The organism is Rhizobium sp. BK399 (genome assembly GCF_014194695.1).
Classification (GTDB): domain Bacteria; phylum Pseudomonadota; class Alphaproteobacteria; order Rhizobiales; family Rhizobiaceae; genus Rhizobium.
Map to the genome: position 1 here is coordinate 1 of NZ_JACIAH010000021.1, position 56,858 is coordinate 56,858.

Annotated in this window: 54 protein-coding genes and 3 pseudogenes; 36 read left to right on the forward strand and 21 right to left on the reverse strand. The window is 58.9% G+C overall.

Translation table 11 applies throughout. From position 1 onward, the window contains the following. A pseudogene (locus FHT97_RS27130) lies at window positions 1-443 on the reverse strand (hypothetical protein); the annotation flags it as partial. A gap of 265 nt (window positions 444-708) precedes the next feature. After that, window positions 709-1,149, reverse strand: a complete 441-nt coding sequence (locus FHT97_RS27135; protein WP_183864775.1) for a hypothetical protein — start codon at window positions 1,147-1,149, stop codon at window positions 709-711. A 398-nt stretch (window positions 1,150-1,547) separates the two neighbouring features. Between FHT97_RS27135 and FHT97_RS27140 the strand changes: the two genes are divergently transcribed. The 4 genes and pseudogenes from FHT97_RS27140 to FHT97_RS27155 all read left to right on the forward strand — a co-directional run bounded on the left by FHT97_RS27140 (window position 1,548) and on the right by FHT97_RS27155 (window position 5,106). Further along, the gene (locus FHT97_RS27140; RefSeq protein ID WP_183864776.1) at window positions 1,548-2,591 is read left to right on the forward strand and encodes an isopenicillin N synthase family oxygenase; all 1,044 of its coding nucleotides are present in this window, start codon (window positions 1,548-1,550) and stop codon (window positions 2,589-2,591) included. A 258-nt stretch (window positions 2,592-2,849) separates the two neighbouring features. Next, window positions 2,850-3,167, forward strand: a complete 318-nt coding sequence (locus tag FHT97_RS27145; protein WP_183864777.1) for a hypothetical protein — start codon at window positions 2,850-2,852, stop codon at window positions 3,165-3,167. A 910-nt stretch (window positions 3,168-4,077) separates the two neighbouring features. Then, a pseudogene (locus tag FHT97_RS30690) lies at window positions 4,078-4,329 on the forward strand (DUF2934 domain-containing protein); the annotation flags it as partial. A gap of 84 nt (window positions 4,330-4,413) precedes the next feature. Continuing rightward, a complete protein-coding gene (locus FHT97_RS27155) occupies window positions 4,414-5,106 on the forward strand; it encodes a DUF599 family protein (protein ID WP_183758863.1) in 693 nt (230 codons plus the stop codon). Between the two features lie 300 nt (window positions 5,107-5,406). Here FHT97_RS27155 and FHT97_RS27160 read toward each other — a convergent pair whose 3' ends face one another. The 8 genes from FHT97_RS27160 to FHT97_RS27195 form a co-directional block, all read right to left on the reverse strand. Then, entirely contained in the window at window positions 5,407-6,942 is a 1,536-nt protein-coding gene (locus FHT97_RS27160) for an aldehyde dehydrogenase (NADP(+)) (RefSeq protein ID WP_183864778.1), read from the reverse strand. Window positions 6,943-7,227: 285 nt separating this feature from the next. Further along, window positions 7,228-7,461 carry a hypothetical protein gene (locus tag FHT97_RS27165; RefSeq protein ID WP_183864779.1) on the reverse strand — a complete coding sequence of 78 codons (234 nt, stop codon included), beginning with the start codon at window positions 7,459-7,461 and terminating at the stop codon, window positions 7,228-7,230. After that, window positions 7,454-7,852 carry a nuclear transport factor 2 family protein gene (locus tag FHT97_RS27170; RefSeq protein WP_183864780.1) on the reverse strand — a complete coding sequence of 133 codons (399 nt, stop codon included), beginning with the start codon at window positions 7,850-7,852 and terminating at the stop codon, window positions 7,454-7,456. The genes FHT97_RS27165 and FHT97_RS27170 overlap by 8 nt, the downstream gene beginning before the upstream one ends. A gap of 29 nt (window positions 7,853-7,881) precedes the next feature. Beyond that, window positions 7,882-8,397, reverse strand: a complete 516-nt coding sequence (locus FHT97_RS27175) for a cytochrome P460 family protein (RefSeq protein WP_183758871.1) — start codon at window positions 8,395-8,397, stop codon at window positions 7,882-7,884. 33 nt (window positions 8,398-8,430) lie between these two features. Continuing rightward, window positions 8,431-9,132 (reverse strand): aquaporin, encoded by a 702-nt coding sequence (locus FHT97_RS27180; RefSeq protein ID WP_183864781.1) that lies wholly within the window; start codon window positions 9,130-9,132, stop codon window positions 8,431-8,433. Further along, complete coding sequence (locus FHT97_RS27185) at window positions 9,114-9,446, reverse strand: SH3-like domain-containing protein (RefSeq protein ID WP_112643342.1); 333 nt, start codon at window positions 9,444-9,446, stop codon at window positions 9,114-9,116. The genes FHT97_RS27180 and FHT97_RS27185 overlap by 19 nt, the downstream gene beginning before the upstream one ends. Continuing rightward, entirely contained in the window at window positions 9,443-10,111 is a 669-nt protein-coding gene (gene nthA / locus FHT97_RS27190) for a nitrile hydratase subunit alpha (RefSeq protein ID WP_183864782.1), read from the reverse strand. The genes FHT97_RS27185 and nthA overlap by 4 nt, the downstream gene beginning before the upstream one ends. Beyond that, the gene (locus FHT97_RS27195) at window positions 10,098-10,454 is read right to left on the reverse strand and encodes an SH3-like domain-containing protein (RefSeq protein ID WP_183864783.1); all 357 of its coding nucleotides are present in this window, start codon (window positions 10,452-10,454) and stop codon (window positions 10,098-10,100) included. Before FHT97_RS27195 ends, nthA begins: the two co-directional genes overlap by 14 nt. Before the next feature lie 168 nt (window positions 10,455-10,622). Here FHT97_RS27195 and FHT97_RS27200 point away from each other — a divergent pair, with 168 nt between their 5' ends. The 8 genes from FHT97_RS27200 (at window position 10,623) to FHT97_RS27235 (ending at window position 16,628) form a co-directional block, all read left to right on the forward strand. Beyond that, complete coding sequence (locus FHT97_RS27200) at window positions 10,623-10,829, forward strand: CbtB domain-containing protein (RefSeq protein ID WP_183758879.1); 207 nt, start codon at window positions 10,623-10,625, stop codon at window positions 10,827-10,829. Window positions 10,830-10,838: 9 nt separating this feature from the next. Beyond that, a complete protein-coding gene (locus FHT97_RS27205) occupies window positions 10,839-11,582 on the forward strand; it encodes a CbtA family protein (RefSeq protein ID WP_183864784.1) in 744 nt (247 codons plus the stop codon). A 69-nt stretch (window positions 11,583-11,651) separates the two neighbouring features. Then, entirely contained in the window at window positions 11,652-13,958 is a 2,307-nt protein-coding gene (locus FHT97_RS27210) for a PAS domain-containing protein (protein WP_183864785.1), read from the forward strand. Continuing rightward, complete coding sequence (locus FHT97_RS27215; RefSeq protein ID WP_183758884.1) at window positions 13,955-14,608, forward strand: response regulator; 654 nt, start codon at window positions 13,955-13,957, stop codon at window positions 14,606-14,608. The genes FHT97_RS27210 and FHT97_RS27215 overlap by 4 nt, the downstream gene beginning before the upstream one ends. 3 nt (window positions 14,609-14,611) lie before the next feature. Continuing rightward, complete coding sequence (locus FHT97_RS27220; RefSeq protein WP_113163030.1) at window positions 14,612-14,995, forward strand: response regulator; 384 nt, start codon at window positions 14,612-14,614, stop codon at window positions 14,993-14,995. A gap of 17 nt (window positions 14,996-15,012) precedes the next feature. Next, window positions 15,013-15,501: a DUF6130 family protein gene (locus FHT97_RS27225; protein WP_246712804.1), complete on the forward strand. Its 489-nt coding sequence runs from the start codon at window positions 15,013-15,015 to the stop codon at window positions 15,499-15,501. A gap of 173 nt (window positions 15,502-15,674) precedes the next feature. Continuing rightward, window positions 15,675-16,067: a hypothetical protein gene (locus FHT97_RS27230; RefSeq protein WP_183864786.1), complete on the forward strand. Its 393-nt coding sequence runs from the start codon at window positions 15,675-15,677 to the stop codon at window positions 16,065-16,067. Window positions 16,068-16,370: 303 nt separating this feature from the next. Then, on the forward strand, window positions 16,371-16,628 hold the full coding sequence (locus FHT97_RS27235; RefSeq protein WP_183758888.1) for a hypothetical protein: 258 nt from the start codon (window positions 16,371-16,373) through the stop codon (window positions 16,626-16,628). A gap of 10 nt (window positions 16,629-16,638) precedes the next feature. Here the strand turns inward: FHT97_RS27235 and FHT97_RS27240 are convergent. From FHT97_RS27240 to FHT97_RS27265, 6 genes and pseudogenes are all read right to left on the reverse strand, one after another. Continuing rightward, window positions 16,639-17,396: pseudogene (locus FHT97_RS27240) on the reverse strand (efflux RND transporter permease subunit); the annotation flags it as partial. Between the two features lie 165 nt (window positions 17,397-17,561). After that, entirely contained in the window at window positions 17,562-18,110 is a 549-nt protein-coding gene (locus tag FHT97_RS27245; protein WP_183758890.1) for a peroxidase-related enzyme, read from the reverse strand. Between the two features lie 32 nt (window positions 18,111-18,142). Next, window positions 18,143-19,090: an AraC family transcriptional regulator gene (locus tag FHT97_RS27250; protein ID WP_183758892.1), complete on the reverse strand. Its 948-nt coding sequence runs from the start codon at window positions 19,088-19,090 to the stop codon at window positions 18,143-18,145. Window positions 19,091-19,131: 41 nt separating this feature from the next. Then, a complete protein-coding gene (locus FHT97_RS27255; protein WP_183758894.1) occupies window positions 19,132-19,902 on the reverse strand; it encodes an alpha/beta hydrolase in 771 nt (256 codons plus the stop codon). Between the two features lie 276 nt (window positions 19,903-20,178). Continuing rightward, entirely contained in the window at window positions 20,179-20,760 is a 582-nt protein-coding gene (locus tag FHT97_RS27260) for a chlorite dismutase family protein (protein WP_183758897.1), read from the reverse strand. A 28-nt stretch (window positions 20,761-20,788) separates the two neighbouring features. Next, the gene (locus tag FHT97_RS27265; protein ID WP_246712805.1) at window positions 20,789-21,469 is read right to left on the reverse strand and encodes a response regulator; all 681 of its coding nucleotides are present in this window, start codon (window positions 21,467-21,469) and stop codon (window positions 20,789-20,791) included. A gap of 606 nt (window positions 21,470-22,075) precedes the next feature. Between FHT97_RS27265 and FHT97_RS27270 the strand changes: the two genes are divergently transcribed. From FHT97_RS27270 to FHT97_RS27305, 8 genes are all read left to right on the forward strand, one after another. Beyond that, a complete protein-coding gene (locus FHT97_RS27270) occupies window positions 22,076-23,044 on the forward strand; it encodes an MBL fold metallo-hydrolase (protein WP_183864788.1) in 969 nt (322 codons plus the stop codon). Between the two features lie 38 nt (window positions 23,045-23,082). Then, a complete protein-coding gene (locus tag FHT97_RS27275) occupies window positions 23,083-23,712 on the forward strand; it encodes a pyridoxamine 5'-phosphate oxidase family protein (RefSeq protein ID WP_183758903.1) in 630 nt (209 codons plus the stop codon). 9 nt (window positions 23,713-23,721) lie between these two features. Next, on the forward strand, window positions 23,722-24,186 hold the full coding sequence (locus FHT97_RS27280; protein ID WP_183758905.1) for a nuclear transport factor 2 family protein: 465 nt from the start codon (window positions 23,722-23,724) through the stop codon (window positions 24,184-24,186). 30 nt (window positions 24,187-24,216) lie between these two features. Beyond that, on the forward strand, window positions 24,217-24,639 hold the full coding sequence (locus FHT97_RS27285) for a DUF983 domain-containing protein (RefSeq protein ID WP_183864789.1): 423 nt from the start codon (window positions 24,217-24,219) through the stop codon (window positions 24,637-24,639). 12 nt (window positions 24,640-24,651) lie between these two features. Continuing rightward, window positions 24,652-25,044: a DUF302 domain-containing protein gene (locus FHT97_RS27290; protein ID WP_183864790.1), complete on the forward strand. Its 393-nt coding sequence runs from the start codon at window positions 24,652-24,654 to the stop codon at window positions 25,042-25,044. A gap of 92 nt (window positions 25,045-25,136) precedes the next feature. After that, window positions 25,137-25,754: a glutathione S-transferase family protein gene (locus FHT97_RS27295; RefSeq protein WP_183864791.1), complete on the forward strand. Its 618-nt coding sequence runs from the start codon at window positions 25,137-25,139 to the stop codon at window positions 25,752-25,754. Window positions 25,755-25,932: 178 nt separating this feature from the next. Next, on the forward strand, window positions 25,933-26,763 hold the full coding sequence (locus FHT97_RS27300) for an alpha/beta hydrolase (protein ID WP_183758951.1): 831 nt from the start codon (window positions 25,933-25,935) through the stop codon (window positions 26,761-26,763). 131 nt (window positions 26,764-26,894) lie between these two features. Continuing rightward, window positions 26,895-32,360, forward strand: a complete 5,466-nt coding sequence (locus tag FHT97_RS27305; protein WP_183864792.1) for an AAA family ATPase — start codon at window positions 26,895-26,897, stop codon at window positions 32,358-32,360. Window positions 32,361-32,363: 3 nt separating this feature from the next. Here FHT97_RS27305 and FHT97_RS27310 read toward each other — a convergent pair whose 3' ends face one another. Beyond that, window positions 32,364-32,747 (reverse strand): PAS domain-containing protein, encoded by a 384-nt coding sequence (locus tag FHT97_RS27310; protein WP_183758915.1) that lies wholly within the window; start codon window positions 32,745-32,747, stop codon window positions 32,364-32,366. 391 nt (window positions 32,748-33,138) lie between these two features. Between FHT97_RS27310 and FHT97_RS27315 the strand changes: the two genes are divergently transcribed. Together FHT97_RS27315 and tehA are read left to right on the forward strand one after the other, a co-directional pair. Then, the gene (locus FHT97_RS27315; RefSeq protein ID WP_183864793.1) at window positions 33,139-34,017 is read left to right on the forward strand and encodes an MBL fold metallo-hydrolase; all 879 of its coding nucleotides are present in this window, start codon (window positions 33,139-33,141) and stop codon (window positions 34,015-34,017) included. Between the two features lie 5 nt (window positions 34,018-34,022). Next, the gene (tehA, locus tag FHT97_RS27320; protein WP_183758918.1) at window positions 34,023-35,006 is read left to right on the forward strand and encodes a dicarboxylate transporter/tellurite-resistance protein TehA; all 984 of its coding nucleotides are present in this window, start codon (window positions 34,023-34,025) and stop codon (window positions 35,004-35,006) included. 22 nt (window positions 35,007-35,028) lie between these two features. Here the strand turns inward: tehA and FHT97_RS27325 are convergent, their stop codons facing one another. Continuing rightward, entirely contained in the window at window positions 35,029-36,540 is a 1,512-nt protein-coding gene (locus FHT97_RS27325) for a mechanosensitive ion channel family protein (protein ID WP_183758920.1), read from the reverse strand. Window positions 36,541-36,661: 121 nt separating this feature from the next. Continuing rightward, complete coding sequence (locus FHT97_RS27330) at window positions 36,662-37,417, reverse strand: SDR family oxidoreductase (RefSeq protein ID WP_183758921.1); 756 nt, start codon at window positions 37,415-37,417, stop codon at window positions 36,662-36,664. A 401-nt stretch (window positions 37,418-37,818) separates the two neighbouring features. Between FHT97_RS27330 and FHT97_RS31475 the strand changes: the two genes are divergently transcribed. Then, a complete protein-coding gene (locus FHT97_RS31475) occupies window positions 37,819-38,508 on the forward strand; it encodes a helix-turn-helix transcriptional regulator (RefSeq protein ID WP_183758923.1) in 690 nt (229 codons plus the stop codon). A gap of 357 nt (window positions 38,509-38,865) precedes the next feature. Continuing rightward, entirely contained in the window at window positions 38,866-39,855 is a 990-nt protein-coding gene (locus FHT97_RS27340) for an alpha/beta hydrolase (RefSeq protein ID WP_183758925.1), read from the forward strand. A gap of 55 nt (window positions 39,856-39,910) precedes the next feature. On the opposite strand, the gene FHT97_RS27345 is transcribed toward FHT97_RS27340, so the two are convergent. Then, a complete protein-coding gene (locus FHT97_RS27345; protein WP_183758927.1) occupies window positions 39,911-40,828 on the reverse strand; it encodes a helix-turn-helix domain-containing protein in 918 nt (305 codons plus the stop codon). A 132-nt stretch (window positions 40,829-40,960) separates the two neighbouring features. On the opposite strand from FHT97_RS27345, the gene FHT97_RS27350 reads away from it, so the two are divergent. From FHT97_RS27350 to FHT97_RS27380, 7 genes are all read left to right on the forward strand, one after another. Beyond that, complete coding sequence (locus FHT97_RS27350) at window positions 40,961-42,193, forward strand: extracellular solute-binding protein (RefSeq protein ID WP_183758929.1); 1,233 nt, start codon at window positions 40,961-40,963, stop codon at window positions 42,191-42,193. 59 nt (window positions 42,194-42,252) lie between these two features. After that, window positions 42,253-43,161, forward strand: coding sequence for a sugar ABC transporter permease (locus tag FHT97_RS27355; RefSeq protein WP_183758931.1), 909 nt, complete (start codon window positions 42,253-42,255; stop codon window positions 43,159-43,161). Continuing rightward, window positions 43,161-44,012 (forward strand): carbohydrate ABC transporter permease, encoded by an 852-nt coding sequence (locus FHT97_RS27360; RefSeq protein ID WP_183758933.1) that lies wholly within the window; start codon window positions 43,161-43,163, stop codon window positions 44,010-44,012. Before FHT97_RS27355 ends, FHT97_RS27360 begins: the two co-directional genes overlap by 1 nt. Further along, entirely contained in the window at window positions 44,009-46,099 is a 2,091-nt protein-coding gene (locus tag FHT97_RS27365; protein WP_183864794.1) for an alpha-galactosidase, read from the forward strand. Before FHT97_RS27360 ends, FHT97_RS27365 begins: the two co-directional genes overlap by 4 nt. A 3-nt stretch (window positions 46,100-46,102) precedes the next feature. Beyond that, a complete protein-coding gene (gene ugpC / locus FHT97_RS27370) occupies window positions 46,103-47,197 on the forward strand; it encodes a sn-glycerol-3-phosphate ABC transporter ATP-binding protein UgpC (RefSeq protein WP_183864795.1) in 1,095 nt (364 codons plus the stop codon). Beyond that, window positions 47,197-49,131, forward strand: coding sequence for a beta-galactosidase (locus tag FHT97_RS27375; RefSeq protein ID WP_183864796.1), 1,935 nt, complete (start codon window positions 47,197-47,199; stop codon window positions 49,129-49,131). Before ugpC ends, FHT97_RS27375 begins: the two co-directional genes overlap by 1 nt. A 380-nt stretch (window positions 49,132-49,511) precedes the next feature. Beyond that, window positions 49,512-50,012 (forward strand): helix-turn-helix transcriptional regulator, encoded by a 501-nt coding sequence (locus tag FHT97_RS27380; protein WP_183864797.1) that lies wholly within the window; start codon window positions 49,512-49,514, stop codon window positions 50,010-50,012. A 286-nt stretch (window positions 50,013-50,298) separates the two neighbouring features. On the opposite strand, the gene FHT97_RS27385 is transcribed toward FHT97_RS27380, so the two are convergent. After that, entirely contained in the window at window positions 50,299-50,949 is a 651-nt protein-coding gene (locus tag FHT97_RS27385) for a TetR/AcrR family transcriptional regulator (protein WP_183864798.1), read from the reverse strand. A gap of 221 nt (window positions 50,950-51,170) precedes the next feature. Between FHT97_RS27385 and FHT97_RS27390 the strand changes: the two genes are divergently transcribed. The 5 genes from FHT97_RS27390 to FHT97_RS27410 all read left to right on the forward strand — a co-directional run bounded on the left by FHT97_RS27390 (window position 51,171) and on the right by FHT97_RS27410 (window position 56,820). Beyond that, on the forward strand, window positions 51,171-52,280 hold the full coding sequence (locus FHT97_RS27390; RefSeq protein WP_183864799.1) for a substrate-binding domain-containing protein: 1,110 nt from the start codon (window positions 51,171-51,173) through the stop codon (window positions 52,278-52,280). Window positions 52,281-52,351: 71 nt separating this feature from the next. Beyond that, a complete protein-coding gene (locus tag FHT97_RS27395; protein ID WP_183864800.1) occupies window positions 52,352-53,314 on the forward strand; it encodes an ABC transporter permease in 963 nt (320 codons plus the stop codon). A gap of 7 nt (window positions 53,315-53,321) precedes the next feature. Next, complete coding sequence (locus FHT97_RS27400; RefSeq protein WP_183864801.1) at window positions 53,322-54,827, forward strand: sugar ABC transporter ATP-binding protein; 1,506 nt, start codon at window positions 53,322-53,324, stop codon at window positions 54,825-54,827. A 15-nt stretch (window positions 54,828-54,842) separates the two neighbouring features. After that, window positions 54,843-55,778, forward strand: a complete 936-nt coding sequence (locus FHT97_RS27405) for an ABC transporter permease (RefSeq protein ID WP_246712807.1) — start codon at window positions 54,843-54,845, stop codon at window positions 55,776-55,778. Between the two features lie 19 nt (window positions 55,779-55,797). Further along, window positions 55,798-56,820 (forward strand): alcohol dehydrogenase catalytic domain-containing protein, encoded by a 1,023-nt coding sequence (locus tag FHT97_RS27410; protein WP_183864803.1) that lies wholly within the window; start codon window positions 55,798-55,800, stop codon window positions 56,818-56,820. The last annotated feature ends 38 nt before the right edge of the window (window positions 56,821-56,858 follow it).

The window sequence follows — 56,858 nt, forward strand, 5'->3', positions numbered from 1 at the left end:
ATTAGACCTTGCGCGCCGTTCTTCCTGGGCAATCTGGTCGTCGAGCCGCTCGCCGATCCTGATGGTCCGCTTGCGCACGGTGGCATGCGTTTCTGAAGCCCGGCACAGCTCCCAGCGGGGATTGCGCACCTCGACCGTGCCGAACACGGTTCGGATCCGGCGCGTCGTGTAGTCCTTGACCGGCCGGACGTGTGGCAATCCTGGCAGACCCGACGAAAGAGGGAATAGGTCTCCGCCTCGTGGCTCACGACCGCGCCCTGAAGCGCCGCCATGATCTTCTTCCCCGCTTCGATCGACAAGCCGACCTCTCCGTCGAACAGGCGCTCCCAGCTCTTGTCGACGCGCACCTCCCGATGGCAGACGTCGCCGAACTCGTTCTTCCCCTGGATCGTGATCGTCCACTCCACCGCCACCGTCGCCTCCTTGAGCAAAGCGATGGTCATGTACCATTCAGGCCTAACAATCCGTGCTCAACCCCGGAGAAGTTACCGGTCTCCACCGCAAATATCGGCTCAGCATTTGCGCAGCGCATTCATCAGACCTTTAGCACCACCACTGAAACACTATTGGTTCGGGTTCTTTCACAGGCTCCTGCTTTCGCTTTGAGCAACGGCGAAGATTTTATAGATGTTCTGAAGAGCCCATATTTCTTCTTGTCATGGTTGTCTTATGATGATGCGACTGATCGGTTTAACGCGCCGACCGCTGTCAGTGGAAGGATTCGACAAACGCGCGCTGAAAATGGTCGCCAAGCTGAATTCGTTCGGCGGCGACAGCCACGAGTGCCCGACGCAAACGCTGTTCGAAGACGTGGGATTGCGGCTGCCGTAAGCGACCATGCGGGGTTACGCTTTTCATTGTAATGCGATTTCCAAGGCCGGAACGATATTGAGCAAGGGTCAGACCCGCCTTGATGAGCAGTGCGCGAATATCAGGTCTGCGCTCGGCGGCAATGGAAATTCTAAATGCCGAGATGAGCATGCTTTTCGCAACGGGCAACTCGATCTCATCGATGAGATCATTTCCGATCTCGTTATCCCTTATGAAAAGCAGGAACTGATCAATGAATTGATTAGCTTCCGCCACCCGCTCATCGACCATGTCCTGGTGAAAGCTCTGAGTAGTCTGATCATGGCGGTACAGGCGCATCTGTGTCTCCTTTAGGGGGGAAACGCTGATGTATGATTTTGGTTCGTCGGGCGCTGCTGGCAAAACATCCTCACTCGAGTCGAAGCCGCCGGTTGGCGCTCAGGGGAGGCCGTCGCTAAAAGGCGCTTGCTTTTCGGTGAATGCTCGGTCGGTCGTGATAGCGCCACCTGTGAACACCTGGGACCGAGGCGGCTTGAGCGGCGTTGCTCGTCGAGCCGAGCAGCTTGTCGAAGCCGGCATCTAATTTAGGTCTCCGATCCCCTGCTCGCGTATTTGTTTCGCTTCAAGCTACGCTTGCGAAATGGTTTTCCCGTAATCGGTGCGCCTGGCGCAGGTTACACCGTTCCCGCGGTGCGCATTATGCCTATGATCCCCTGAAGCCATCTTCAGGAACCGCAATGACGACAGCTTCTCCAGTCGCGCCCTTGGCCATGTTGCCAACATTGGACCTTTCGAAATTCCACGCCGGTCCCGGCGAGCGCCTGGCCTTCATCGCAGATCTCCGCCACATTCTGCATGCCCATGGCTTCTTCTACCTCAAAGGGCATGGCGTTGATCCAGAGCTTATCGGGGACGTCTTAGCGACTGCGAAACGTTTCTTCGCGCTCCCAATGGAGGAGAAGCTCAAGATCGAAATGCTGAAGTCGCCGCACTTCCGGGGCTACAATAGAGCCGGGCAGGAACGCACGCGTGGTGCGCAGGACTGGCGCGAACAACTCGACATCAACACCGAAGCCGTCGCAACTGACATTGGGCCGGACTCGCCGCCATGGAAGTGGCTCCAGGGGCCGAACCAGTGGCCGGAAGCGCTACCCGAGTTACGGCCGCTTCTTCTGGCGTACCAAGCGGAAGTAACGCGCATCGGCATCGACATTCTCAGGGCTATCGCCGCGGCACTGGACCAGCCCGAGGGCGTCTTCGCGCAGATCTATGAACCTCAGCCGTCTCAGCTCCTCAAGATCATTCGCTACCCGGGACGGGATGTCGCGGAGACCGATCAGGGCGTCGGCGCGCACAAGGACGGCGGCTTCGTTACGGTGCTGCTGCAGGACACGACGCCGGGTTTGCGTGTTCGTGCCGAGGACGGGGAGTGGGTCAGTGTGCCGCCGGTGGCCGATACATTTGTGATCAACACTGGCGAACTCCTGGAACTCGCGACGAACGGGTTCGTGCGCGCGGATGTTCATGAGGTGGTCGCCCCGCCGCCTGGTGTCGAGCGCTTTTCGGTGGCGTTCTTCCTGGGATCCCGACCGGATGCAACGATACCGGTCATCGAGCTACCTGATGAGCTGAAACGGTCCGAGCGCGGAGTTTCAGTCGATCCGTTGAATCCGATCTTCCGCGAGGTTGGGATCAATCAACTTAAAAGCAGGCTTCGATCACATCCAGACGTCGCAGCGGCGCATCATGCCGAACTGGTCCGAATGATCCTGGAGCAGTGACGAGCCTAATCGCGATAACCATTTGGCAAGCCTCTGGACCTGCCGGCAAATTGGGGGCACGGCTCGCGGAGGTCGGTCGCCAACTTCAATTGCTTACTCGGCGAGCTCTGCGCCACGCAACCGTTCTTAGCGCCTTTCGGTCCGTATTTGATCTCGCTCAAAGAATTCTGCGTGATGTGAGTTACTCTCTAATCCGCTCGGTTACGACCCGTTCCCGAGCCCCGAGAGCTTGGCCCGTTTCTGAAGACGGGTCAAGACTTGTTCAAGGAGCGCGAACATGTCTGTCAGGTTCTCACAGCATTTCTGAAATCCTCTGGAGACGGTGGTGTCGTTCTTCTCGAGAATGAAGGCGAGCAGCGAACCGTCATCGTCGAACGCGAAGCATTGCTGGAATTTGCGTCGCCCCGCAGGGCAGACGAGTGCCGGTTGCAGCAGAGCATTGGACCGATCTGTGAAATAGCGGCTGCGAAATTGAGACAGCGCACGATCGGACCCTATGAGCGTATTCGGATCCGTGGCAGTGATGTCGTAAACTGGAAGCATACGGCGGAAATCCCGTTTCAGGACCGCATCTGAGACCCCAACGGCGGGTAGGCAACGTGAAGATCATTCGGGATATGGGCGGCGACTTTTGTTGTTGACGCCGAGCAAGTCGCGTCGAGGTTCGGTTTATCACAGGGTGCCATGCGACATAACATGAGCGGGGCGCGCTCGTCAGCATCGCCGAAATGGCGACTGGCGAAGACGGAGGGAACTGCCGTTTATCCCTGCGCGTCGGGAACCGGATATGGCGGGTGTCATCGGGCTGACGCAGGAGGATGGGCACCAGCGGATACTATGGCCGAACGGATTCACGTGCACTGCACGAGTGGACGCCAGTAACGCTTCTATAGGAAGAACTGACATCCGAACGAAACCGCGGCGATTGCCAGTGGCATTGTTAGCGCCATGGCAATGCTTTGCCAATCGGAAGGATATTCGACAGCGCGGTATTTCAAGTTCATATCAGATACTCCCGTACACAGGTATGAGCCTATCGGGTTCGCTGGCGATGTCTTCTCAAAATAAGTTTCTTGCTGAAATCTCAAGCGATGATGGGCATCCTGGTAGCGTGCCCGGTGCCCATGAATCACGCTAGACGTTGGCATTCCAGCGGCTGACTGGGGGCGCACTGCGCAGAAAGGTCTCCGCGCAACATGTTCGTCCCTCTCGCCAATTTCTGCGTTTCGATTTCGAGGGATGCCATGAAGAGTATCCATGCTTGTCGCCGTACTTGTCAGCACGCTTCACCTGTGCCTGAACTGCTAGCGATCGCTCACTTTCGAAATACTGCCGTGGCAAGTGATATTAAGTTCTCGGTATTTTATGACCTATGAGCGAGCTAAGGACAGTGAGCCAAAGCAACCGCGCCGCGAGAAGCGGTCGACGCATCAAATCCATCCCAACAAGGATCCGCCCGAATGGTCGGAGTGGTATTTGTGTTACCGAACGGATCCGGCTTCGCGCCTACTCAATCTGGGAAGCCGAGGGCAGCCCGGAAAATCGGCACGAAGACCATTGACTTCAGGCCGAACACGAGATCCTCCACGAGTTCGATATCCTCGAGGGAGACGACGTGCCCAGCCTTGCAGCCCTTCGGGAAGCTGCTCGCGAGCACACCGACACTTTCCTCGTTCTGGCCGACCTCATCGACGCCGATCAGCGCGAGGCGGCGTCAGGTACGCGCGAGCAACCATAGCGGCGAGTGCTTCGGCCAGGGGGCGTCTCTTGGAGAAAACCGACACCCGCGATAGGGTGCCGACAAACTCGGCCGGGGAACCTCATGGACGCGCTCAATATAGCTGCGATCGCCTTTTTCATATTGGTCTGGATTGCAATCGAGCCGTTGATGGCATTGGGCTGGCCGCGGCCCAACGACAGCCTTTCAGTCGACATGGTCCGCGTGCGATCTGCGTGGATGCGGGAGACCTTAACCCGCGACAACAACTTCATCGGCGACGCCGCCATCCTGGGGCACACGATCAACTCGGCGTCCTTCTTCGGATCCGCGAACCTGATCATCATCGTCGGCCTCAGCGGCGCGCTCTTCATGGAGCCGAACTACGGCAACGGAAACGGTCTCATCGCAATGTTCGCGGCCAAGGATCCCGCATGGCTGTTCCAGACGAAAGTCCTGCTGATCATCGCGACGCTTCTGCGTGGGCTGTCCGATTTCATCTGGGCTGTGCGGCAGCTCAACTATTGTCTTGCCGCAATCGGCGCCAGTCCATCGCGGCAGGAGGAGCGCGATATCGCGGCATGGACGGAAGCGCTGACGATGGTCCTCAACCCGGCACTCCGATCGTTCAGCGTCGGCGTCCGCTCCTATTACTTCACTGTGGCGGCGGCGTTCTGGTTTCTTGGACCAATTCCATTCGCGATGGCCACTGTGCTCGGTGTTTGCCTGCTAATATGGCGCCAATCTTGGTCAGATACCGCGAAGGGGATTATGGCCATTCGCAAGCTGTTAGACTGAGCTCCGTACAGCGCCTGGCAAATAGCGCGCGGTTACTGACCATGATCCGGTTAATCACTTCAAGATCTTGGAGCTGGGGGCGGGGCGGGACATGACCCCCAGACAGACTGGCGACGTGTCGCAAACCCCTTCCACTTCGGCGACCAGAACGGAATCAGACCGGGCGTCAGGGCCGCTCCGATGGGTGCCACTTCCCGACCGTCGGACTTCGAACCTTCCTTTTCAGAACCCATGGGGATTTCCTCCTGCGCCTCAACGTGCAGGAGGTTCGAAGGTTCGGATCGGCGTCGCTCGATTACCTCAGATTTTTTGATCCCTGAGCGCACCAGGCAGGATCCCGGTCGGGAAATCTTGATAACAGACAGGCCTTAGGAAGCGGTAGATAGCAAGCGTGCCCACGGAAGTGGATCTGCCATCTGCGGTGGCCGGGTAGGGGCCGCCGTGGACCATCGCCGGAGACACCTCCACTCCAGTCCCGAAACCGTTGACCAGCAGGCGGCCTGCGAGCATCTCAAGCTTTGGAACGAGACGACCAGCGTCGGCCTCGTCGTCGTTGTCGATGAAAAGCGCGACCGTCAGCTGTCCTTCGAGTGCATCGATGACGGCCTCAAGCTGCGCAAGGTCGGGGCAGCGAACTATAAGGCCTGCGGCGCCGAATACCTCGTCCTGAAGCTCTTCGTGAGCAAGAAAAGCTGTCGATGTCGTCTCAAACAGTGCTGCCGCACCCTCGAACTCGCTGCCGGGCTTTCCCGATGCGACGGCTCGCACTTCCGGATGGGCCCGAAGCCGTGCTACTCCTTCGCAGAACGTCCGCGCGATCGATGGGGTAAGCATCGCCTGCGGCGCGACTGCCGGGAGAAGTTCTGTGGTCTTCGCGATGAAGGCATCGAGAGCTTCACCATCTACAGCAAGGAGCAGACCGGGGTTGGTGCAGAACTGTCCAGCGCCTAGGATCAACGAGGAAACGAAGGCTTTCGCGACGCCCTCGACGTTCCTCGCGAGCGCGTTCGGAAACAGAATGACAGGGTTGATGCTACTCATCTCGGCGTAGACCGGGATGGGCTGCCGCCGCTTCGACGCGATGTCCATCAACGCCGTGCCGCCGCGACGTGATCCGGTAAAGCCCACGGCGCGAATTCTGTGATCGGCGACGAGCCTCTGACCGACCTCGAAGCCTGTGTCGAAGAGCAGCGAAAAGGTGCCGGGATGAAGACCGCTGGCGGCGACAGCCCGCTGGGCGGCGCGCCCCACCAGTTCCGATGTGCCCGGATGGGCCGAGTGCGCCTTGACGACGACAGGGCAGCCAGCGGCGAGCGCCGACGCAGTGTCCCCACCAGCAACGGAAAAAGCGAGTGGGAAATTGGACGCGCCGAAGACTGCCACAGGTCCGACCGGAATGTTGCGAAGCCGCAGGTCGGGCTTAGGAACGGGCGTTCGAGAAGGATCCGCAGCGTCGAAGCGGAGTTCCTGGAAGCGCCCGGCACGGACTTCCCGTGCGAACAATCGAAGCTGCCCAGTAGTGCGGTTCCTCTCGCCCTCAAGCCTCCCGCGGGGTAGTCCGGTTTCTGACATGGCGCGGACGATCAGTTCGTCGCCGATTGCCTCGATCTCGGCAGCAATCTTCTCAAGGAAAGCAGCTCTGCTTTCGAGATCGGTCTCACGGTACGATGCAAAGGCTTCCCACGCTTGCATCGCGGCCGCGTCAACCTGATTGGGTGACGCGCCGCCGAACGACACAGGAAGTGCCTGCCCGGTCGCTGCCTCAGTTGCGTGGAACTGGCTGTTCGAGCCGCGCTCTTCCTTCCCCGCAACCAGCAGGCTTCCGTTCAGTGTCATGACCGATGTCCTTTCAGAAATTGTTGAATCGCCGATATAGGGATCCAGTTGGCTGTTTTCAGCCTAGCTAGGCAGCCTTTCCTTTCGGCAACAGATGCCCCTCACGGCTAGCTCCTAGTGCGGACGAGATTTGAAGCCTGCTCTAATTACTCAGAGCATTGAACAGAATGGCCTGGAGGGCCGCAGTACGACTGTCGATCGTCGGTGTCTCCGCAATGTAAGACCGACCGCCTACGTTTCACTCTCAGTCCGGACAATACGCCAAAGTTGGGGTATCGGCCCGCCTCACTGCAGCCGCGCGCAGCAACGAAACGGCAGCTCCGCTACTAGCTTGCCGTTGCAGTCCGTAATCTCAAACGTCATGTCGCCAACGGACTCGTCCAGGGTGATTGCCTCGGCGACAATACGGCGGGCAACCGCAATCGCTTCCGCTACGCAATCCTTCGCCTGGATCTCGATGCCCTCGTAATCTGGGTCGATTACTTCTGCGACGCGAATGTGGAAATGAAACCTACTCATCGAGGACGTCGCCTCCCCATGGATTGTTGACGACGGCGACCCACCGGCCATCGGCCTGAAGAGTGAGCACGTCCGCGGTCGTTCTACTGACTTCTTCCGTGGAGGGCGCGCCATCTATGATGTAGCGGGCAGTCCATCGCGCATGGTGAAGGGCGATATTGCCCCGCTGGATCACGACGCGGTCGTCGACCACCAGGAAGCGAAGGCGCCGCGCGAGTCCAACGAAGCCGTCACCTATCGCGGCCCGACCGACTGCCTGCCTGTCTGGCTCGACCAGCAGCACGCCGTTCTCTGCGAAGTGAGCGGCAGCCTCGTCGACGCGACCGCACTGCCACATGTCGCGGATCGCCAACATCGTCTCCGCAGGGGTCATCACGCACTTCGTTCTCACGGCAACCTCCTTAGCTCGGCATGATGGCCTCACGGCGAATAGTGGCTGAACACGAAGTCTTTCGATGCGTCGAGCTTCACGTGGCAGGCAAAGCAGCTCTTGATCAGCGGTTCGCTTGGGTTAGCGACGCCATTCTCGAACTGACCGTAGCCCCAGCCACCCGTGTCGGCGTATGTCTTCGAATCCTTCACCGAGAACTGCACATTGGTCGGGTCGCCGGCGACGAAGGATTGCGGCGCCGGGAAGACCTTGTCGTTCTCCGGAGACGATTGGTAGACGTAGGCGAGCCTCGCGATGATGGCGCCATCCGGAAACGGCCTCGTTCCTTCTCGAAATGCCTTGATCGCGATGTCGTTGCCGAGGACCGCTCGGATGTCGTTGTTCTTGCCAGCTTCGTGCGCGACTGTGATCAGCCGCCATTCCCTATATTCTTTGGGAATCTTCACTCCGTAGATCGGCGAGGCGTCGCCTGTCAGGCCGCTGGTCGCAGCAGCAGAGGTGCCGAGGATGACAAGTGCTGAGACCGCTAGCTTCGTTTTCGACATCACATTCTCCTTCGGGATCTTGCTGGGCGCCGATCAGTGTCCGGCGGACGGATAGAGCAAGTCGACACATCGCAACGCCAATGCGCCGCCAGCAAACTGCACCGCAATGAAGAGGGCTACTGCCGTCACCGAAGCGCTCGACGGCGACAAGAGCAGGCTGATGGCGACGGCGGGGTTGGCGATGGATCCGGTCGGTGTGGCGATGATCGCGCCCAGTAGCCAGAGGCCGACTGCGAAAGGCCCGGTCATCTTGTTGGTGCTACGGCTGCTGCAGAACACGACCATCATCAGCCCGAACGTCGACAGTGCCTCGCTTACGACAGCGGCGGTATTCGGAAGCTCCCCAGTCGGTGGGCTTGGTGGGACCGCGAACATGAGATCGACCAAGACGGCGCCTGCTGTTCCTCCAAGGATCTGTGCGGCCACGTACCAGGTCGTGCACTCGAGACCGCGCTGTCCCGCGCGCCACTGAAGAACGGTTATGACCGGGTTGAAGTGGCCGCCCGACACCGAGCCAAGAGCCAGGATCAGTCCGATCAACGTGCCGGATATAGCCATGGCCGACGAAATCGGCGCAGCTTTTCCGCCGATCCCGGCGCCCAGCAGGGCGACCATCAGCAACATCGTGCCAACGGCTTCGGCGAGCGACCGTCTGACCAGCGGCGCGCTGGCGTCGTCCTCGACGAAGCAGCGGGATGCGCGCGGGGGCACGAGCTTCAGGAGTGAGCCCTCCATCGATCCTCCACGGCCGACATCTGCCTGGCCAGTTCCTCGGGCGTTATCAGACGCTTCTGAAACGCGATGTTGGCGAAGGCCGCGATCCAGCGCTCATAGTAAGTGAGCTTGCCGACCATCTCCGACCCTAGGGCTTCGACGCCGCGGCGCTTCTCCTCGGTGTTGATGATCTTGTGGAAATCGAGCACGTCGGCGAGCGCGTGGCACCGTTTCTCCCAGGGGAGGAGTTCGTGATCGGTCTGCTCGATCTTAGGTGCTTCCAGCCCGCCGATGTCGTTCGGCAGTCGCTTGAGAAGTTGTTCGCTTCCGGTCATGCCGCTATTCCTTCGGTTGGAGAATTGACGGGTATCACGCCGATCATCGCATCACGGGTGACGAGCGCGGCGAGTTGCTCTTCGCTGTATCCCTCAGTTCCAGGAGGGCGCATCGGAAGCACGAGGTAGCGTTGGATCGCCGTAGAGTCGCTCACTCTGACCTCCACGTCGTCGGGGATGATCGTCCCAAACTCCGCCAGTACCTTTCTCGGCTCGTAGACCGCGCGGGCACGGTAGGGCTTCGCTTTGTACCAGTCGGGTGGCAGCCCGAGGACTGGGCGCGGGTAGCAGGAACAGAGGGTGCAGACGATGAGATTGTGGACCTTCGGTGTGTTCTCGAGAACGATGAGTTCCGTCAGATCATAGAAGGTGATGCCGAGTTCCTCGCAAGCGGTGCGGCCGTTCTCGAGCAGGCGTGATTTGAAGTCCTGGTCCGTCCACGCGCGAGCGACGACCTTGGCGCCCAAAGCAGGGTTCCGGGAGTCCAGAACCTCGATCTGGTGTCTAATCTCGTCGGCGCCGATGTAGCCCTTCTCGATCATCAGTTCTTGGAATGCTTGCTCCATGATATCGTAGTAGCCCGGCTTCTCGGTTGTTTCGATCGGCGCGTGCGGGTGCCCGTGCTCGGTGCCATGATCGTGGTCATGTTCTTCATGGACGGTCATCGTCGAGTTCCTCCAGCCAGGTTTCGAAGACTTCGATGCGGAGATTGTCGCCGGGCGATCCGGCGTAGTCCTTCCAGATTTCGGTCATCGGGACGGCGATCCTGTAGTACACGCCAAGCGATCCGGCGTTCCGTCCGAACCCTTCCTCCTCGTTGTTGACGGCCCTCGGAGACATGATCGCCTCGATCACGGCTTCCTTGCCACGAAGGTACGTGGGGACGCGGTAGTGACCGACTGGAGTCAGGTTACCGACGCGGACGCGCTGTCCAACGCGGAGCCGGGGCAAGTCGGCGCGGGCGGGGACAACGCCTTCTATCTTCCTTTGTCCGGGAACGGGGTTCATCGCTACCTCCTGCATTACCGAAGAGGGTACGAAGGAGACAGGCTTCGATCTTTCGTATTCGTGCGATGGCGGATTTTCGAACTTGCGGCGGGCATCGAACGAATACGAAAGATCGCGTTCGGGATCCTGCTCATGATGTGAGCGTCAAAATCCTTCAGGAGACTTTCCATGACGCACATCGTCACTTACCCGGCGCCTGCCGTGCCGCTAACCGCAGGCGAATTGCTTCCATGGGTCCTCTTCGTCGGGCTTCTCTCGCTCATGACCCTTTATTTCGTCGGGGCCGAGCAGGGCGCAACATCACTCGTCCAGGGGAACGCCGTCCACGAGTTCGTGCACGACGGCCGTCACCTCCTCGGCTTCCCCTGTCACTGAGGTGCGGCGATGCTTCAGCGACTTCTCCTCGCAGGAATGCTGTCCGGCCTGATCGTGGCGCTCCTGTCCTTCGCCTTCGCGCGGGCGTTTTCCGAACCGACCGTCGAACGGGCCATCGTTCTCGAAGAACGGAGCACTGCCGATCATAGCCATGCGGAAGAGGAAACCGTCAGCCGGGCCACTCAGCGCAATCTCGGTCTCCTGACGGGGATCGCAAGCTACAGCGTCGCGCTCGGCGGCATTCTGGCAATCGGCCTCGGATGCCTGCACGGCCGGCTCGGCCTCGGGCCACGCTCAACTGTGTGGACGCTGGCATCATTGGGATATGTCTCGCTTGTTTTCGTCCCGCAGTTGAAATATCCCGCCAATCCTCCTGGCATCGGTAGCGCAGAGACGATCGGCAGTCGAACAGAACTCTACTTCCTGCTAATCCTGCTATCCCTTGTTTCGATGGCCCTTTCCTTCTGGATCGGCGTCCGCATCCGGCGCAGTCACGGCGGGATGTTCTCGGTGCCAGTCGCAGCGGCGGCCTTCGCACCGATGGCGATGATCCTCGTGTCTGCCCTTCCTGATACTTCGGAAGTGCCGCGCGACTTCCCGGAAAGCCTTCTATTTACATTCCGAGCGCAGTCGGCAATTCTCCAGCTTATCGTCTGGGGAGGCCTTGGCGCAGTCTTCGGACAGTTCGCAAAACGTATCCTCGACCCTCGGGTACCGAGGATCTCTGCAAACGCCGGGATTCCGAATGCCTGATTCAGGTACCCCACGTTACAGCAACTTGGCGGAGTGGCTCGTCGGAAGAGACAAGGAGCTTTGTCGCTGATGGACGAGGGCTCGGGAGCGGTGGAGGCACGCAGGTCGGACGCCCACGACGTCGGCCCATTCATGCGCGCTGTCGTGGCGATGTCCGGCGCAAGGCGCGGGTTCCTCATCGTAGGACGGGGCAATGAGCTCACGGTGGCTGCAATGGCAGACACTTCTTCGGTAGCGTTGTCATCCGGGAGGCTTGGAGCGTTCGACATCGACGAAGCGACGGTGCGCGAGGTTGTCTCGACGGGGCGGGGCAGGAACAGGCACTCGATCGTCTGCCTCCCGGTCGCTCTGCCGAAACCGAATGACGGTGCGATCTATCTCGAAATGCCCGACGGCGCGGCCCCTGTACGGGTCGAAGATCTCGAGTGGCTTGCGACGGCATTCTCGGCCGCGGCAATCGCCAACAATTTCCATGGTCAGATTGACACCGCCCCTACAGCGGTCAGGGCGGCAGACGACCCCAGACTAGGGTGGGACATGATACCAGCCCTTGCCTGGATCGGGGCGGCGGACGGAGGATTTGAGGACGGCAACAAGCAGTGGTTCGAATACACGGGGCTCACCCGCGAGACTGCAGTCGGCTTCGGCTTCGTCTCCGCATTTCACCCTGACGATGTCGACAAGGTCATCAAGGTCTGGACGGATCTGTGCACCTCGGGCAAGCCAGGAGGCGTCGAGGCTCGAATGCTCCGGCATGACGGCGAGGCACGCTGGTTCGTTCTGCGTGCTGTTCCTCTGCTGGATGACGATGGCAACGTCATTAGATGGTACGGGGTCAATACCGATATTGACGAGCTCAAGCGCATAGAGTTCGAGCTGGCACAGAGCCAGCTGGTGATGGCAGTCGCCCAGCGTATCATCGAGACGGGCACCTGGTCCTGGGACATGGCGACGGACGTGTTCACATGTTCGCCCGAGTGCGCCAGCATCGTAGGTCTCGATGCCAACGAAATTACCTTCGAAACACTAAGTTCCCGCGTCCATCCGGACGATAGGCAGATGGTCGCTGAAGCCCATCAACGGGCCTTGCAGGGCGAGGAGCTGAACGTCGAACATCGGTTCCTCCTTCCGGATGGTACCGTCAAATACATACATGCTCGTGGGCGGCTCATCCTCGACGAGGTTCAGTCTCCTCGCGCATACATCGGCACGATCGTGGACGTGACCGAGACCCGCCTTGCTGAGGAGAGGATACGAAGTTCCTTGGAGGACGCGCAGCGCGCGCAGGCATCGCTCGCAGAAGCCCAGAAGCTCAGCCACGTCGGCAGCTACCGGATCAAGCCGTCTAAGGGAGAGGTCGTCTGGTCTGAGGAGACCTACAACATCTACGGTTTCGATACGTCGATGGCGCTGAGTTCGAAGGTGATCAGAGAGCGAGTGCATCCGAGTGACCGCGAAATGGTCGCCGCTGTCTTTGACAAGGGCCTACGCGACCGCCAGCCATGGGAGATCGAGCATCGGCTCCAGTTGCCCGACGGATCGATCCGGTACGTCCACTGCGTTACACGCGTAGAGACGAACCCGGAGGAGGAACCGGAAGTGTTCGGCGCCATCATCGACATCACGGAACGGGTAAGGAGCGAGGAGGCGCTCCAGAAGGCGCAGGCAGACATTGTCCGGATGAACAGGCTTACGGCGATGGGGGCGGTGACCGTCTCGATCGCTCACGAAATGAACCAGCCACTGATGGCAATCGTCACGAACGCCGCGACTTGTCTGAGTTGGCTCGACCGCGATGTTCCCGACGTTGCGGAAGCCAAGCTTGCGGCCAAGCGCCTTGTCGAGGAAGGAAAGAGAGCGGGCGACGTGCTGCTGAACGTCAGGAGCATGGCCCGGAACTCACGGCCATCCATGGGCGTGGTCGATATCGGGGAAGTGATCTCCCATGTGCTGACGATGCTCCGCACCGAATTCAGGATCCGCCAGATCGATGTTTTCGTCTCCGTTTCTACTGGTATTCCGGCGATACGCGGCGACAAGGTTCAGCTCCAGCAGGTGCTTCTCAACCTCATGCTGAATGCTGCCGAGGCCATCGGAGCCAACGACGGCGCGCGAAGGATCGACCTCACCGCCGAAGAGGACGGTTCGCGATCTGTCGTGGTGAGGGTCGAGGACACGGGAGAGGGGATCGACCCCATTGCGTCGGAACGGATCTTCGAAGCATTCTTCTCCACCAAGCAACAGGGCACTGGGATGGGCCTGGCCATTTCCAAGTCGATCATCAGTGCCCACAGCGGCACGCTGTCTGCCCGGCCTAGAGCAGGCGGCGGCGCCGTGTTCGAATTCTCGATACCGTTTGCGGGGGAAAGCAGATGAATCAGAAGCCACGCGACGACGGCGCCTGCCATATCGTGGTGATCGAGGACGACATCGGTGTACGGGAGTCGCTGGTCGGCCTGCTGCGCTCTATGAAGTTCAACGTGACGGCATTCTCCTCGGCCGCCGACTTCATGGCAAAGGGAAAGCTGACGAGCGTGGGATGCATGATCCTCGACGTCCGGCTTCCCGGCCAGAGCGGTATCGAGTTCTTCGAGGAGGTCAGGGCAGGCGGCTTCCAAAGGCCCGTTATCTTCATGAGCGGCCATGCCGACGTTCCGATCGCGGTGCGGGCGATGAAGGCAGGAGCGGCTGAGTTCCTGACGAAGCCCGTCCGCGAGCAGGACCTTCTCGACGCCGTGAACAAGGCGGTGAAGCTGGACAACCGCACCACATTGAAGCAGCAGGCTGCTAGCAATGCACGAGCCGACTTCCAATCCCTGACGAAGCGGGAACAGGAAGTGCTGGCCCGCGTTGTCGAGGGTCAAAAGAACAAGCAGATTTCGGCCGCCCTGGGCATTACCGAGGCTACAGTGAAGCTCCATCGGGGTAACGTGATGCAGAAGATGCATGTGCTGACGCTGCCGGAGCTGGTGCGCCACTACGACTTGCTGGAATTGAACGAGCCTTTCGGCCACGCCAAGGATTGAGCCATGATCGCAATGACAAAGCCTTCGCTGGTGGTGTGTGTCGAGGACGACGAACCCGTGCGAGATGCCTTGAGAGGACTGCTGCGGGCATCGGGCATAAACGCGGCGTCGTTTGCTTCTGCCGAGGAATTTCTCGACTCCGACGAATTGCAGACGGCGACTTGCCTGGTGACGGATATACAGCTTGGAGGCATTTCGGGCCTCGATCTCCTGGATCGGCTTGCCGGGATGTCCGTGGTCATTCCCTCCATCCTCATAACCGCGCATACCGACGTTGCGGCGGGCGACCGCGCACGAAGCTCGGGTGCCATGAAGGTCTTCCTGAAGCCTGTCAGCCCGAGCGAACTGCTGCAGGCGATTCGGACGGCGCTGGCAAACGCCTCCTAACGGCGCCTCACCGCATCTTGCTCGACTCTGGGCAATCACAGGCGCAATCTCCTAGCCACTTAAGGGCCGCAGGACTGACAAGTCGCGATCGCAGGTCCGGAGATTTCGGAGACCACCATGGCCGACGCCAGTCTGAAGCTTTTGAGTGCCCGAGAGGTCAAGGGCCCGTCGCGGTTGCTCGCGAGAATGAAGCGGAACCGCGGCTTGTCGTCGACGCCCCCCTGCCAGAGCCGCTGTCACACGGGCGCGTGTTCATTCAGTACCGGACAGAAAACATTCCCATCGTTCCGGTATTTGGAGTGGGTGCCCTCGACGTCTCGCCAAGGAAGCCCCTGCACATCACGGTCGACGACCTGCCATGGCACTTCGTCGACGCGAACGGCCAGACGCTCATCGTGGTCGGGCTGAAGCCCGGCCGACATAGGATCCTCATCGAGCTTGCGGATCCAACGCATTGGGTCATTACCTCGGAGACGATCGAGTTCGCCGTCCCGAACGCAGACTGAATAACTTCATAGCTCCCAAGGCGATCGCAGCGGTTCAGCTCCCCTACTGCAAGGCCGTCCCCTCGCTTAGCCGCGATCACCTCATGAGAGACCCCCGCTCTTTCCCCGGCGGGGGCCTCTTTCCGCACGTCGAACCGTCGAGAGATCGCCATGTCGCAGCAGGACGTTCAGTTGTGCGCAACCCCATCGCCGTCGAGGCCCTTCAGTTGTCGGACGGCGCGCTTCTGTCGCCCGAGCCGACCCCAGATGAACTCCACATGTGGCGAGCCAATCTCGCCCTGGACATCGAGGCTGCGCTGAGGCGCCAGGCCGCCGCGCGGCTTCGCAGACGGCTAGCATTTCCCCGAGACGATCAAGTCACGCAGGTCTCCGTTGTCATCTTGGCATGGATCGCGGCCTTGCAGGTCTCTTCCTCGATCGCCAACTGTCACGACGACGGACGAACACGTCCAAGACTGTTCCCAAAGAACCAATACGATCGCCAGCAGCGTCCGCGCGCGCCTGCTCGCGCACGAATGGATGGCTATCATGACAGGAAGAACATTGATCGAGATGTCGCCCAGTGAGAGAGCAGACATGCTGATGCTCGTGGTGAACGCCCCTGGAAAGCGTCGCCGAGGATGCCGGCGAGCGAGGTGACCTGAAATCCGCCCGAAATGCGACCTATCTCGCATGCTCGATTCGAGGGTGCGGCATCGAAGCTTCTACGGATATGCTTCGGGCCGCGGAGATTCTGCTAGAGCAGGGCATCAGTTACGTCGTGAGCCTTTCCGAACGCTTTGAGGGCGTCTCGGACGAATCCGACGAACCTGAGGTGTCTTCAGAGCACCAGTCTCGTATCCTTCATTGAGGCAGCCTAAGGAAACAAATTGGCCTACGAACCAAAGCCCGGCGAGATCTGCATCTTCGACAACGAGAAGGCTGGACACGAGAACGCACCGGATCACCGCGGCTACTTCGTGGCACATCGCGACATTAAAGCGGGTGAAAAAATTCCGATCGTCCTGTGGACGGGCAGGCCTGGAAGCGTCCGTACCTTCGGCGGACGCATATCAGAGCGACAGAGTTCGGATGCGGACACGGCGGCTGTCCCGGCCGACCTGTTCGGCAATCCGCTGGAGAAGTGAAGGCTGCGCGTCAGCCCTCACTTTGTTTCACGATTTGAAGTTTTGGCGATGGGCGCACCAACGGACGCCTCCGGAGCAGCCGGAGATGGCTGGCCTCGACCGCCGCGTCGACGATGGACTTCCAGTCTTCTTCGGCCTGGCGGGCGAACTCGACGAACAGGATTGCGTTTTTTGCCGCAAGGCCGATGAGGCCGATCTGGGTCAGGACGTTGTTGTCCATGTCACGAAGGAATACACCAATCAGGGCCGCCAGGACGGCGAGAGGGACGATCAGAATGATCGCGAGGGGAAGGACCCAGCTCTCGTATTGGGCGGACAGCGCAAGGAATACGAAGATCACCGACAAAGCGAAGATGAAGGTCCCGGAGCTGCCCGTGTGTGTCTCCTGGTAGGCAAGTTCGGTCCATTCAGGTGCAGCCCGGAGGAAGCACCTTGGCCACGATCTCCTCCATCTTCTTGATCGCTGCTCCGGTGGAGGTGCCCGGCGTCGGGTTCCCCTGCAGCGGTACCGAGACATAAATGTTATAGCGCTGGACGAGCGTCGGCCCGCTCGTATCCTGGATGTCCATGAGGGTTCCGAGCCGGACGAGGGCACCCTTTGCCGACCTCACCTTGAGTGCGAGGATGTCGTCCCTGTCCATCCGGAATTGGCGATCTGCCTGAGCCCGGAGGTCGGGACGTCGAGCTAGCGCGCCTTGTCGCGGTCGATCTCCAAATAGTATTCGGGGCTCGATTCCGAGAGGTGGTGAAGACGCCTGTCAGTCCTTCATCGGCGGCGCAGCCCGGCGGCAGCTCCCGCAACGAGTGTCAGAGTGTTCGCAATAGGATGGGTGCAGCCGACGCGTGGAGGTGCCGAAGGAGAGACGACCGGGTCCCCATTGACGTCGACGGCACTCGGTCGGCAGGGAGGCGGACACCTGCCGACTGGTTCTGTCAGGCCGCGTGGTGCTCGACCTTTGGGAAATCGACCTCGGTCTTGAAGACCTCGTTCATGTAGTTGGTGAAGGTGTTTGCGGCGACGTGGGCAACGATTTCGAGAAGCTCCTCGTCATCGAACCCAGCGGCTCTCATTGCATGCAGCTCGTCTTCGCTCACGGATCCACGCTCCTCGGCGACCTTGACCGCGAACTTCACGGCAGCATCGGCTCGCGCATCCGAGGATCCGCCGCGCCGAGCTGCCGCGATCTCGTCGATACTGAGCTTGGTCACGTGGGTTCCGGTGTAGGTGTGAGCGGCGAGGCAATAGCCGCACCCGTTCTTCTGGGCGATAGCAAGCGCGATTCTCTCGCGGATCTTCTTGTCCAGCTTGCCCTTGCCGAGCGCGCCGTTGAGCCCCGCATAGGCCTCTAGTACCGCTGGACTGTTGGACATCATGCGGAAGACGTTCGGGACGCCGCCCATTTGCTTCTTGATCGCCTCGAGTCTCGGGCGAGCAGCCTCGGGCGCCGCTTCGATGGAAGGATGCAGAGTTACGCGTGTCATCTCAGGACTCCTCAAGAAAGGGCTGGGTGCCGCTAGTGCAGCTCGTGGGATGGACGATCGGGGTCGATGACCGGGAGATCGATGGTCGTGGCATTGCGTCGACGAAGCCCCCGGACGGACGACGTGGGACGGCTGCGGCGAGCGTTGCGCCATCTGCGTGGGGTGACGGAGGTCATCTTCTTGAAGACCGTCGTAAAATGAGGCTGGTTCTGGAACCCGCATTGAAGGGCGATGTCCACAAGTGGGAGATCAGTTCCCAGCAGCAGCTTCGCGGCTTCCTGAATGCGAAGACGCAGAAGGAATTCATGTGCGCTCATCGAGGTGGCCGCCTTGAAGGTGGCGGCGAAGTGCGCGCGCGAGAAGCCCGCGACGTCCGCCAGCTCTTCAAGGGTCAGGCGCTGGTCGAGCCTCGCTTCTGCATGGCGCCGCACTCGGTTCAGCCGCCAGGTGGACAGGGGATGCACGCGGGGCAGGGACTGATAGCGCTCGAATGCCCGTGCCGAGAATTCGCGCGCAAGGTCGCTTCTTCGCGCCGCCGAGCTTTCCGACACGTCATCGATCAGTTCTGAGAGACGCTCGTCACGAATGTTAAAGCGGCCGCCGATGACCTGGCAAGGCCAGGAGTGCCGTTCGCGCAGGAACGTCAGGACGTACAGGCAGGCATCCGACTGCAGCTCCACGGAAATCGGATCAGAGCCTTCGATGAATGCGATGCTGTCTTCCACCAAGACGCCCTGATAGAGGACGCATCCTTTCTGCTCGAGGCGAAGCTCGGAATCGCGGTCTGCAAGGATGAAGGTGCCAGCTCCAGCGCTGAGCGAAGTGGTGATCGCGCGGCTTCCATTCTCGCGGGTGAGCTTCGCAAGGAAGATGTTGGGGTCAGCAACTTGATAGTGCTCCACATGCAGGCAGTCATCGAAGGTTTCGAAGACGTCGCCTGTCATGCCCAGGCTCACCTTGATGGCGATATCGGGGTGCATGTCATGCTCCTGTTGTTAACGGTGTTGCGGGGACGCCAGGCCTAATCCTCGGCGGCGCGCTCGATCATCGCTGCGACCTTGTCGGGGTGCGAGATCATCACGACGTGGGACGACCCCTTGACCTCCACCGCTTCCTTCGCGTTAGCGCGCTTGGCCATGTAGGCATGCAGTGCGGGAGGAAGGTTTTTGTCCTCGGAGCCGAAGATGAAGTGCGAGGGCAGAGACTTCCACGCGGGTTCGGTCGATGGCTCTTCGAAGGCTTCTGCCGCGATCGGGCGCTGCTCGGCTCCCATCAGCGCTGCCTTGTCCTTCGGCACGTCAGCCGCGAACTGTTTCCAGAACTTGCTCTGCTCGATGTAGAGGTCGTGCTTGCCATCCGGCTGAAGGACAGGCGGTGCAAGCGTGCCGCCCAGCGTGCTACCGGAGAACTTCTTGCCCAGCTCGCTGACGCTCTCACCGTTCTCCGGAGCAAGGCCGGACACGAAGACGAGTGACTTGACCCCAGTATCCTTGATCGAGACGTCGCTGATGACCGACCCACCATAGGAGTGACCGACGAGCACGATTGGGCCTTTGATCGACTTCAGCACCTGGCTGACGTAATCGGAGTCGTATTTCAGACCCCGCAGAGGGTTGGCGATAGCGACGACTGGATAGCCGTCCTTCAGGAGTTTTGTCGCCACGCCGTCCCAGCTCGCGGACTCTGCGAAGGCGCCGTGCACGAGAACGACGGTTGGTTTGGAGGCGGCGAGCGCTGATCCGCTCAGCAGGAGTGCTGCCAACATTGCGGTGCTTGAAAGGAACTTCTTCATGGATGTCACCTCTATGAGCGCCGGGATCCGAATGTCCCTATGGCACTGGTTTCATTGAGGTGACGCTACATCTTGCGGCGCGGAGATAGTGTGAGATGTCGGGAAGGGGTGTGAGACGATGTTGGGCGGGCAGGAGGCTGTCCGGCGCAAAAAGCGCACCGCAGGTCATCCCCTGCGGTGCCCTCGGTATCGGGGCTTTGTCCAATAGCATGAACAGCTTGGCCAACGCGGTCACGCGCGGTCTGCGCCTACGAGAAGGCGAGCCTGAGTTGGACCTCACTCGGTGTCCTTGGCTAGGCGGATGTCTATCTCGCGCTCCATAAAGCTCCATTCCTTCGTCGCCCTAAGTTCGCTCAGCACGTCTTCGAATGCGGGCTCGTCGGCAGGAGCGAAGTCGAGGAAGCCTAGAAAATCGAAGGGTGCATCCATTTCCAGATCCCGGCAGTGGAGCAGCCGCCGGGCGATCGCGGGCAGAAAGCGCAGTCCTATCGCAATATGATGCGACTGCTCCTCGAGAACGGCGCGGCGTTCGTCCTGTGTCATTGCCCACCAGTCGGCGGACTTTTGCAGTAGGATGAGAGCGGCTCTTGTCGCTTCCGGGCGGCCGATCGGCTCCTGCCTTTCCACGAGCGAACGCTTTTCGTCACGTGTAGTGTATCGGTCGTTGGTGGCGACCCCGCGAAGGATCCAGGCGGCGTCGGATGCTTCCGCCGGGCCGTTCCCTGAAAGCATGGCCACTCGGGATACCGCAGCTAATGGTGGTCCCAAGAGGGCGCGCTGCGAAACGACGATCCATCCGCCCTGGTTGCCGCCAACAAACGTCGTTGCTCTCGGGTTCGGTGCGCCGAAATCGGTCATGAGAAGCTCCAGGGAATCTGGTCGGCGATCAGGCGTTGATGGCCATATCCACCGCAGACAGCAGATCCTGATGCCGCACTGGTTTCGTCAGGAACTCGACAGCGCCGGCCTTCATGGCGCGAACCGACATCGGAATGTCCGCGTTGCCGCTGATGAAGACGATCCGCTGACGGAGACCCGACTTCATGAGTTCGGCCTGGAAGTCCAAGCCGCTCTGTCCGGGGAGGCCGACGTCGAGTATCAGACAATCCGCGCGATGTACACTGTCGCTTTCCTCATAGGCCTTCACCGAGGGAAATGATCCCACGCAGTGACCGACCGACCGGAGGAGCCCGGTTATTGCGCGTCGGACGCCATCGTCGTCGTCGATCAGGACTATGTACGGCTTGTCCTTGTCAACCTTCTCTACGATGTCGATTGTCGGCTGCGGTGCGATGCCAAGGGAAGGGGCCAGGCCACCTTGCGGCGCTGTATCGTCCCGAACGAGCATGTATCCGCGGCGAACGATAGTCTTGATCATATCCCCGTGGTCGCCCAGCGCCCTACGAAGCGAGCCGATCTGGAAACGGAGGTTGCACTCCTCGACGACCATCGACGGCCAGACCTCGTCGAAGATCTCTTCCTTGCTCACGATGCCACCGTTGTGCCGCAGGAGGACCATGAGTAGATCGAACGCGCGTCCACCGATCTCTCGGGGTCGGCCGTCCATGAGGAGCTGTCTCGAGTGGGGGACGGCGCAGAAGCGGCCGAAGCTTATGGCGTCGTCGCCTGTTTCGCGCGGCCCATGGTGCGGTGGCTGTGCGTCCCGAGACTTCGGACGGTCTGTCGAATTTGCGAACGGAACTTGCATGGCTGACTCCCCAGTCGGCTGCGGATGTCGCCGCATGTGTGGGATCGCGAAGTTGGCTTCGTTCTCTTCCCCGGCCCGCGGAGGCATCGACATCAATGTGTGATCGCGAGAGCAACCTAGCCCCGCAGGCAATGGTGAACAATCCGACTCTTGTCGCTAGAACACGGCCAAGGTCGATGCGGACTCGACCTTAGTCTAGGTTTCCCGAGCGGATCTGGACATCTCACGGGATCTCACCCGGCTTCACGACAACTACCTCGTGATCGTTGCCGGGGAAGAGTATTGCTCAATCGACTTGAGCATAATGGTTCAAGCGGATCTGGCACCGAGCTAAAATAGCTCCGCATTGTGCAGATCGGCTTTCCTCGATCGAAGCTCGGCCGAATTTGGATCGAGGCCGCCACCACGCTTCCTCCCAGCGTGGTGGCACTTCTTCAGGCACGCTGTCAACCAATGGAGCGGGTAATGACCAAACACGACTATGCCTTATCAAGACGCGGTTTCTGCCTTTGCTGCCTTGGCGGCGCGACGGTTGCCGCCACGGGCGCGTGGCTGACGCCCCGCGCGGCCTTCGCGGCCGCCAAGAGCCAGGTCCTGATCATCCGCGAGGCCGCCGCCAAAGCCGACATCGCGACCACAAAACTTCGCGGCGGCGTGAACGTACTCGTCGGTTCGGGCGGCAACGTCGCCGCCGTCACTGGCAAGGACGGCAAGCTGCTGGTCGACGCCGGAATAACCGCCACGCGTCCGCGTCTGGAAAAGGCTCTGGCGGATATCGGTCCGGAGCCGATCACTCATCTCATCGACACTCACTGGCACTTCGACCATACCGACGGCAATGAATGGCTGAACTCCGAAGGTGCCGCCATTATGGCGCATCCGAACACCCTGAAGCATCTCGAAGCCGCCACCCGCGTCGATGACTGGAACTTCGACTTCCCACCGTCCCCGAAGGGCGCGCTGCCGACCCGCCTGATGAAGGGCAACGAGGAAACGCTGAAGCTCGACAACAAGACGATCAAACTCAGGTACTACGGCCCTGCTCACACCGACAGCGACATTTCGGTGTTCTTCGAGGAGGACAACGTGATCCATGTCGGTGACACGCTTTGGACCGGGCTATACCCCTTCATCGACTCCTCGACAGGCGGCAGCATCGACGGCCAGATCGCCGCGGCAGAAGCGAACATAAAGATGGTCGACAAGGAGACCGTCGTTATCCCTGGTCACGGCGACATCGCGAACCGCGAAGACATCAAGGTCTGGCTCGACATGCTCGTCGGTGCCAGAGAGGAGGTGGCCAAAATGAAAAAGGCTGGCCGCTCCGTCGAGGAAACCATCGCTGCCAACCCGACCAAGCAATGGGACGCCAAGTTCGGCCAGTGGGTGATACCTCCGGCGCTCTTCACGCGTGTTGTCTACGAAGGCGTCTGAAGGCATTCTGGCCCGAGGGCTGCCGGAGGAGGGTGACTATGGACATCGCGCATCAGGTCTCGAGCGACGTAGCCTTCACGACAAGCGTGAAGGCGATCCAGGAACGCAAGGGGTCTCGACGTTCGTATTTGCGGATGGAAGAGCGTGGTGGGTGGGCGACCACGATCACACCCGACCTAAAAGACTACATCGAGAAGCAGATCAGCGTGTTTCTCGCCACGGTAAATTCCGAGGGTCAGCCATACATCCAGCATCGTGGCGGCCCTCCGGGGTTTCTTCGGGTGATTGACGAAACGACGATCGGCTTCGTCGACTTCGTTGGAAATCGGCAGTTCATCTCGCAGGGAAACCTGGTCGAGAACGACAAGGCACATCTTTTTCTCATCGACTACGGCAGTCGATCCCGGGTGAAGATCTGGGGTACTGCCAAGGTCGTCGAAGGTGACGAGGAAACGGTCAAGAAGTTGATGCCCGAAGGATACGCAGCGAGGCCGGAACAGGTGATTCTCTTCAAGGTGACGGCCTGGGATGCGAATTGCCCGCAGCATATCCCGCTGCGGTTTGAGGCAGACGAGGTGCTCAAGGCAATCGAGACAAGGGATACGCGCATCAGGGAACTGGAAGCGCAAGTCGCAGCATTGAAAGCGGCTGCCACCAATCATGGATAGGGACGACAAATGACCCGCCCACCACTGCCACCCTTCACCCTTCAGTCCGCGACCGAGAAGGTCCGGCTTGCCGAGGACGCCTGGAACACTCGGGATCCTGCGAAAGTCGCGCTCGCCTACACGGTCGACAGTCGCTGGCGGAACCGCGCAGAGTTCGTGGTCGGTCGTCCGGCGATAGAAGCATTCCTTGCTCGGAAGTGGGCGAAGGAGCTTGATTATCGACTGATCAAGGAACTCTGGGCCTTCTCAGGAAATCGCGTCGCGGTCCGCTTTGCCTACGAACACCACGACGACAGTGGCACCTGGTTCAGAGCCTATGGCAACGAGAATTGGGAATTCGACGCCGACGGTTTAATGAAGTACCGTCATGCGAGCATCAACGAGCATCCGATTAAGGAAACGGACCGCGCCTTCAAGTGGCCGCTCGGCCGCCGCCCGGACGGGCATTGGGGATTGAGCCATTACGGTTTCTAGCGCCGCAGGAAACCTGATTTAGGAGGGCAGATGTCCAAGCGCACTCAGGTCGATACGAACACGAACGACAACTATCCCCCGCTCCCGCCCATACAGACGGGCATTCGTGGCCTTTGTCCACGATGCGGCAAAGGCCATCTGTTCAAGGGCTTTCTGACGCTTCGTCCAAACTGCGAGGTCTGTGGGCTCGACTACTCCTTCGCCGATCCCGCCGATGGTCCGGCCTTCTTTGTCATCTGTTTTGCCTGCATTCCGACGGTGCTGCTCTCGGTATGGCTCGAGGTCGCGCACAATGCGTCGATCTGGACGCAGATCTTCGTCACCGGACCGTTCCTGCTCGCGACCTGTATTCCACCACTTCGGCCGCTCAAAGGCTGGCTGGTAGCCTCCCAGTATTTCTACAAGGCCCAGGAAGGCAGACTAGCCAAGGGCGACGAGATCGATGCCGACTAGAGGAGGTCGTTCATGAAGCCGATTGAACATCGTTCGACGCATAACTTCGATGAAGCGTTGGAGGCGATAAAGATCGCCATCGGCAAAGCAGGGTTGACCATTTTCGCTGAAATCGATCACGCGCAAGCCGCTCGCGAAAACGGGCTGTCGATGCCGGAGACACGCGTTCTCATCTACGGCAACCCGAAAGTCGGGACCCCTTTGATGACGGACGCGCCCTTGACGGCTCTCGACCTACCACTGCGCCTGCTCATCAGGGAGCTTCCCGGAGACAGGGCCGCGATTGCCTATCATCCCCTTGCGGAGATGTTCGAAGCCCTCGGCGTGAAAGGCCCGGACGCGGCTCGTTTCGACAGCGCCCAACGGACGATAGCCGAGGCGGGTTGCATTTCGAGCTGTCGCTAATCATCTGACGAATAGGAAAGACCGCGGCCCACCAAAGCGGAATACTCCAGATCAAGAGGCGACAACGGCGCCTAACGATATTGGAGACCGGAATGCAGCTCTACTACCATCCGCTATCCGGCCACTCGCATCGGGTCAGGCTCTTCCTTACGCTCGTCAACGAGCCGTTCGAACTCGTCGAGGTGGACATCCGCCGGGGTGAGCAGAAGACGAACGAATTCCTGAAGATGAACAGGTTCGGCCAGGTGCCAGTTCTCAAGGACGGCGACACCGTTCTCGCGGACTCGAACGCGATCCTGATCTATCTGGCCAAGAAGCTCGGACGGCACGACTGGCTGCCCGAGGATCCGATGGGTGCGGCGGCAGTTCAGCGCTGGCTCTCGGTCGCAGCAGGCGAGGTGGCATACGGCGTCGCTACGGCACGAAGAATACGGATATCCGGTCCGAAACCTGTCCCGGACGAAGTGCTGTCGAGATCCTATGCGCTCCTGAAGGTTTTGGACGACGAGCTTGAGACAAGGAATTGGCTCGCGGCGTCCTCGCCGACGCTCGCTGATCTGGCCGTGTACGGCTACGTGGCGCGGGCGCCCGAGGGAGGGATCGATCTGACCATCTATCCCAATGTCCAGTCATGGCTGTGCCGGGTCGAGTCTCTCCCTGGCTTCGTGCCTTTCGCCAAGACCGCAGTCGGCGTAGCTGCGCCCGCTTGAGGAAATAGACACCCGCAATTCGGAGGTTCAGCGCATGACATTCAAGCCGGATGTTTCAATCACCAGACGGGAAGCGGTGATCGCCGGATCGGCAGTCGCGCTCGCTCTTGCACTGCCCGCGACGGCTGCCGAAGCCGCCACAAAACAGAAACCATCACCAGCAACGGAGCACAAGTTCATGGGTACTGTGAAAGTGAAGGACGGAACCGAGATCTTCTACAAGGACTGGGGTCCGAAGGATGCGCAGGTCATCATGTTTCACCATGGCTGGCCACTCAGCAGCGACGACTGGGACAATCAAATGTTGTTTTTCATCGCCCAGGGCTACCGGGTCATCGCACACGACCGACGCGGGCATGGCCGCTCTTCCCACAGCCGCACGGGGCACGAGATGGATACGTACGCAGCGGACGTCGCCGAGGTGGTCGAGGCGCTCGATCTCAAGAACGCGGTCCACGTCGGTCATTCGACCGGGGGCGGGGAGGTTGTCCACTATGTCGCCCGCGCCAAGCCCGGCCGCGTCAAGAAGGCGGTGATCGTCGCTGCCGTGCCTCCGGTCATGGTGAAATCGGAGAAGAACCCCGGCGGTCTGCCGATCGAAGTCTTCGACGGCCTCCGGAAGGCGCTCGCCGACAACAGGGCGCAGTTCTACATCGACGTGCCGACCGGGCCGTTCTACGGCTTCAACAGGCCCAATGCGAAAGTCTCGCAAGGTTTGATCAACAACTGGTGGCACCAGGGCATGATGGGCGCCGCAAACGCGCACTACGAGTGTATCAAGGCCTGGTCGGAGACTGACTTCACCGAAGACCTGAAGAAGATCGAGATTCCCGTTCTCGTCATGCACGGCACCGATGACCAGGTCGTACCCTACGCCGACGCCGGGCCGCTGTCGGCCAAGCTTCTGAAAAACGCGACGCTGAAGACGTACGAGGGCTATCCGCACGGGATGCTTTCGACGAACCCGGACGTCCTGAACCCCGACATCCTTGCCTTCATCAAGGCGTAGCCGGAAGCAAGTTGGGAGGCTGGATGTCAGGCCGGCCTTCTCGACGACCGTCGAACCGCCCACGATGGCGCCCCTGTAAAATTAGTTTAGGATCACGAGCGGCCTCAGCCGTTGGCATACGGAGCTTCGTGATGGACCTGTCCCGTTACCAGATGCATTTGCTTCGCGAGGACGCTGTCAGCGCTCTCTATCGAGGCACGGCCAGCGACGGCTGCGCTCCGCTCCTACTGGTCACGGCCGCTTCTCCGGACACCGTCAGCGAATGCCATCCACGCTTCGAATACGTGCTGTCTCTCGCCGACCGCCTCGATGAAAAGTGGGCGGCAACTCCTCTGTCACTGGAACGTTACGATGGCCGGGAGTTCCTGGTGCTGCAGGACCAGGGCGGGCTGCCGCTGACTGCTGAATTAGGCCGTCCATTCGAGCTGGGCCGATTTCTTGCCGTGGCCACGAACGCAGCAGCAGCGGTGAGACAGGTTCACGAACGGGGCCTGATCCACAAGGATCTTCGCCCAGACCGCTTTCTTGCAGATGATTTGGGAGCGGTTCGGCTGCTCGGCTTTGGAAAGGCGGGCTCCCAGACGAGTGTGCCCGAGCTGCCCGCCACAGCGCGTGGCATGGCGGACTCGCTGCCATATGTGTCCCCCGAACAGACGGGGCGAATGAAGGAGCCCGTTGACGAGCGGAGCGATCTCTATTCTCTTGGCATCGTCTTCTATCAGATGCTCACGGGCGAACTTCCGTTCATGGCGGTGGACGCAATGGAATGGATCCATTCCCACGTCGCCCGCCGACCAATACCTCCGAGGGAGCGGCACGATGCCATTCCGCCTGTCGTCCAGTCGATCGTACTCAAGCTCCTCAGCAAGAACCCCGGCGACCGCTATCAGACGGCTGCGGGCCTCGAAAGCGATCTCAGGCGGTGTCTCGGCAGTTTTGCTTCGACGGGACGCGTCGAGGAGTTCGACGTGGCAACAGCAGACGCCCTGCGGCATCTCCAGGTTCCGGACAAGCTCTATGGCCGCTCTGTGGAGATACGCACTCTTTGCGAGTCGTTCGAGGTCGCCAGATCGCCGGGCGGAAAGGCTGTAGCTCTCGTCTCCGGTCCCGCAGGCGTCGGGAAGTCGTCGCTTATTCGAGAACTGCGCAAGTCGATCCCGTTCAGCGGATGCTTGTTTGCAGCCGGGAAGTTCGACCAGTACACGCGCGACATCCCCTACGCCACGATAGCGCAGGCCTTCCGCGGACTTGTACGTCAGATCCTCGGCGCGGGCGAGGCGGAGCTGGGGCGCTGGCGGTTGGCGCTGAGCGAGGCCCTCGGTCCGAACGCGCAATTGATGATCAACCTCATTCCGGAACTTGCGCTGGTGATCGGCGAGCAGCCTCCGGCTCCCGACATGGCGCCCCACGAAGCGAAGTCCCGCTTCAATCTCGTCTTCAGCCGTTTTATTCAGGTGTTTGCGCGGCCGGACAATCCGCTCGTCCTGTTCATAGACGACCTGCAATGGCTGGACATTCCCACGCTTGATCTGCTCGCAAGGATCGCCGTGGACGAGGACGTCGCAAATCTCATGCTCATTTGCGCCTACCGCGACGACGAGGTGCCTCGCGGGCATCCGCTGAACGATGCGCGCGATGCCTTCAGGGCCGGAAGCTGCCGTTATGACGAACTGCGTCTTGGCCCGCTGGACGAGGGCGAAGTCAGACACCTTCTGGCCGACATGCTTGGGAACGATGTCCCGTCGGTCGCGCGGCTGGCGAAGCTCGTGCAACAGAAGACGGGCGGAAACCCGTTCTTTGTTCTTCATTTCATAGAAGCCCTCGATCTCGAAGGAGCGCTCTCCTACGACCACGAGACCACGAAATGGAGATGGGACGAGAACAGGATCCGCGCGACGAAGATCACCGACAACGTCGCAGATCTCGTGGTCTCCAAGCTGGGCAGGCTTCCGCTCCGCGCGCTCGAGATGGTCAAGCTGATGGCATGTCTCGGGAACGGCACTTCTGCGACTATCCTTTCGCTGATCACAGCCAAGCCGAGGCAGGAGGTCGTCGGCATTCTGTGGGAGGCCGTCGAAGGGGGACTGCTGCTGCGCTCCGACGACGACTTCGTGCTTGTGCACGACAGGGTCCAGGAAGCCGCATACCGCATGGTGTCGGAGGCTGAGAGGCCGGAGATTCATTTTCGGATCGGCTCCGCGCTGATGGAAAAGCTGCCGCCGGGCGCGCTGAAGAAGCATATCTTCGAGGTGGCTGACCAACTCGGGCGCGGCCTCGACCAGGCGGTCGATCCCCACAGACTCGAGAGGATCGCCGAACTTTTCCTCGAAGCTGGCAGGCGCGCCAAGGCATCTGTCGCATACCGTTCCGCCCTCAAATATCTCAAGACGGGCCTGAGCCTGATCGAGAAGGCTGGATGGGAGCGGTACTCAATTAGATTTCCACTCGAACTCGAGAGTGCCGAGTGCGAGTATCTGTCAGGCGAGAACGAGGTCGCGGAAGCCCATCTCGTTCATCTCGCGGCAAAGGCGGAGGACGCGGTTGATCGCGGCGCCGTGGTCGGCCTACGGTCATCCCTCTATCTGACGCTCGGAGACCAGGACAAGGCGGTGGAGGTGGCGCTCGAGTACCTGCGCGACTTCGGGATCGAGTGGTCCGCTAATCCGAGCGACGCCGAGGTTCGCGCGGGCATCGACGATCTGTACGAGCGGCTAGCGGGACGATCCATCGATCAGCTCGTTCACCTTCCGCGGATGGAGGACCGCGACTGGCTCGCCGCGATGGAGGTACTCGCGTACACGATCCTCCCCGCCATCGTCACGGACGGAAATCTCGAGGAACTGATCTACCTGCAGATGGTGTCGCTCAGCCTCCGCCACGGCAACTGCGACGCTTCCTGCTATGCCTACGTCTCGGTCATCATTCCGCTTGGTCTGCGATCGGGCGACTACGCGTCCGGCGGACAGTTCGGCAGGCTGGGGCTGGAGCTTGTCGAGCGTCATGGAATGGATCGCTTCAAGGCCCGCGTCTACGCCTGCTACGGCTGCTTTTGCGTGCCCTGGACCCAGCATCTATCGATCTCGGAGAAGTACTCCCGCCAGGCAATAGCGACAGCGGTTGCCGGGGCAGACCTGGTCTTCAGCGTTGCGCCTGGGGAGGCGCTGGTTGCGCATCTTCTTATCCGCGGTGTCGATCTGGAAGCGGCTCAACGGGACGCGCAACAGTTCTTGGAAGCTGCCAGTAAAACCGGATTTTCGCTGGCGGCCGACGCGGCTGCAGGACAGCTCCTCCATATCCGGGAACTGCGTGACATTGAAGAGCCTGATCCCGCCCTCCCGGTCCGCGAGGCATTTGAAACCTATCTGGTCGAAGCAGGGGAGCGCCTGAAGCTCGTCCTAGCATGGTACTGGATCCAGAGGATCGTGGCGCGCTATCTGGCGGGAGACTACATCGGCGCACTGGCGGCATCGCGGGAGGCAGCTTCCAACAGAAGTGCGAAGTCGTTCGTCGAAATCGCAGAGTTCCACTTCTACAGCGCTCTCGCACACGCGGCGGCCGCTTCTCGATCCGACGACATGGGTCGCGGCGCGCACGTCGAGGCATTGCGGCTTCACCAGCTCCATGTCGACATCTGGGCCAAGAGCAGTCCCGAGAACTTCGGCAATCGGGCCTTCCTGCTTTCGGCGGAGATGGCACGGCTGGAAAACAGGTCGATCGACGCCCTCGAACTTTATGAGAAGGCGATCGCTTCGGCCCGGCAGCACGGCTTCGTCCAGAACGAGGGGATCGCAAGCGAACTCGCAGGGCGCTTCTCAGGCTCGCTCGGGTTGAAATCGACCGCCGAAAGCTTCCTGAAGAACTCCAGAGCGTGCTTCTCGGCATGGGGTGCGACTGCGATCGTCAGGAGGCTGGACGAAGAGAACCCAGGGATAGGGAGCGAGTCCAACGCGATAGCGAAGTCCGAAGATCACCCTCTGGAAATGGCGGCGGTCGTTGCGATGTCTCAGGCGGTGTCCGGAGAGATCGTTTTGGATCGCTTGATAGAACGCCTGATGGTGACCGTCGTGGAGCATTCCGGCGCAGTCAGGGGATTGCTGCTGCTGCCGAAGGACGGCGAAATGCAGATCGTCTCCGAGGCCGTGACCTATGACGACGGCATATCGGTAAAGCTCAACACGTTCGAGCGAAGGCTGCCGGAGACGGTTCTGGCCTACGTGACCAGGACGCAGGATGTCGTGATCCTGGATGGCGTCGGCAACGAGCATCCGTTCGCCGAAGACCCTTACGTGCGTGAGGTACCATCGACATCCATCCTCTGTCTTCCGATCGTCAAGCAGCAGCAACTTGTCGGCGTCCTCTATCTCGAGAACGGCTTGTCCACCAACCTGTTCAAGCAGGCTCAGGTTGCGGTCCTCCAGTTGCTGGCCTCACAGGCGGCGATCTCCCTGGAGAACGCTGCCCTCTACCAGGCCTCCAAGGACACCCAGGAGAAGGCCCGGCAAGCCGCCGAGGAGCTTCGGCTCGCCTACGACATGATCCCGGCGCTGGCCTGGAACAGCGATATCGACGGCACGCTTTTGAGCTTCAACAAACGTTGGCACGACTTCACCGGGCTTACGCTTGAAGAATCCCTCGGTAACGGATGGATGCGGGCCATTCATCCAGACGACCTCGACAAGGTCGTTGCGAAATGGATCGAGGTGCTCGGTGTGGGCGAGGCGGGTGAGGTTGAGGCGCGGATGATCCGCATGGATGGCGTCGCCCGTTCGTTCCTGATACGCGCGACACCAATGCGTGACCAGCAAGGAGCGATCATCAAATGGTACGGCACCAACATCGATATCGACGACCTGAAACGGATGGAGGAAGCACAGCAGCATCTCTCGCGTGCCGCAAGGCTGACCGCGCTCGGCGAGTTGACGGCTTCCATCGCGCATGAAGTCAACCAGCCGCTAATGGCCATCGTGATGAACGCGGCGACCTGCCTGAAATGGCTGAGCGAAGGCCAGCTGGAAATCGAGGAGGCCCGTCAGGCGGCCGAGCGCATCATTCGTGACAGCCACCGCGCCGGAGACGTCATCGCCAGCATCAGGGCACTCGCGCGAAAGGCGCCGCTCTCGATGGAGGCTGTCGACATCAACGGCATGATCGACGGCGTGATCGTGCTGACGCGTGGCGAATTGCAGCGGCACGGCATATCCCTGGCGACGGATCTCGATCCCGATGTGGTGTCTGTGGTGGGAGACCGCATCCAGCTGCAGCAGGTCGTTCTCAACCTTATCCTTAACGCAGCCGAGGCGATGGGATCGGCAACGGATGGGCCGCGCAGCCTGCATCTTCGAAGCGAACGGCTGGAGGACGGCAAGATCATGGTATCGGTGACGGACAGCGGTCCGGGTGTCGACCCGTCACGTCGAGACGAGATTTTCGACGCCTTCTTCACGACGAAGACAGCGGGCCTCGGAATGGGTCTGTCGATCTGCCGCTCGATCGTCGAGGCCCATGGCGGCACGCTGTGGGTGAGGGCGAACGAGCCGACAGGAAGCGTCTTCTCCTTCACCTTGAAAGGAGGCGCTGTCGTCCGGACGGCTCCGTAGGGTCTATTGACCAGGCGGTGTCGGTTCTGCGGGATGTATAATTCCGGCGAACTGGACCTGTTCTCGTTCGCTGCCACGGAAGCAGCGGCCCCAGGACTCTACAGGACGGTAGATGTCGAGCGCTCCCCTGACCCGGTAGGTGGCGTGGTAGCGGCCGCATGAGGTGATGGCGGTGTGTATTGCGAGCGCGACATTGGCCAGGTCGTCGGGATGGATGCGCTCGAGATAGGCGCACATCTTCTGCCCGCTGATCGCGCTTTCGGCAGGCAAGCCGTAGAGAAGTGCGACCGCGCTGTCGGCGAACATCACATCCGCGCTGACGTTCCAAGTGAAAATTCCTGCCTCCTCGACTTCGAGCGGGCCGAAGGACTGCAGATCAAAAATCATGGACGGCTCCGATCCTTGGAGTTTGCCGAATTGGTACCGCCGCGCCACGGTTTCTGCAACCTGAAGGCGGTCTATCGCTCTATTTCTCACAAGAACTCACAAATACGACAACGCTCCCCTTTAAGGGAATATTTGGACAGAGCGAAAGCACGGGAGGGATCGCATCCAAATTTGGCGTCTGACGAGCGTTTGACGCGCGATTTTCCTGCGTTGTCACCTAAGGTCGGCCCCACAGGCTTGCCTTCCCAATGCGCGATGCATGGTTGAATATTACAGAGAGTGTCTGGCGAAAACGCCCCTCAACTCACAGGAACATACTCGCCAATGCGACGGTGCGGGAACACCCTGTCATCGCCGCGGCCAGTCGTCCGACGGCGTTGAGGAGGCTTTAATGAATCCGGACCGTGCACACCTTCCGTCGGAAGTCTTCTCGCGGGGCTTTCACAATCTCCGTCATGGCCAGTTCGACATCACCGTGCTGAGCGACGGCTACATCACGCTTCCGTGGGACATCCTGATGCCGGAAGCGTCATCCGACGAGCGTGGAACGATCCTCGGGCGGCTCGGAGGCGATGCGGACAGCGCGCCCCTTCAGACCAACGTCCCGCTGATCCGCCACGGCGTCGATATCATGCTCGTGGACACGGGCGCGGGATCGAACTTTCAGCCTAGCGATGGACGCCTTGCGGAAAACCTGGCGTTTATTGGCGTTGACTTCGAATCCGTCACCAAGGTGATCTTTACCCACGCTCATCCCGATCATTCGGGCGGGACGACGAGATCCGATGGCTCGCTGATGTTTCCCAACGCCCACTACTACGTCAGTGAGGCCGAATGGTCGTTTTGGACCGATCCCGACTACGAGACGGCGATGCCAAAGCCCCTGCATGAGTTCGCCCGAGGGGCGCAGCGGGATCTGGTCGCCGTTAAGGACAGGCTTACTCTGGTCAAGCCGGGAGACGAGGTCGTACCGGGCATGAGCGTGGTGAGCACTCGGGGACATACGCCCGGACACATTTCGCTGGAACTCGCAGGCGATGGAAATCTCCTCATCTCTGGCGATGTCATTCCGAACAACGTCGTTTCCTTCGAGAACCCGAGATGGCACTTCGGCTTCGATACTGAGCCGGACATCGCCCTAAAGAATAGGGCTTCGCTGCTCGACAAGGCGGCAAACGAAAAGCTTCGCATGCTCGGCTACCACTGGACCTATCCGGGCGTTGGCTACGTGGAGCGGGCGGGGACTGCATTCAGGTTCGTGGAGGGCTGACGCCAATGAGTGCACGCAATCACCGAAGCTTCCCCAGAGTGCCTGCGGGCATGTACGGCATAGTGCTCGGCCTCGCCGGACTTGGCGGAGACTGGCGGCTGGCGCACGAACTCTGGGGTTTTCCCGCGATAGTCGGCGAGGCGATCAACGTGGTCGCCATCGCCGTCTGGGTGACGATCAGCGTCTTCTACGCTGCCAAATGGATCTTTGCTAGGGAGGAGGCCCTGGAAGAGGCCGAGCACCCGATCCACTGCTGTTTCATCGGCCTTGCAGGCGTTGCGACGATGCTCGTGGCCCGAGCTGTCCTGCCGTATTCGCATCCAGTGGCTCTCGTCCTCCTGTTCCTCGGTATGGCATTCTCGATTCTCTTCGCCACATGGCGAACCGGGATCATGTGGCGCGGCGGCCGCGACCACGAGGCGACGACGGCTATCCTCTATCTTCCGACCGTGGCGGGATCTCTCGTGTCAGCACTTGTCCTTGGTTCGTTCGGATACACGGGACTCGCGCAGTTGATTTTCGGCGCTGGGATGTTCACCTGGGCAGCTACCGAGTCCGTCCTGCTGCAGCGTCTGCTGACTGCGCCGGAAATGGCTCCAGCACTTCGGCCGACGCTCGGCATCGTTCTGGCTCCACCTGCGGTCGCGTGTGCCGCCTACTTGAGCATGACGTCCGGCCCGCCTGACCTCTTCGCAAACGGGCTGCTGGGCTACTGCCTTCTGCAAGTGGCGCTTCTCGTTCGCGTCGTGCCTTGGATCATGAAGCAGCCGTTCGCCCCTTCATATTGGGCGGCAACGCTCGGCACTACTGCGTTGGCATCTGCGTCCATGAGAATGGCATCCCGCGGCGGAGACGGCATCGGAGGCCAGCTGGCGCCTTACCTGTTCTTGTTTGCAAACGTCGTTGTCGGGGCAATCACAATAGGAACGATGGCCCTGCTGATCCAGGGCAGGCTTTTGACCGTCTCGCACCCACGGGCGGCGGAGTGAAGACGACCAAGCCGTCCAAATGTCAGTTGATGCTGCCGTGCGGAAGTCTGAAAAGATGTCTTATCTTGGCTGCCAATGAAACCGGATGGGCCTCCGCACCAGCGTTCCCGTCGGCCCTCAGGTGCTCCTCGGTCTCGACACGCTTCGCCAGGAGCTGGCTGAGTTCCTCGACAAGGGCAGGGCGCTCATGCATGACGCTCGCTAGATGGTCCTTCGAAATCTCGTAGACCACCACGAAGGTGAGTGCGCGCATGGTGGCTGGCTCCGGCGCGCCCATGAGAACACCCCGCTCACCGAACAGGTCGCCGGGCGCCAGGCGCGTCAGTTCCTCGCTCCTTCCATCTTCCTCGTCCCGCTCGACCGATACGACACCGCTCCGGACGATCATCAGAGATGTCATCGAAGCGTTCTGCGGAGCTATGACAAGGCCCTTCTTGAAGGTGCAACGCTTCATGGTGTTCGCCACCGTCTCCATCTCGTCTTCGGTGAGAGCCGAGAACAGCGGGATCGATGTCAGCAGGCGCCATGGCGTGCCGGGATGCTTTGAGCTTTCAGCAGGCGACGCCTCTGTCAGTGCGTTCGCCGCGGTCGACAGCTGAATTCCTGCCGCCTTAGCGTGCCTAAAGACGAGGTCGAAGATCTCGTTCTTGGCGATCCCAGTCCGGCCGAGGTTAGCGACTTTGAAGGAGAGCTCGACCTCGACCGCGGAACCATCGAGGCCCGTGACCGAGACCGACGGCGCCGGGTATTTGAGGATCGTGTTCGCGCTGAGGAGGACCGTCTTCATCGTCTCCTCGATGACCGCCGGCGACCGTGTCGGCAATGCTCTGATGACGACCTTCGAGCCATGAACGGAGTCGGTGCCAGTAAGGTTCGTCAACGTGGCTTTGGCCAGGGTGCTGTTGGGCACGATCACGAGGTCGTTGGTATCGTTGAGCAGGTGCGTCGACCTCCAGTTCGTCTCGACCACTTGTCCACGGACGCCTCCCTCGACCTCGATCCAATCCCCGACGGTATATGGCCGACCAAGGTTCAGCGCGATCCCTGAAAAGACGTCATTGAGCGTGCTCTGGAGCGCGAGACCCAGGACGATGGCGAAGACGCCAGACGTCGCTACCAGGGTACGTACCGGAAGATCGAATACGAACGCAATGATCGAAAGAGCCGCGCCGAGGTATATGAAGGCCACGAGCAAATCCTGAATAAGCCTTCCCTCCCTGGGTTTCCGCTCGAAGATCAGGAAGACGCGCACCGAACTCGCGAGCACCATCGCGCCGCCTGCCCACCAAGTAGCCTTGGCGACGCCGATGAACATCTTGTGGGTGAGGTCCTCGTCGCCAGTGACCGTCGTCCATGGAGCGACGTCGTGACCCACGAGCAGGATGGTGAGGATGGCGAAGAAAGCGATGTGGACGATGAAGCGGTGCGTCGGGCGGCCCCGGACAAGCGTTCTCGCTACGACGAGTGCAACGACCAGCGCCGCGAACTGCGTGATCGGATCGAGCAGAAGGCGAAGCACGTCGTCCAGGTTCATAGGGTCACTTCATGTGGTTGGTTTCGATCCGCGCAATTGACAGTGCAAGCGCTGCCCTCGTCAAGAAGGAGACATGACGAGAGAGGGAGGGGCGGCCGAAAGAGGACTGCCCCGTGGAAGCTCAGACCTGAGCCTTGCCGCCGTCGGCGAAGAGTTCGACGCCGTTCACGAAGCTGGAATCGTCGGAAGCCAGAAAAAGCGCTGCTTTTGCGATCTCTTCAGGCTCGCCGACGCGGCCCAGCGGGATCGTGGACGCGAGAGCATCGAGGAAGCCCTGTTGCGCGTTCTTGTCGTCGCCCACGAGTTCCACAAGGCCGGGAGTGCGGGTCGGTCCAGGCGACAGCACATTCACGCGAACGCCCTTGCCCTTGAGGTCGAGCGCCCACGAACGGGCAAGGTTGCGTACTGCTGCCTTCGAGGCGGAGTAGACGGAGAACGCTTCCGTTCCTTCAATACTGGTCGTGGAGCCGATCAGGACGACCGAGGAGCCTTTGTTGAGAAGAGGAAGCGCCTTCTGTACTGTGAAGATCACGGCCTTCACGTTGCGCCCGAAAGTGTCGTCGACCTGCTCTTCGGTGATCTGACCGAGAGGAAGCACGCTCCCGCCGCCCGCGTTGACGACGATGGCGTCGAGACGTCCGTGGTCGGCCTTCACCTGCGCAAACAGGCGGTCGAGGTCTTCCATCTTGGTGGAGTCGGCATTGACGGCGGTAACGCTGCCACCGATGTCAGCGACTGCGGCGTCGAGCTGTTCCTTGCGGCGTCCAGTGATGTAAACGTGGGCGCCCTCGGCGGCGAACAGCTTTGCGGTGGCGAGGCCAATGCCGCTGTTGGCGCCTGTCACGATGGCGACCTTGTTCTCAAGTCTCTTGGTCATGCGTTTCTCCTTATTGGGGACGTGCGAAGGCGTTCAGCCAGAACACGCTCGGGCTGTTGAGGTATGGTGTAGTGGGGAGGAGCTATCTGGGTGCTCTCAACCCTATGGAATATGTTCGCTCGATGGGAATGTAGCTCGCTCGGGGCTGTTGGGCTTTCGATTAAGTCGGATTGATCTATTCACTTGCGACACAAACAAACGGGCTTCCGCCTCGTGACGGAAGCCCACGTCGAACTCAGGCGGGGGTGGTCGCCCAGGTCCGCCGTGTTCCGAGATAGGTGCTCGGCCGAACGGGCCCAATGCCCCAAATTTGGTGTATGCAGCTGAGCGATGCGCGGTCGTCTAACGCAATCTCACACCGAGACGGTCCAAATCATGGTAGTGGTGGCAAAGGGTAGGTCATGAGCCATCACGATCGTCACATATGGGACAGGGAGCCCCGTCGGCTGGCGGCCTTCGAGGTCGCGATACGCGACGTCGTGGGGAAGTTCGGGCTGAACTTCTTCCTGGTTTCCGTCTTTCCAGAGGCGGCTCGTGGCGGCCTTCTCGATAACCTGATCACGACCAATTGGCCGGGCGATCTCCTGCAAAGCTATCGGTCGACCGACATGTTCACCCAGAGCAACATCGTCGCAAAGCTGAAGGAAAGCGTGCTCCCGGTCTCGTCGGAGCAATTGCTCTTTGCCCGGGCGGAAAGGGAAGGCGTGGCAAGCCAGATTGGCGGGGTGTTTTATGACGACGGCTTCGCGTGCAATGTGGGAATCTCCCTGCATGACGCCAAGGCGCGGCAATATCTCTTCATGCTTTCGGGATCGAACTGCTCGAATGCAGAGCTCGCCGATCTGGTATACGATTTGATGACCGCCTTGGACGATCTCACGCGCGGCAGCGGCGCGATCAAGCTTCTCTCGCGAAGGGAAATCGAGTGCCTACGGTGGTCAGCGGCAGGCAAGAGCAGCGACGAGATCGCTATTATCCTCGGTCTGAGCAGCCACACGGTGACGGCATACTTAAAAACTGCCATCAAGAAGCTAGGCGTGACCACCCGCATTCAAGCTGTCGTCGCGGCCTATCGGCTGAAGCTGCTCTGAGCAGCATGCTCGGCAGTGTGCAGCCCTCATGCTTTCTGTGTCTTCCTCGTGGGCTAAATCCGGAAACGGACATTGCATTCCTCGAACACCATCGACGGCCACACCTCGCTCAGGGTTTTCCTTGCTAACGATCCCGCCATTCGATCTCCGCGGCATCGTGTCGTCGGGAAAGCCGACGGCTTTGGCTAGCATGCTCGTGCGTATCGATAAACTGGACTTTCATGCCTGCTCGCGGGATTTCACGGTGCCTCACTACAATTAACTCGCCCTTGAAGCTCGTCGGGCGTAGCAATCTTGGCATTCGACGGCCGACCATGCCCAAGATCAATCAGCTTCGCCGTCAGCTTGGAGGTTCAAATGAACAGATTGATGTTGAGCAGGGCGACCCTTGTCTTGGTGTTCGCGCTCTCCGCGTCCAGCGCCATTCCAACGACATCCTTTGCCGCCAAGAAGTCCGCAGCCGAGCACGAACTCGTCGTGCCGCAGGTCACGTATCATACCGTCGAGATTGACGGCACTAACGTGTTCTATCGCGAGGCTGGGCCAGTCGACGCTCCGGTCGTGCTCCTCCTGCACGGCTTCCCGACGTCGTCGCACATGTTCAGGAATTTGATTCCGATACTTGCTGACAAGTACCATGTAATAGCACCCGACTATCCGGGCTTCGGTCAGAGCGACGCGCCCGACCACACCAAGTTCGACTATACGTTTCAGCATTATGCGGACATTATCGACAGCCTGATGGGCAAGCTGGATGTCAAGCAATACGCGATGTACCTCATGGATTACGGCGCCCCCGTCGGCTATCGGCTCGCGTTGAAGCAACCCGATCGCGTGTCTGCGTTGATTGTCCAGAACGGCAATGCCTACGAGGAAGGCCTCAAGGAATTCTGGGACCCGATCAAGGCATACTGGAAGAACGACACGCCCGAAAACCGCAAAGCTCTGATGGTGCTATTTACGCCTGAAACCACAAAATTCCAGTACACCGATGGGATGAGCGATATCACGCACATCGACCCCGATAACTGGGTGCACGACCAGGCGCTTCTTGATCGTCCCGGAAACAACGACATCCAGTTGGACCTGTTCCACGACTACGGGACCAATGTCCCCCTGTACCCGAAATTCCAGGAGTTCTTTCGCGAGAAGAAGCCGCCGACCCTTATCGTCTGGGGCAAGAACGACAAGATCTTCCCGGCCGACGGAGCCTCGCCGTATCTACGCGACTTGCCCCATGCCGAGATGCACCTCCTCGACACCGGTCATTTCGCGCTGGAAGACAAGCTGCCCGAGATTGCGCCTCTGATCCACAATTTCCTCGATCGGAAGCTCAGCCGACACTAGCTAAAATGTAGGGCGTCTTCTTAAGTGGAGCAGCGTTTTCGAGAAATCGGACCTTCTATGGCGATGACGCCGATTTGAACCGGCTTCTGTAATCTCTGGGTTTCACTCCAAATCTCTTTTCGAATGCTTCATAAAAGGTTGATAATGAAGCGAATCCAGCATCGAAGGCGATATTTGAAACTGGCGACTCAGTCGCGATAAGCAAAGACTGCGCTGTGTCCAGTCTATGGCGTGTAATAGCTTGATTTATTGTCATGCCTACCGATTTTTTGAAAATCGACATTGCGTAGTTTGGATGAAGCGCCGCTGCGTCGCCCACGTCATTCACACTTATTTTTTTATGACAGTTTTCGGCGATGTAACGTAGCATTTGCTCCACCTTGGGGAGGCGGTCAGCATCATGATGATATGGCAGGGCGAGTGCGGAACCCAGATGGCGTAGATCATGCCAGCCCTCGACAGCGATCCGCTTGATGCGAGCTACGAGTTCGTCTCGAACAATCTGTTCTAGTTCAAGATTGCCGCTGAGTAGCTCGTCGCGCCACCGAAGCAGGACCGGGCGGTCATATGCCGTGACGACTTGCGCTTCGATAAGTCCGCCGGCAAAAATCGCATCGCGGAACTCTTGCCTATTGCCGAGATGGATGAGCGCGGACATCGGTACATAAAGGCAGACAAAACTCGTCGGCTCCTTGATGTCGATCACTTGATGCGGAACCATTCCCCAAAACAGGCAAAGCTGGCCGGCTTTTATTTGCAGCAGCCTACCATCGAACCAATAAGTTATCGTACCGTCCAACACGAAGTTCAGCTCAACTTGGCTGTGCATGTGGGGGCCGCTCATGGTCCGCACGTCCAAGCGCTCGCCCGCACAAAATCTGTGATCCCCGAAAACAACAAGTGGATGTCGTGACAATCCATCATGAACAGGTACCGACTCGTCCTCTTTTCGAGTGAATGATGATGAAACCATGAGGGACCTTAGGATTCCGGAAGTGATCTTCGAAAAGTCGGTAGAAACTTACAGGTTTGCTTGCTCATTTGCAATGAACTCGCGTGGGAGAGAAGCGCGAGCGGCTTGCAGTTCAACACCGGGAGGTAAACCATGAAGAAGTTCTTTGGTCTGGGCGCGGTCGCGCTCAGCTATGCGATGGGCGTTTCCGCGGCATTGTCGGGTGAAATCGTGCTCAACTCGGACCACTCCGATCCCGCGCCCAAGAAAGCAATGGAAGAGCTTATCGCCGACTTTCAGTCCAAACATCCAGACATCAAGGTCAAATGGAACAACTTCGACCACGAAGGATATAAGTCTGCGATCCGCAATTTCCTGACGGCTGATGCCCCGGATGTTGTCGCGTGGTACGCAGGAAATCGTATGGAACCGTTTGTAAAGGCCGGTCTCTTCACCGACGTTTCGGATGTTTGGCAAGCCAACGGGCTTGATGACCAACTGAAGTCAGCCGCATCGGCAATGACGATCGATGGAAAAAAGTGGGGCGTCCCATATACCTATTATCAATGGGGTATTTATTACCGCGCAGACATCTTCAAGGACAAGGGTATTGAGCCCCCGAAGGACTGGAGCGAACTTCTTGCCGCTAGCGAGAAACTCAAAGCCGCCGGCGTGACGCCCTTTGCCATAGGCACAAAAGCCCTATGGCCGGCCGGCGGTTGGTTTGACTATCTCGATCTGCGTGTGAACGGTTACGACTTCCATATGAAGTTGACCTCCGGGCAGGTGCCCTACACGGATCCCAAGGTAAAGGCCGTCTTTGAAAAGTGGTCAGAGCTGGTGAAGCCCGGTTATTTCCTCGAAAATCACGCTGCTCTCGACTGGCAGGACGCGATCCCGCAGTTCGTGCAGGGCAAGGCTGCAATGTACCTGATGGGTAACTTCGCAGTGGCTCCAATGAAGGACGGTGGCCTTAAGGAGGATCAAATTGGCTTCCTTCAGTTCCCGACCATCACGGAAGGTCTCCCGGCGGCCGAAGAAGCGCCTACGGACACCTTCCATATTCCGGCGGCTGCGAAAAACAAAGAGGACGCGAAAACCTTCCTTGCGTATCTCGCTACGCCGGAGGCCCAGGCTAAAATGAACGTTACACTTGGCCAACTTCCCGTGAACAACAAGTCACCTCAGCCCGAAGACAAGTTCCTCAAGGCAGGCTTCCAAATGCTATCCGCAGCACAGGGACTTGCGCAGTTCTACGATCGTGACGCGCCAGCAGAGATGGCAAAAGCGGGAATGGAAGGTTTCCAGCAGTTTATGGTTAAGCCAGAGAAGCTCGACGCTATCCTTGCACGCCTGGAGAAAGTCCGGGCTCGCGCCTACAAGTAATAGGAAGGCTGCCGGGTTGGGGTCCGGCAGCCGCACTTCTCAATAAGGACTGTATCGAGATGGGTAGATCGTCTATCAATCAGCAGACGTTTTGGCAGCGAAATCAGCGCGTAATGGCTCCATGGCTGTTTCTTGCTCCCGGTCTGTTGATGTTCGCCATTTATGTAATCATTCCCATCTTTCAGTCAGTCTGGATCAGCTTCTATGATTGGGACGGTCTCGGTCAGAAGACTTGGATCGGTATTGCAAACTATGTGGAGCTTGCCTCAGACGAGGCTTTTTATACCTCGCTAACGAACAACCTCATTTGGCTCGTTCTATATCTTCTTGCCGTGCCAGCAGGGTTAGCCGCGGCAATGTTCCTTAATCAAACCGTAGCTGGAATTAGGATCTACAAGTCTCTATTTTTCTTTCCTTTTGTTATTAGTCAGGTTGTCGTCGGCCTAATCTTCACGTGGTTTTACGCTCCCGACTTCGGACTGCTGTCGGCGCTTATCAAGGCGCTCACGGGCACCGAGGTTGCAATCCTGGCGGATGAGAGGTTCGTAACTTACGGCATCATCGCAGCCGGGCTTTGGCCACAGATCGCCTATTGTATGATCCTTTATCTTACTGGCTTGAACAACATTAACCCCGAGCAAATCGAAGCTGGCCGTATGGACAACGCCTCCGGGTGGAGCCTGTTCTGGTTTATCGTCTTGCCTCAGCTGCGACCTGCAACCTTCATCGCAATAGTTGTGACAGTAATCGGTGCTCTGCGCTCCTTCGATCTCGTCTCCGTCATGACGGCGGGCGGGCCCTATGGTTCCAGCCGCGTTCTCTCGTTTTACATGTATGAACAAGCGCTTTCCGAGTACGGGTTTCGGATGGGATACGGCGCGGCAATTGCAGTCGTTCTTTTCCTTATAATGATGGTGTTCATCACGTTCTTTATCATTCGAATGCTGCGCCAAGAGAGGAACGCCTGATGTTTCCGACACCTGTACAAAAGGCCGGGCGAGGGGCGTCCATCGCTTACCAAGTAGTTCTTCCAATTGCACTGTTGGTGTGGCTTTTACCTCTGATTGGGGTCGCCCTGACGTCCATACGCCCTTCGGGAGATCTTGCTGCGGGCAACTACTTCGGTCTGCCATCAGGATTTGCCGGGGTTGAAAATTACTCAGCTGTTTTCATCAATTCCCCAATAGGGCACTACATCCTCAACTCATTCAAGATGACAATTCCAACGGTTATCGCGGCAGTTGGGCTGTCTTGTCTGTGTGGATTTGCTCTCGCGATCTACAAATTCAAAGGAGGCCTTTTACTTTTCTTTGTTTTTGTGGCCGGCAACTTCATACCGTTCCAAATCTTGATGGTCCCTGTGCGTGACCTGACTTTGAGACTGGGATTGTATGACACTATCACCGGATTGGTGTTGTTTCATGTGGCGTTTCAAACCGGCTTCTGTACGCTTTTCATGCGTAACTTTATCAAGGGACTGCCCTTTGCTCTAATCGAATCTGCCAGGGTGGATGGGGTTTCGGAGTTGAGGATATTCATACATATCGTCCTTCCCTTGATGCGGCCGGCCATCGCAGCTCTCTCCGTTTTGATCTTCACATTTGTTTGGAACGACTATTTTTGGGCTACCGTGCTTATACAGGGTGACGGCGCAATGCCAGTCACCGCCGGGCTTAGCAGCCTTAACGGCCAGTGGGTTGCCGCGTGGCATTTGGTATCTGCTGGATCGATCGTAGCCGCACTGCCGCCTGTTCTTATGTTCTTCTTTATGCAGCGCCATTTCATCGCTGGTCTAACACTCGGAGCGACAAAGGGATGACGAATGTCCATACGATCGAATGCGGGCAGGTTTCACTCGTTATCCGACTACCCGAATTTGGTATGCCCGAAATTATCCATCTTGGCCCGATAGCCGAAGAAATCTCGGCAGTCACCGTTCATCGCGCGAGCCGGGTTAATGGCATGGATATTTCCGTGCCATCTGCTGTCCTTCTGCCAGTAACCGGGATGGGATTCTTCGGATGGCCGGCGATTTCGGGACATAGAGGCGGCAAAGATTTTACCCTGCAGTTCCAAAATTGGCGAATTGCGCGCGACGGGAACGCCCACAGGCTAAACGCCATCGATGCTGTCGCAGGCATAGAGATCTCAATTCTCGTAACCGCTTCACAATGTAGCATACTAACGACATCTACCGAGTTAACCAACAGAGGCAACTCTTCCTACACGCTTGATCGATGCATGGCCGGCAGTTTTCTGGTTTCAGAGGGACCAGGGACGATCACCAGTCTCACAGGAATGTGGGGAAGGGAATTTCAGAAGCGACAAGCTCACCTCAATCCAGGTATTTGGCTGCAGGAAAACCGACGGGGGCGGACGTCCCATGATCGATACCCTACCATCGCGACAAGGGTTGGAAGCGAGGAATTCGTGTTTCACCTTGGCTGGAGTGGAAACCACGTGATCGCGGTGGACACTTTGGATGATGGACGACGGCTGGTCCATCTCGGCGAACTCTTTGAGCCTGGCGAGATTCAATTGGGGCCCGGTGAGAGCTACGTCAGTCCGACTGCCTACGCCGCCAAGAGATCCGAGGATTTGCATTCGTTCGTCAGAACGGAGCTCATAACCTGGCCGGGCGGGGCAATGTCCGAGAGACCAGTGACCCTCAACACGTGGGAAGGAAACTACTTCGATCACAAGATTGCCTCTCTCAGATCGCAGGCGGATGCCGCGGCGGAGCTAGGAATTGAACGGTTCGTTCTCGATGACGGTTGGTTTGGTCAACGAGACGACGACACGACGAGCTTGGGCGACTGGATCGTCGACCGGCGCAAATACCCGTCAGGCCTACGGGAATTGGCTAATCACGTAACCAATCTCGGAATGCAATTTGGAATTTGGTTCGAACCGGAGATGGTCAACCCCGTTTCGACACTCTACCGCGAACATCCAGATTGGGTACTTCACGTTGAAGGACGTCCGCTCCTGTTGTCTAGAAATCAGCTCGTCCTGGATTTGACACGGTCCGAGGTGAGCGAATACCTGTTCCTGACGATGTCGCGTCTCCTTGCAGAACAGCCAATATCCTACATTAAATGGGATATGAACCGCGACTTGACGCATGTCGGCGGCACCGATGGCCGACCTCGGACGTCTGCGCAAACCCACGCTGTCTATCGTCTGATGGATCGCATCCGATCTTCTTTCCCCCGCGTAGAGATCGAGAGCTGCGCATCTGGTGGCGGCAGGATCGACTTCGGCGTACTGGGCAGGGCGCAGCGCGTCTGGACTTCCGACTGCACGGACGCCGTTGACCGTCTCGAAATACAGCGCGGCGCATCTTTACTTTTACCGCCCGAAGTTCTTGGCGCGCACATTTCAGCGTCGCCAAATCATCAGACAGGCAGAATCCTTAGTCTTTCGTTCCGAGCTCTTGTGGCGCTCGGCTACCATCTTGGTGTCGAATTGAACCCACTTGAATTGACCGCGGAAGAGAAGAATGAACTCAAGTCTTGGATATCCCTACATAAGCGCTTAAGGCCGCTACTCCACGGATCAGATGGGGCTAGCAATTTCAGGCAGGAGCCGCTCGATGGGCGTTACGTTTGGGGCGCTACCCGACCGGATTTGGCAGTCGCATTTGTAGCCCAAGGCCCGCAGATGATTAGCGAACAACCACCACCGGTCAAGTTGGCCTTGCAAGGTCCTGCCGGGCGTCTGTGGCGCATTGCGCGGGTCCATCCTCTAACGCCGGAGTTTGTGCGCACTTCTCAAAGTCAGGACGATATGCTCGGAGGAAAAGTTGTGTTCACTGCTGCAACGATAGCTTCCGTCGGCCTCCATTTACCGATGCTAAGACCCGAAAGCGCAATGCTTTTGGAATTTGAAGCTTTAGAGGATTAAAATATGGGCAACGTGACCCTTCAGGGCGTAACAAAGGCTTTCGGTGCTGCGCAAGTGATCAAAGGTGTGAACCTCACCATCGAGGATGGAGAGTTTTGCGTCTTTGTAGGACCCTCAGGCTGCGGGAAGTCAACTCTCCTAAGGATGATTGCCGGGCTCGAGGACATATCCTCCGGCGAACTCAAGATTGACGGGTCGGACATGACGCGGGTCGGATCGGCGCAACGCGGAGTCGCAATGGTCTTTCAGTCATATGCGTTGTACCCCCATATGACCGTAGCTGAGAACATTGGATTTGGTTTGAGAATGACGGGCCACTCCAAGTCCGAAATCAGCACTCGAATACAAGCTGCGGCGGATATGCTCCAACTCTCGAGTTTGCTTGACCGCAAGCCTTCGCAACTCTCTGGTGGCCAGCGGCAGAGAGTGGCGATCGGGAGAGCGATAGTGCGAAACCCGCGAGTCTTCCTTTTTGACGAACCACTTTCAAATTTGGACGCATCGCTTCGTGTACAGATGAGAACTGAGATCAGCCGGCTCCACCAAGACTTGAGAAGCACTATGATCTACGTCACACATGACCAGGTGGAAGCCATGACAATGGCGGATAAAATCGTGGTTTTGCAAAACGGGTTAATCGAGCAGGTAGGTTCGCCCTTGGACCTCTACCACCGGCCGAGAAACGTATTTGTCGCTGGTTTCATCGGTTCACCGAAGATGAACTTCATTCGTGCAGATGCCACATTCTCCCCGGACGCAACCATTGTTTCGCTTCCAGGAGGGGCGCAGGTCACGCTCCCTGCGACGGAATGCCCAACCGGCAGAGCACCGGTCACTTTGGGCATTCGACCGGAGCACCTCAATCAGCAGGGCGAACCAGCGGCATTGTTGAAGGGCCGCATCGTTTTAGCCGAGCACCTTGGTTCGGAAACGATGCTCTATGCTGAACTTGCGAACGGCTCGTCAGTCGCGGTCAAGTCCGATGGTCTGAACGATGCAAAGGCTGGGGACAATATCGATCTCAAATTGACGGCTTCAGCTTGTCATCTTTTCGATGACGAAGGCGTGGCCATTCTGAATGGGGACCTGAGGAAATAATGCTTGGCGTATGCTATTATCCGGAGCACTGGCCCGAAAGCTGGTGGAACACCGACGCTTGCAGGATGAAGGCCTTGGGCATCTCCTTCGTCCGTATCGGAGAATTCGCATGGTCGCGGCTGGAGCCTCGTCGCGGCGAGTTCGAATTCGACTGGATGGAACGTGCGATCGATGCGCTTGCATCGCATGGACTCAAAGTCGTACTTGGCACTCCGACTGCCACCCCCCCAAAATGGCTTATGGACGAGTTCCCGGAAATCGCTCCCATCGATGAACAGGGGAGGGTTCGAGGTTTTGGATCTCGACGGCACTACACCTTCTCGTCGCAGCGTTGGTGGGAGGAGTCTAGGCGCATCGTTGAAGCGGTCACTTCCCGTTTTGGATCGCACCCTGCTGTGGTTGGCTGGCAAACTGACAACGAATACGGTTGTCACGAGACGATATTGTCGTGGGGTCTCGAAGATCTGAAAGCCTATCGCAAGTGGCTCCGTTTGCGCTACCAGTCTACTGAACAACTGAACGAAGCCTGGGGCTCGGTGTTCTGGTCGATGGAAATCCAGAACTTCGAAGATGTTTCACTGCCAAACCTGACTGTGACGGAGGCTAATCCGGCAGCCAGAATGGACTTTTGGCGCTTCCACTCTGATCAAGTCGCGGCATACGACAGTATGCAATGCGAAATCATCCGCAAGAATTCTCCAGGACGTTGGATTACGCACAATTTCATGGGGTTCGTAAACGACTTCGATCATTGGAAAGTCGGGGACAATCTCGATCTCGCGTCATGGGATTCTTATCCAATCGGTTTCGTTGAAAAGTTCCCGTTCAGTGACGCGGAGCGGACACGCTGGGCTGAGACATCTCACCCCGATATTGCCGCGTTCCACCATGACCTGTACCGTGGGGTCGGAAAAGGCAGGTTTTGGATCATGGAGCAACAACCCGGTCCGGTGAATTGGGCTCCCTGGAACCCCATTCCTAAGCCCGGCATGGTGCGACTCTGGACTTGGGAAGGGCTTGCTCACGGAGCGGAAGTCGTAAGCTATTTCCGCTGGCGGCAAGCCCCTTTTGCTCAGGAGCAGATGCATGCGGGGCTGAATTTACCAGGACTGCACGATTTGTCAGCGGGCGGCACTGAAGCAGAGAAGGTAGCACAGGAAATAGCGGTGGTTGGGCCCTTGGGACAGGTGGCCAAGGCTCCCGTTGCAATCGTTTATGACTACGAAACCTATTTTGGAAGCGTCATACAACCGCAGGGGAAAGATTTCCGCTTTGAGGAACTGGCTTTTAGGTGGTACGAGGCGGTGCGCCGGCTTGGGCTGGACGTTGACTTTGTGCGGCCGGGTGAAAGTCTAGTAGGTTACAAGATTGTCCTGGTCCCTTGCCTCATGCATGTCTCAGACGCGGCGGAGTCCGCATTCGACAATGCTGATGGGCAAGTTCTCTTTGGGCCGAGGTCCGGATCTCGTACACGAGAATTCAAGATTCCTGCGAATCTGCCCCCTGGTCCACTCGCAAGTCTAGTCGGGGCAGCAGTGTTGCAAGTCTCGTCCCTGCGGCCTGGTCTGACTTACAACGTCGAAGGGTCGGCGAGCGGCTCCGCCCAGCGGTGGAAAGAGCAACTCGCATGCTCTCCTGACACTGAAGTCCTTTCCAGGTTTTCTGACGGTGACGCTGCGCTTACAAGGAATGGAAATTACCACTATCTTTCCTGCTGGCCTGACGAACAACTCTTGTCTGAGGTCGTGCTTCTCTTGGCAGGAAAAGCAAACGTGCAAACGTTTGAACTACCAGAGTCTATCAGGATGAGGCGTCGGGGAGAGGTGACGTTCGCTTTTAACTATGGCTCGGAGACGTGGAATCTTCCCTTCGAAGGTGAGTTCATCCTTGGAGGAAAGGCCGTGCTGCCTCAATCGCTGGCGGCGTATCGCTGAGTCTTAGAGCTGCGCAATCGATGGCGGATTGTGCGGCTCGTATGTCGTTCAACGGTAGCGGGACTACTCACTAACTCCACGATCGGCCAATGCCATGTCAATTATGGAGAGGTATAGTTTTCTCACGGTCGGCGACGTTTCCCGACGCTATCGGTGGAAACGGCGCTAGCACCGAGGCGAGCTTTTCCTGCGGCTCCAGAAAAGAGCAAGTTTTGGTATGGGCTTTGCGGGTTAACGTGGAATGTGTCGACCAAATAAATCGCTTATCTGTCGGTGTTGCGCTGCCCTCCGTCCGCAGCCTTAACAGCACGAATACGTGAGTGATCCGAGCCAGCTGTGCGCACGTAGCAATTCGCCAGTCGCGCAATTAGGAGCGGTCAATGCCCAGACCTAAGTCAGCACAAGCCGTCGACCTAGAGGTCGGAGGAAAAATTCGAGAGCGTCGTAGGGCTCTGGGAATGTCTCAGTTTTCTCTGGCGGAGATAGTGGGAATAGCTTCCAAACAGATTCAGAAATACGAACAGGGGGTCAGCCAAATAGGGAGCGGTCGACTGTCTGAGATTGCTGCTGCCCTCAATGTACCGATTTCGTATTTCTTTCCGGAACCTAGCACACGCAGAGATTTCAACGGTATTGAGTTTGTTAGTGGTATCAATTCGAAAGAGGGGATGGAACTCAATATCGCTTTTTCGAAAATCCCAAGCCAAAAGACGAGGTCCGCAATAATCGAGCTTTTGCGAGCATACGTCGTGCGTTCGACGCCTCGTCCAGTTGCAAGGCACATGTCCGATCGCGTCAACGCGAATGTGCCCCGTGCAACCGTCAACGTTCCCGACGGGGTTGAACCCGGTGAACAAAACGCTGGTGCGCAACGGCAATGAGATGATGTCGGTTTCTCAGACCCAAGTCGGAAACCCTCGGCGGGGCACGGGCGGCTTGGTGACAAACGTTTCCCCTTGCCGGAGGCCGTGGCCACCGGTGGACGGGAAGCCCGGTCCTTTAGGGCCGGAGTGTACCCCTAACCTTGAGCGGCTTCTTGTTTGGGGCGGCGGCTTGCCAATCAAACGTGAGGGTGTCGTCGCCGGAGGCATCGGACCGTAGGGGCACAGGACTTCGAGGACGTGGCGTGTGCTCAAGCGGCGTTGAACAAGGAGTAGGTGAGGCCTGCTATGCGCAGACCATCCTCATAATCGTTTCGACGTTGAAAGCGACTCGTTGATCGAGCGCGTCCTTGTCCATCAGGTCCCGTTCGTAGATGATGGACCCGGTGAAGCGGTTGGTGAGGTAGTAGTATCCGATCGCAGCGATGGTTATGTTGAGCTGCACTGGATCGATGCCCTTGCGGAATACTCCGGCTTCGACGCCGCGATCGAGGATTCCGGTTACGAGGCTGACGAGCTTGCGGTTGGTAGCCTTGATGACTTGCGAGCCTTTCAGGTGCTTTGCGCGATGGAGGTTGGCGCTGTTGACTAGGGTGATAAACTCCGGGTGCTTGAGGTAGTAGCCCCAGGTGAACCTGACGAAAGTTTCGAGGGCTTCCTTGGGATCCAGAGCCTCGAGGTTGAGTTTCTGCTCCGCGGTTCGGATATCGACATAAGCCTGCTCCAGAACCATCTGGAAGAGCTTATCCTTGCTCTCGAAGTAATGGTACAACATGCGCTTGTTGTTGAGCGATCGCTCCGCGATCACATCAACTCGTGCTCCGGCGAGGCCGTTGCGGGCGAATTCCTTTTTGGCGGCCTCCAGAATGCGCGCCTTTGTCGCTTCCGCGTCCCGCGGGGGTTTGACCGTCTTTGCTGTTTTCGTTTTCGTATCCAATGCTTCGTCTCCGAGAGAATGATGCAACCAGACGTCAATATACACGAACCAGTTGGTGCATAAAAGTAGACGGGCGTCAACAGTTTGGACTTGACGAACACCCCCACTACCAAGTAACTGGTTAGTGCGTTTCGAGGAAAAGCTTCGATGGCCAGCGTCTCGAGAACGGCGCGCCGGCGGCTTCTCAACGACGTATTTTTGACCGTAACGGGAGGAAAGTCATGTCGACCTTTATCAAGGACTTCATCGAACGCGAGATGGTCTCGCGCCGCAATTTCATGCTCGCTTCCGCAGTTGGGGCCGGGGCACTTATGGTGCCCGGTCTTGGTGGTGCCGCCCGCGCCGCAATCAGCGACCCGGCGATCGGCTGGAGCTACCGTGACCGCGCGAACGCTTATTGGAACGCTATCGTCTCCGGCGGCGAAGCGTTCGTCGAATCCATCGGAAAGCAGAAGGGCGATCTTGTGAGCCTGATCAACGAAGGTTCGTCAGAAAAGTCACTCGCGGATATCAAGGCGTTCCTCGCCAAGAACAACGGCAAATGCGCTATCGCTTGCGACGCCAACGACAGCCCCAATGCACGTCCCGTCGTCGAGGCCGTCAAGGCGGCCGGTGGTTACATTTCGACGATCTGGAATAAGACAGACGACCTGCATCCTTGGGATTTCGGCGACAACTACGTGAGCCACATGACATGGTCCGACATCGAGCCGGCGTCCCAGACGGCGAAGATCCTCTTTGAAGCGATTGGAGGCGAAGGTGGCGTCGTCCACCTCGGCGGCATCGCGGCGAACAATCCTGCCATCGAGCGTTTGGCTGGCCTCAAGAAAGCGGCTGCGGAATACCCGAAGATCGAGATCCTCGACGCGCAGCCGGCCGACTGGGACACCCAGAAGGCGGCCGCACTCATGTCGTCCTTCCTGACCCGCTACGGCGACAAGATCAAGGGCGTGCATTGCGCGAATGACAACATCGCCTACGGCGTCATCGAGGCGCTGCGTGCCGAGGGTATCGACGACATGCCGATCGTTTCCTACGATGGCAATCCGGACGCCGTGAAGCTCGTCATGGAAGGGAAACTGCTCGCGACGGTGTTCACCAATCCTCATTGGGGTGGTGGCATTTCCGCCGCGCTCGCATACTACGCTGCCACCGGCGCGTTCAAGCCGTCGGAAGAGCCTAAGGAACATCGCGAGTTCTACGGCCCGACGATCCTGATCACCCAGAAGGACGCTGCCGACTTCAAGACAAAGTACATGGACCAGACGCCGAAATACGACTGGAAAGACTTCTGGACCCCGACCAAGGGCCAGATCAAGTACAGCGGCTGATAAGGGTTGGCTGCGCGCGCTGGGAGTGGGTGCGCAGCCTTAGTTCTTGGATAGAGGTGGAGGAGCGGTCGATGGTATCGGTATCGCGAGAGAACTTTATTAAGTGGGCGCCCCTGCTGGTGCTCGTAGCCCTTGTGATCCTGTTCACAGCCATCAATCCAACGTTCTTCTCCGTCCGGAACTTTTCACGTATTGCCGTTGCGGCGGCCCCCGCGTTGATGGTCGCCGTCGGCGTTACGTTCATCATCGTTATGGGGTCGATAGACCTGTCCATGGAAGGAGCGGTGACACTCACCGCCGTGCTGTTCGCCTACATTTTCGCGGCCTTGGGTGGATCGCTCGCCGGACTTGGCTGGATTGCCATCCCATTGGCGCTGCTGATCGGCGGGCTGATTGGAATCGTGAACGGCCTCGTGCATGTACGCCTTCGAATACCGTCTTTCATGGCAAGTCTTGCCATGGGCTTTATAGGGACCGGTGCCGGCATCCTTCTGACCGGGGGCGATATAGTGAAGGTGTCCGATCCCATCTTCCGCGGTATGCTGACCGTTCGCTTCCTCGGCTTTCCGATCATGGTATACGTCGCGTTGCTCGGTCTTCTGGTAGCCGGGTTCATCGAGCGCTACACGATCCTCGGCCGAAACTTCTATGCGGTGGGCGGCGGCGAGGACCTTGCTCATGCTTCAGGCGTCAACGTGGGAAGGGTACGCATCCTGGGCTTTGGCTTGGCTGGGCTCTTTTACGCGTTGGCAGCGATCTTGGTCGTTGGCCGCATCGGTCAGGCGGAGTCGATCACGGGCGCTAACTTCATGTTCGTATCAATCACTTCGGTAGTGGTAGGCGGCGTCGCGCTGTGGGGCGGAATAGGCGGCGTCTGGAACGCGCTGGTTGGCGTTCTAATCGTCGGGGTGATCAACAACGGCATGGTCGTTATCGGGTTGCCCGATTTCATGCAGCAGGGCGTGCTGGGGGCTCTCGTCATCCTATCGGTCGTGCTTTCCACCGACCGCTACTCGATCTCCTTCGTGAAGTGAGGCTGTCATGTTTCAGTTGAAAGCAGTCGACAAGCGGTTTCCCGGCGTACATGCGCTCAAGGCCGTCAACTTCGAGATCGGGCGCGGCGAGATTGTCGGCCTCGTCGGCGAGAACGGCGCAGGCAAATCGAGCCTGATGAAGGTGATCTACGGCGCCTACCAACCCGACTCCGGCCACGTGACCATCAACGGCAAGGCGGTGCGGTTCGCCAACCCGCGCCAGGCCATGGAACACGGCATCGGCATGGTCTTCCAGGAACAGTCTCTCATCTCCAATCTGAGCGTGATGGAGAACATCTTCCTTGGCTACGAGGCGCAGTTCACAAGGGCGGGCGTGGTCAACTGGCGGGCGATGGCGGAAGCGGCGCGGTTTCAGCTGGCGAAAGTAAAACTAGATATCGATCCAGCGACCACGACGTCTAAGCTTTCGTTCGCGCAGCGACAGCTGGTCGAACTTGCAAAGGTACTGACGCTCGAGGAGCGCGTAAAGGGCGACCTCATCATCCTGCTCGACGAGCCGACTTCCGTACTGAGCCAGGAAGAGGTGAAGCTGCTCTTCAAGCTCGTACGCGAGCTGACCACACGCGCCTCCTTCATTTTCGTCTCCCATCGTATGGACGAAGTCATGGAGTTGAGTAACCGCGTCTACGTCATGAAGGACGGCCACGTTGTGGACGTGGTCAAGAGCGGCGACGCGGACGTAGACGCCATCCAGCACAAGATGGTCGGACGCAATATCGATCGCGAATACTATCGCGAGACAAAGCAGGTGCCGTACGACGCGTCAAAGGTCCTCGTTGAACTTGACAACGTTTCGCTGCCCGGAAAAGTCCGTGACGTATCGCTCAAGGTACACGCCGGCGAAGTCGTCTGCCTGGTCGGTACGGAGGGTTCGGGACGCGAAGGCATCATGAGGGCGATCTACGGGATGCTGTCTCCGACCAAGGGGCGGTTGAGAATCAAAGGAAAGTCGCCATCCCGATTCAACCCAATGCGCGCGGTCGCCATGGGCCTCGGTTACGTTCCGAGGGAGCGCAAGGTCGAGGGCATCGTCGCCGGGATGAACGTGTACGAGAACATGACTCTCTCGCAACTCGGACGCAGGTCCAACGCGGGCGTCATGAGGGTTGGGGAGGAGCGATCGCTTGCGCGCGACTGGATCCGGAAGCTGTCTATCAAGGCGCATTCCGAATATGCCGACTGCGGCAATCTATCGGGCGGGAACCAGCAGAAGGTGGTGCTGGCAAAGTGGAGGTCAGGCGGATCGGATATCATGCTGCTCGATCACCCCACGCGCGGGCTCGACATTGGCGCAAAGGAGGACGTGTACGAGATGGTCCGGGATATGTCATCCCAAGGCGTCGGTATCGTGCTCGTTGCAGACACTTTGGAGGAAGCAATCGGTCTTGCCCACACGATCGTCGTCATCAAGGACGGGCGCGTGACGAAGTCGTTCCCGTATCAGACAGATTCGAAGCCCTCGCTCTTCGACCTTCTGCATTACATGATCTGAGGTCTCGAAATGAACATGAACCGGCTAAAACCTCATCTCCCTTGGATTACGCTCGTGGCGCTTCTTGCGATCGTCGGGATACCAAACCCGGACTTCCTGAGACTCACGAACCTGCTGGAACTCGCGGGCGACATCGTGCCCCTGTTTATAATGGCGCTTGGACTGACCTTCGCGATCTACATCGGCGGGATTGACCTGTCGGCGCAATCGATGGCGAACATGGTAACCGTCATCGCCTCCGTCTACCTGGCAAGCCTTGGTGCATGGGTTGGCGTCCTCTGCATAGCCTGTGGGTTCGTGCTTGGCATGATTTCCGGGTATGCGACAACGCGCCTCTTCGTGCCCTCGTTCATCAGCACGCTTGCAGTTGGTGGTCTCGCGTTCTCGGTAGCCCAGTGGCTGTCGGGTCAACGAGCGCTTAACATGGATGCGACGCAGCGAGACGAGACTTTCGGCTGGATGATCGGTCATGTCGGAATTGTTCCAAACGAGCTTTTCATAGCTGCTGGTCTCCTTCTGACCTGCCTGTTCATCGAGCGCCGCACGCGGCTTGGCCGGGTGTTCAAGGCAGTAGGGGCGGGTGAACCTGCTGCTGCGGCATCGGGCGTCGACGTTGGTTTCTACAAGATCCTCGCTTTTGCGATATCAGGGGGATTTGCAGCCATCGCAGGTCTGCTCTTTGCGGTGAAGCTGTCGGGAGGCGCGCCTACTATCGCCAACGGCTTCCTTCTCCCCGCGATCGTAGCGGTTCTGGTGGGCGGCACACCACTCACAGGCGGAGTCGGAGGCGTTCTCAACACGGCGATCGGCGCGATGATCGTTGCCGTAATTCGCTCCTCGATGCTCTACTTCGGCATCGAAGCCACGCAGCAGCAGATGGTCTTTGGCCTCGTTCTGATCATAGCGATTGCCCTGACGATCGACCGGTCCAAGCTGAAGACGGTGAAGTGAGATGGATGCGGGTGAAACCATGAGAGCCGCGGTTCTGGTCGAGCCTGGGCGCTTCGAACTGCGCGACGTGCCGGTTCCGCCGATCGGCCGCGAGGACGTTCTCGTCAAGGTCGCCCAGGTAGGGATATGCGGGACCGACATTCACATGTTCCACGGGCGTTACGCGGCCGAAGCCCTTCCGATGATCCCCGGACATGAGTTCTGCGGGTTCGTAGCGGAGAAAGGTGAGGGCGTCCGGAACTTGGAAATCGGCCAGTCAGTGGTTGCGGACATCAACATCGGCTGCGGGGCATGCTACTGGTGTCGTCGCAACGAAATCCTCAACTGTTCCGAAGTCGAGCAGATCGGGATAAGCCGAGATGGCGCCTTTGCAGAATACGTGGCAGTTCCGGCCAGGCTGGTAATCCCAGCACCTGAAGACGTACCGCCGGAAGCCCTTGCTCTCACCGAGCCCGTCGGGTGCGTCGTCAGAGCAGCCAAGAAAGCTGGCGTCGGCATCGGCGACTCCGTCGTAGTGCTCGGCGCGGGTCCTGTTGGGAATCTTCATGTCCAGATGATGCGGCTGGTTGGGGCCGCACCCATCGTTGTCTTCGATCTCTCGTCCGAACGTTGCGCGGCCGCGCTTGAGGCCGGCGCCGACGTCGCGATCTCAGACCCGGCACTCCTGAAGGGCGAAGTCTTTCGGGCGACCCGCGGCATCGGAGCCGACTTCGTCATCGAGAGTGTCGGCTTGCCCAAGCTTTACGAGCTCGCTTTCGACCTCATTCGAAAGGGCGGTCACGTGGCCTTCTTTGGCATCACCGGGCCTCAGGACAAAGTTGCTCTTCCAATTCTCACAACAGTGCTTGAGGAAAACGGCCTGAAGGGCTCGGTGGCGGCGATGGGAGAAGACATGCATCAGGCGCTAAAGCTGCTGGCAAGCGGACGTTTCGATCTGAGGCGCTTTACAGGCGCGGTATTTCCGATCGGCCAGATACAGGAAGCTTTCGAGAGCCTGCCGACAAGAATTCACGATCTTAAAACCCAGCTCCAAGTGGCATAAGTAACGTTCTGATAAATCTAGCTCGCCGTTAAGCGATG

Excerpts from the sequence above, each read along its gene's own strand:
- FHT97_RS27410 (WP_183864803.1), top strand. The coding sequence starts at position 55,798 with ATGAGAGCCGCGGTTCTGGTCGAGCCTGGGCGCTTCGAACTGCGCGAC.
- FHT97_RS27345 (WP_183758927.1), bottom strand. The coding sequence starts at position 40,828 with ATGGTTTCATCATCATTCACTCGAAAAGAGGACGAGTCGGTACCTGTT.
- FHT97_RS27250 (WP_183758892.1), bottom strand. The coding sequence starts at position 19,090 with ATGCACCCCGATATCGCCATCAAGGTGAGCCTGGGCATGACAGGCGAC.
- FHT97_RS27355 (WP_183758931.1), top strand. The coding sequence starts at position 42,253 with ATGGGTAGATCGTCTATCAATCAGCAGACGTTTTGGCAGCGAAATCAG.
- FHT97_RS27210 (WP_183864785.1), top strand. The coding sequence starts at position 11,652 with ATGGACGAGGGCTCGGGAGCGGTGGAGGCACGCAGGTCGGACGCCCAC.
- FHT97_RS27365 (WP_183864794.1), top strand. The coding sequence starts at position 44,009 with ATGACGAATGTCCATACGATCGAATGCGGGCAGGTTTCACTCGTTATC.
- FHT97_RS27325 (WP_183758920.1), bottom strand. The coding sequence starts at position 36,540 with ATGAACCTGGACGACGTGCTTCGCCTTCTGCTCGATCCGATCACGCAG.
- FHT97_RS27390 (WP_183864799.1), top strand. The coding sequence starts at position 51,171 with ATGTCGACCTTTATCAAGGACTTCATCGAACGCGAGATGGTCTCGCGC.
- FHT97_RS27310 (WP_183758915.1), bottom strand. The coding sequence starts at position 32,747 with ATGATTTTTGATCTGCAGTCCTTCGGCCCGCTCGAAGTCGAGGAGGCA.
- nthA (WP_183864782.1), bottom strand. The coding sequence starts at position 10,111 with ATGACCGTCCATGAAGAACATGACCACGATCATGGCACCGAGCACGGG.
- FHT97_RS27270 (WP_183864788.1), top strand. The coding sequence starts at position 22,076 with ATGACCAAACACGACTATGCCTTATCAAGACGCGGTTTCTGCCTTTGC.
- FHT97_RS27280 (WP_183758905.1), top strand. The coding sequence starts at position 23,722 with ATGACCCGCCCACCACTGCCACCCTTCACCCTTCAGTCCGCGACCGAG.
- FHT97_RS27185 (WP_112643342.1), bottom strand. The coding sequence starts at position 9,446 with ATGACCGGAAGCGAACAACTTCTCAAGCGACTGCCGAACGACATCGGC.
- FHT97_RS27195 (WP_183864783.1), bottom strand. The coding sequence starts at position 10,454 with ATGAACCCCGTTCCCGGACAAAGGAAGATAGAAGGCGTTGTCCCCGCC.
- FHT97_RS31475 (WP_183758923.1), top strand. The coding sequence starts at position 37,819 with ATGAGCCATCACGATCGTCACATATGGGACAGGGAGCCCCGTCGGCTG.
- FHT97_RS27305 (WP_183864792.1), top strand. The coding sequence starts at position 26,895 with ATGGACCTGTCCCGTTACCAGATGCATTTGCTTCGCGAGGACGCTGTC.
- FHT97_RS27245 (WP_183758890.1), bottom strand. The coding sequence starts at position 18,110 with ATGACACGCGTAACTCTGCATCCTTCCATCGAAGCGGCGCCCGAGGCT.
- FHT97_RS27135 (WP_183864775.1), bottom strand. The coding sequence starts at position 1,149 with ATGCGCCTGTACCGCCATGATCAGACTACTCAGAGCTTTCACCAGGAC.
- FHT97_RS27200 (WP_183758879.1), top strand. The coding sequence starts at position 10,623 with ATGACGCACATCGTCACTTACCCGGCGCCTGCCGTGCCGCTAACCGCA.
- FHT97_RS27395 (WP_183864800.1), top strand. The coding sequence starts at position 52,352 with ATGGTATCGGTATCGCGAGAGAACTTTATTAAGTGGGCGCCCCTGCTG.
- ugpC (WP_183864795.1), top strand. The coding sequence starts at position 46,103 with ATGGGCAACGTGACCCTTCAGGGCGTAACAAAGGCTTTCGGTGCTGCG.
- FHT97_RS27205 (WP_183864784.1), top strand. The coding sequence starts at position 10,839 with ATGCTTCAGCGACTTCTCCTCGCAGGAATGCTGTCCGGCCTGATCGTG.
- FHT97_RS27165 (WP_183864779.1), bottom strand. The coding sequence starts at position 7,461 with ATGAGTAGGTTTCATTTCCACATTCGCGTCGCAGAAGTAATCGACCCA.
- FHT97_RS27175 (WP_183758871.1), bottom strand. The coding sequence starts at position 8,397 with ATGTCGAAAACGAAGCTAGCGGTCTCAGCACTTGTCATCCTCGGCACC.
- FHT97_RS27140 (WP_183864776.1), top strand. The coding sequence starts at position 1,548 with ATGACGACAGCTTCTCCAGTCGCGCCCTTGGCCATGTTGCCAACATTG.
- FHT97_RS27290 (WP_183864790.1), top strand. The coding sequence starts at position 24,652 with ATGAAGCCGATTGAACATCGTTCGACGCATAACTTCGATGAAGCGTTG.
- FHT97_RS27265 (WP_246712805.1), bottom strand. The coding sequence starts at position 21,469 with ATGGACGGCCGACCCCGAGAGATCGGTGGACGCGCGTTCGATCTACTC.
- FHT97_RS27340 (WP_183758925.1), top strand. The coding sequence starts at position 38,866 with ATGAACAGATTGATGTTGAGCAGGGCGACCCTTGTCTTGGTGTTCGCG.
- FHT97_RS27405 (WP_246712807.1), top strand. The coding sequence starts at position 54,843 with ATGAACCGGCTAAAACCTCATCTCCCTTGGATTACGCTCGTGGCGCTT.
- FHT97_RS27330 (WP_183758921.1), bottom strand. The coding sequence starts at position 37,417 with ATGACCAAGAGACTTGAGAACAAGGTCGCCATCGTGACAGGCGCCAAC.
- tehA (WP_183758918.1), top strand. The coding sequence starts at position 34,023 with ATGAGTGCACGCAATCACCGAAGCTTCCCCAGAGTGCCTGCGGGCATG.
- FHT97_RS27350 (WP_183758929.1), top strand. The coding sequence starts at position 40,961 with ATGAAGAAGTTCTTTGGTCTGGGCGCGGTCGCGCTCAGCTATGCGATG.
- FHT97_RS27180 (WP_183864781.1), bottom strand. The coding sequence starts at position 9,132 with ATGGAGGGCTCACTCCTGAAGCTCGTGCCCCCGCGCGCATCCCGCTGC.
- FHT97_RS27160 (WP_183864778.1), bottom strand. The coding sequence starts at position 6,942 with ATGACACTGAACGGAAGCCTGCTGGTTGCGGGGAAGGAAGAGCGCGGC.
- FHT97_RS27315 (WP_183864793.1), top strand. The coding sequence starts at position 33,139 with ATGAATCCGGACCGTGCACACCTTCCGTCGGAAGTCTTCTCGCGGGGC.
- FHT97_RS27380 (WP_183864797.1), top strand. The coding sequence starts at position 49,512 with ATGCCCAGACCTAAGTCAGCACAAGCCGTCGACCTAGAGGTCGGAGGA.
- FHT97_RS27260 (WP_183758897.1), bottom strand. The coding sequence starts at position 20,760 with ATGACCGATTTCGGCGCACCGAACCCGAGAGCAACGACGTTTGTTGGC.
- FHT97_RS27300 (WP_183758951.1), top strand. The coding sequence starts at position 25,933 with ATGGGTACTGTGAAAGTGAAGGACGGAACCGAGATCTTCTACAAGGAC.
- FHT97_RS27360 (WP_183758933.1), top strand. The coding sequence starts at position 43,161 with ATGTTTCCGACACCTGTACAAAAGGCCGGGCGAGGGGCGTCCATCGCT.
- FHT97_RS27285 (WP_183864789.1), top strand. The coding sequence starts at position 24,217 with ATGTCCAAGCGCACTCAGGTCGATACGAACACGAACGACAACTATCCC.
- FHT97_RS27255 (WP_183758894.1), bottom strand. The coding sequence starts at position 19,902 with ATGAAGAAGTTCCTTTCAAGCACCGCAATGTTGGCAGCACTCCTGCTG.
- FHT97_RS27155 (WP_183758863.1), top strand. The coding sequence starts at position 4,414 with ATGGACGCGCTCAATATAGCTGCGATCGCCTTTTTCATATTGGTCTGG.
- FHT97_RS27220 (WP_113163030.1), top strand. The coding sequence starts at position 14,612 with ATGATCGCAATGACAAAGCCTTCGCTGGTGGTGTGTGTCGAGGACGAC.
- FHT97_RS27295 (WP_183864791.1), top strand. The coding sequence starts at position 25,137 with ATGCAGCTCTACTACCATCCGCTATCCGGCCACTCGCATCGGGTCAGG.
- FHT97_RS27215 (WP_183758884.1), top strand. The coding sequence starts at position 13,955 with ATGAATCAGAAGCCACGCGACGACGGCGCCTGCCATATCGTGGTGATC.
- FHT97_RS27275 (WP_183758903.1), top strand. The coding sequence starts at position 23,083 with ATGGACATCGCGCATCAGGTCTCGAGCGACGTAGCCTTCACGACAAGC.
- FHT97_RS27400 (WP_183864801.1), top strand. The coding sequence starts at position 53,322 with ATGTTTCAGTTGAAAGCAGTCGACAAGCGGTTTCCCGGCGTACATGCG.
- FHT97_RS27375 (WP_183864796.1), top strand. The coding sequence starts at position 47,197 with ATGCTTGGCGTATGCTATTATCCGGAGCACTGGCCCGAAAGCTGGTGG.